The 57671-nt window shown below is 51.1% G+C and carries 47 protein-coding genes and 1 tRNA gene (2 of these 48 cut by a window edge); 24 read left to right on the top strand and 24 right to left on the bottom strand.

The genetic code is table 11. From position 1 onward, the window contains the following. Window positions 1-112, bottom strand: the start of a protein-coding gene (locus tag Pan241w_RS25880) for a M56 family metallopeptidase (RefSeq protein ID WP_145221640.1). Its footprint begins 2957 nt before the window's first position; 112 of the gene's 3069 nt are visible here — the first part of the coding sequence; its start codon is at window positions 110-112; its stop codon lies off the left edge, out of view. 10 nt (window positions 113-122) lie between these two features. After that, entirely contained in the window at window positions 123-521 is a 399-nt protein-coding gene (locus Pan241w_RS25875; RefSeq protein WP_198000159.1) for a BlaI/MecI/CopY family transcriptional regulator, read from the bottom strand. 379 nt (window positions 522-900) lie between these two features. Here Pan241w_RS25875 and Pan241w_RS25870 point away from each other — a divergent pair, with 379 nt between their 5' ends. The 3 genes from Pan241w_RS25870 to Pan241w_RS25860 all read left to right on the top strand — a co-directional run bounded on the left by Pan241w_RS25870 (window position 901) and on the right by Pan241w_RS25860 (window position 4402). Beyond that, window positions 901-1974, top strand: coding sequence for a DUF1559 domain-containing protein (locus Pan241w_RS25870; RefSeq protein WP_145221637.1), 1074 nt, complete (start codon window positions 901-903; stop codon window positions 1972-1974). Window position 1975: 1 nt separating this feature from the next. After that, complete coding sequence (locus Pan241w_RS25865; RefSeq protein ID WP_145221634.1) at window positions 1976-2281, top strand: hypothetical protein; 306 nt, start codon at window positions 1976-1978, stop codon at window positions 2279-2281. Between the two features lie 786 nt (window positions 2282-3067). Next, a complete protein-coding gene (locus tag Pan241w_RS25860) occupies window positions 3068-4402 on the top strand; it encodes an IS630 family transposase (protein WP_145213453.1) in 1335 nt (444 codons plus the stop codon). Window positions 4403-5054: 652 nt separating this feature from the next. Here Pan241w_RS25860 and Pan241w_RS25855 read toward each other — a convergent pair. Continuing rightward, a complete protein-coding gene (locus Pan241w_RS25855) occupies window positions 5055-5597 on the bottom strand; it encodes a hypothetical protein (RefSeq protein WP_145221631.1) in 543 nt (180 codons plus the stop codon). Window positions 5598-5609: 12 nt separating this feature from the next. After that, window positions 5610-6755 carry a glutamate 5-kinase gene (gene proB / locus Pan241w_RS25850; protein ID WP_145221628.1) on the bottom strand — a complete coding sequence of 382 codons (1146 nt, stop codon included), beginning with the start codon at window positions 6753-6755 and terminating at the stop codon, window positions 5610-5612. 287 nt (window positions 6756-7042) lie between these two features. Here proB and Pan241w_RS25845 point away from each other — a divergent pair, with 287 nt between their 5' ends. The 5 genes from Pan241w_RS25845 to rpsU all read left to right on the top strand — a co-directional run bounded on the left by Pan241w_RS25845 (window position 7043) and on the right by rpsU (window position 11913). Continuing rightward, window positions 7043-8638, top strand: coding sequence for an amidophosphoribosyltransferase (locus Pan241w_RS25845; RefSeq protein ID WP_145221625.1), 1596 nt, complete (start codon window positions 7043-7045; stop codon window positions 8636-8638). 23 nt (window positions 8639-8661) lie between these two features. Then, the gene (locus tag Pan241w_RS25840) at window positions 8662-9057 is read left to right on the top strand and encodes an acyl-CoA thioesterase (protein ID WP_145221623.1); all 396 of its coding nucleotides are present in this window, start codon (window positions 8662-8664) and stop codon (window positions 9055-9057) included. Between the two features lie 271 nt (window positions 9058-9328). Then, window positions 9329-10393 (top strand): Gfo/Idh/MocA family protein, encoded by a 1065-nt coding sequence (locus Pan241w_RS25835; protein ID WP_145221620.1) that lies wholly within the window; start codon window positions 9329-9331, stop codon window positions 10391-10393. 180 nt (window positions 10394-10573) lie between these two features. Further along, the gene (gene thyX / locus Pan241w_RS25830; RefSeq protein ID WP_145221617.1) at window positions 10574-11482 is read left to right on the top strand and encodes an FAD-dependent thymidylate synthase; all 909 of its coding nucleotides are present in this window, start codon (window positions 10574-10576) and stop codon (window positions 11480-11482) included. A 233-nt stretch (window positions 11483-11715) separates the two neighbouring features. Further along, window positions 11716-11913 (top strand): 30S ribosomal protein S21, encoded by a 198-nt coding sequence (gene rpsU, locus Pan241w_RS25825; protein ID WP_081459387.1) that lies wholly within the window; start codon window positions 11716-11718, stop codon window positions 11911-11913. A 205-nt stretch (window positions 11914-12118) separates the two neighbouring features. On the opposite strand, the gene Pan241w_RS25820 is transcribed toward rpsU, so the two are convergent. Next, the gene (locus Pan241w_RS25820; RefSeq protein ID WP_198000158.1) at window positions 12119-12949 is read right to left on the bottom strand and encodes a haloacid dehalogenase type II; all 831 of its coding nucleotides are present in this window, start codon (window positions 12947-12949) and stop codon (window positions 12119-12121) included. A gap of 374 nt (window positions 12950-13323) precedes the next feature. On the opposite strand from Pan241w_RS25820, the gene Pan241w_RS25815 reads away from it, so the two are divergent. Then, complete coding sequence (locus Pan241w_RS25815; protein WP_145221614.1) at window positions 13324-14232, top strand: DUF1559 domain-containing protein; 909 nt, start codon at window positions 13324-13326, stop codon at window positions 14230-14232. 106 nt (window positions 14233-14338) lie between these two features. On the opposite strand, the gene Pan241w_RS25810 is transcribed toward Pan241w_RS25815, so the two are convergent. The 3 genes from Pan241w_RS25810 to Pan241w_RS25800 form a co-directional block, all read right to left on the bottom strand. After that, window positions 14339-14776: a carboxypeptidase-like regulatory domain-containing protein gene (locus Pan241w_RS25810; protein ID WP_145221611.1), complete on the bottom strand. Its 438-nt coding sequence runs from the start codon at window positions 14774-14776 to the stop codon at window positions 14339-14341. Window positions 14777-14875: 99 nt separating this feature from the next. Next, entirely contained in the window at window positions 14876-15412 is a 537-nt protein-coding gene (locus Pan241w_RS25805) for an HD domain-containing protein (protein ID WP_145221608.1), read from the bottom strand. A 118-nt stretch (window positions 15413-15530) separates the two neighbouring features. Beyond that, window positions 15531-16496: an alpha/beta hydrolase gene (locus Pan241w_RS25800; protein WP_145221605.1), complete on the bottom strand. Its 966-nt coding sequence runs from the start codon at window positions 16494-16496 to the stop codon at window positions 15531-15533. Window positions 16497-16938: 442 nt separating this feature from the next. Here Pan241w_RS25800 and Pan241w_RS25795 point away from each other — a divergent pair, with 442 nt between their 5' ends. Both Pan241w_RS25795 and Pan241w_RS25790 read left to right on the top strand, forming a co-directional pair. Beyond that, on the top strand, window positions 16939-17886 hold the full coding sequence (locus Pan241w_RS25795) for a DUF1559 domain-containing protein (protein ID WP_145221602.1): 948 nt from the start codon (window positions 16939-16941) through the stop codon (window positions 17884-17886). A 66-nt stretch (window positions 17887-17952) separates the two neighbouring features. Continuing rightward, window positions 17953-18396 carry a hypothetical protein gene (locus Pan241w_RS25790; RefSeq protein ID WP_198000157.1) on the top strand — a complete coding sequence of 148 codons (444 nt, stop codon included), beginning with the start codon at window positions 17953-17955 and terminating at the stop codon, window positions 18394-18396. A 94-nt stretch (window positions 18397-18490) separates the two neighbouring features. On the opposite strand, the gene Pan241w_RS25785 is transcribed toward Pan241w_RS25790, so the two are convergent. Further along, a complete protein-coding gene (locus Pan241w_RS25785) occupies window positions 18491-19063 on the bottom strand; it encodes a DUF456 domain-containing protein (protein ID WP_198000156.1) in 573 nt (190 codons plus the stop codon). 427 nt (window positions 19064-19490) lie between these two features. Between Pan241w_RS25785 and Pan241w_RS25780 the strand changes: the two genes are divergently transcribed. The 6 genes from Pan241w_RS25780 to Pan241w_RS25755 all read left to right on the top strand — a co-directional run bounded on the left by Pan241w_RS25780 (window position 19491) and on the right by Pan241w_RS25755 (window position 27515). Beyond that, window positions 19491-21410: a vWA domain-containing protein gene (locus Pan241w_RS25780; protein WP_145221597.1), complete on the top strand. Its 1920-nt coding sequence runs from the start codon at window positions 19491-19493 to the stop codon at window positions 21408-21410. A gap of 193 nt (window positions 21411-21603) precedes the next feature. Next, complete coding sequence (locus Pan241w_RS25775) at window positions 21604-23478, top strand: vWA domain-containing protein (RefSeq protein ID WP_232107275.1); 1875 nt, start codon at window positions 21604-21606, stop codon at window positions 23476-23478. A gap of 163 nt (window positions 23479-23641) precedes the next feature. Further along, window positions 23642-24298 (top strand): 3-keto-disaccharide hydrolase, encoded by a 657-nt coding sequence (locus tag Pan241w_RS25770; RefSeq protein WP_145221591.1) that lies wholly within the window; start codon window positions 23642-23644, stop codon window positions 24296-24298. Between the two features lie 97 nt (window positions 24299-24395). Then, complete coding sequence (locus tag Pan241w_RS25765) at window positions 24396-25235, top strand: sugar phosphate isomerase/epimerase family protein (protein ID WP_145221588.1); 840 nt, start codon at window positions 24396-24398, stop codon at window positions 25233-25235. 253 nt (window positions 25236-25488) lie between these two features. Beyond that, window positions 25489-27102 carry a HEAT repeat domain-containing protein gene (locus Pan241w_RS25760; protein WP_145221585.1) on the top strand — a complete coding sequence of 538 codons (1614 nt, stop codon included), beginning with the start codon at window positions 25489-25491 and terminating at the stop codon, window positions 27100-27102. Window positions 27103-27122: 20 nt separating this feature from the next. Continuing rightward, window positions 27123-27515 (top strand): hypothetical protein, encoded by a 393-nt coding sequence (locus Pan241w_RS25755; RefSeq protein WP_145221582.1) that lies wholly within the window; start codon window positions 27123-27125, stop codon window positions 27513-27515. A gap of 12 nt (window positions 27516-27527) precedes the next feature. Here the strand turns inward: Pan241w_RS25755 and Pan241w_RS25750 are convergent, their stop codons facing one another. Further along, window positions 27528-28625: a class I SAM-dependent methyltransferase gene (locus Pan241w_RS25750; protein ID WP_145221579.1), complete on the bottom strand. Its 1098-nt coding sequence runs from the start codon at window positions 28623-28625 to the stop codon at window positions 27528-27530. A 375-nt stretch (window positions 28626-29000) separates the two neighbouring features. Between Pan241w_RS25750 and Pan241w_RS25745 the strand changes: the two genes are divergently transcribed. Next, on the top strand, window positions 29001-30569 hold the full coding sequence (locus Pan241w_RS25745) for a hypothetical protein (protein WP_145221576.1): 1569 nt from the start codon (window positions 29001-29003) through the stop codon (window positions 30567-30569). A gap of 36 nt (window positions 30570-30605) precedes the next feature. Here the strand turns inward: Pan241w_RS25745 and Pan241w_RS25740 are convergent, their stop codons facing one another. Next, complete coding sequence (locus Pan241w_RS25740; protein ID WP_145221573.1) at window positions 30606-31583, bottom strand: hypothetical protein; 978 nt, start codon at window positions 31581-31583, stop codon at window positions 30606-30608. A gap of 225 nt (window positions 31584-31808) precedes the next feature. Between Pan241w_RS25740 and Pan241w_RS25735 the strand changes: the two genes are divergently transcribed. The 3 genes from Pan241w_RS25735 to Pan241w_RS25725 all read left to right on the top strand — a co-directional run bounded on the left by Pan241w_RS25735 (window position 31809) and on the right by Pan241w_RS25725 (window position 34056). Then, on the top strand, window positions 31809-32297 hold the full coding sequence (locus tag Pan241w_RS25735; protein WP_145221569.1) for a hypothetical protein: 489 nt from the start codon (window positions 31809-31811) through the stop codon (window positions 32295-32297). Between the two features lie 35 nt (window positions 32298-32332). After that, complete coding sequence (locus Pan241w_RS25730; RefSeq protein ID WP_145221566.1) at window positions 32333-32875, top strand: hypothetical protein; 543 nt, start codon at window positions 32333-32335, stop codon at window positions 32873-32875. Window positions 32876-33084: 209 nt separating this feature from the next. Further along, window positions 33085-34056 carry an acyl-CoA desaturase gene (locus Pan241w_RS25725; protein WP_145221563.1) on the top strand — a complete coding sequence of 324 codons (972 nt, stop codon included), beginning with the start codon at window positions 33085-33087 and terminating at the stop codon, window positions 34054-34056. Window positions 34057-34199: 143 nt separating this feature from the next. Here Pan241w_RS25725 and Pan241w_RS25720 read toward each other — a convergent pair whose 3' ends face one another. From Pan241w_RS25720 to miaA, 7 genes are all read right to left on the bottom strand, one after another. Beyond that, complete coding sequence (locus tag Pan241w_RS25720; protein WP_145221560.1) at window positions 34200-35828, bottom strand: response regulator; 1629 nt, start codon at window positions 35826-35828, stop codon at window positions 34200-34202. A gap of 240 nt (window positions 35829-36068) precedes the next feature. Next, a complete protein-coding gene (locus Pan241w_RS25715) occupies window positions 36069-36977 on the bottom strand; it encodes a leucine-rich repeat domain-containing protein (RefSeq protein WP_145221557.1) in 909 nt (302 codons plus the stop codon). 16 nt (window positions 36978-36993) lie between these two features. Further along, complete coding sequence (locus tag Pan241w_RS25710) at window positions 36994-37767, bottom strand: SDR family NAD(P)-dependent oxidoreductase (RefSeq protein ID WP_198000155.1); 774 nt, start codon at window positions 37765-37767, stop codon at window positions 36994-36996. 27 nt (window positions 37768-37794) lie between these two features. Continuing rightward, the gene (gene nadB / locus Pan241w_RS25705) at window positions 37795-39414 is read right to left on the bottom strand and encodes an L-aspartate oxidase (protein WP_145221552.1); all 1620 of its coding nucleotides are present in this window, start codon (window positions 39412-39414) and stop codon (window positions 37795-37797) included. Between the two features lie 60 nt (window positions 39415-39474). Further along, window positions 39475-40272, bottom strand: a complete 798-nt coding sequence (locus tag Pan241w_RS25700; RefSeq protein WP_145221549.1) for an SDR family oxidoreductase — start codon at window positions 40270-40272, stop codon at window positions 39475-39477. A gap of 54 nt (window positions 40273-40326) precedes the next feature. Continuing rightward, the gene (locus Pan241w_RS25695) at window positions 40327-41175 is read right to left on the bottom strand and encodes a menaquinone biosynthesis family protein (protein WP_145221546.1); all 849 of its coding nucleotides are present in this window, start codon (window positions 41173-41175) and stop codon (window positions 40327-40329) included. Between the two features lie 392 nt (window positions 41176-41567). Further along, window positions 41568-42515: a tRNA (adenosine(37)-N6)-dimethylallyltransferase MiaA gene (gene miaA / locus Pan241w_RS25690; RefSeq protein WP_145221544.1), complete on the bottom strand. Its 948-nt coding sequence runs from the start codon at window positions 42513-42515 to the stop codon at window positions 41568-41570. 187 nt (window positions 42516-42702) lie between these two features. Here miaA and Pan241w_RS25685 point away from each other — a divergent pair, with 187 nt between their 5' ends. Then, entirely contained in the window at window positions 42703-43149 is a 447-nt protein-coding gene (locus Pan241w_RS25685) for an SRPBCC family protein (RefSeq protein ID WP_145221542.1), read from the top strand. An 8-nt stretch (window positions 43150-43157) separates the two neighbouring features. On the opposite strand, the gene Pan241w_RS25680 is transcribed toward Pan241w_RS25685, so the two are convergent. Further along, a complete protein-coding gene (locus Pan241w_RS25680) occupies window positions 43158-44783 on the bottom strand; it encodes a flagellar hook-basal body protein (RefSeq protein WP_145221539.1) in 1626 nt (541 codons plus the stop codon). A 307-nt stretch (window positions 44784-45090) separates the two neighbouring features. Between Pan241w_RS25680 and Pan241w_RS25675 the strand changes: the two genes are divergently transcribed. Beyond that, window positions 45091-46371, top strand: coding sequence for a lactate racemase domain-containing protein (locus Pan241w_RS25675; RefSeq protein ID WP_145221536.1), 1281 nt, complete (start codon window positions 45091-45093; stop codon window positions 46369-46371). Between the two features lie 26 nt (window positions 46372-46397). Next, window positions 46398-47129, top strand: a complete 732-nt coding sequence (locus Pan241w_RS25670; RefSeq protein ID WP_145221533.1) for an RraA family protein — start codon at window positions 46398-46400, stop codon at window positions 47127-47129. A gap of 200 nt (window positions 47130-47329) precedes the next feature. Here the strand turns inward: Pan241w_RS25670 and hrpA are convergent, their stop codons facing one another. From hrpA to Pan241w_RS25645, 5 genes are all read right to left on the bottom strand, one after another. Beyond that, entirely contained in the window at window positions 47330-51319 is a 3990-nt protein-coding gene (gene hrpA / locus Pan241w_RS25665) for an ATP-dependent RNA helicase HrpA (RefSeq protein ID WP_145221531.1), read from the bottom strand. 411 nt (window positions 51320-51730) lie between these two features. Further along, window positions 51731-52786, bottom strand: a complete 1056-nt coding sequence (locus tag Pan241w_RS25660) for an ankyrin repeat domain-containing protein (RefSeq protein WP_198000154.1) — start codon at window positions 52784-52786, stop codon at window positions 51731-51733. 514 nt (window positions 52787-53300) lie between these two features. Continuing rightward, window positions 53301-53375: transfer RNA gene (locus Pan241w_RS25655), tRNA-Pro, on the bottom strand. A 134-nt stretch (window positions 53376-53509) separates the two neighbouring features. Further along, window positions 53510-55000, bottom strand: coding sequence for a DUF1501 domain-containing protein (locus Pan241w_RS25650; RefSeq protein ID WP_145221525.1), 1491 nt, complete (start codon window positions 54998-55000; stop codon window positions 53510-53512). A gap of 14 nt (window positions 55001-55014) precedes the next feature. Continuing rightward, window positions 55015-57671, bottom strand: partial view of a DUF1553 domain-containing protein gene (locus tag Pan241w_RS25645; RefSeq protein WP_232107274.1) — the 3' portion only. 247 nt of this gene lie beyond the right edge of the window; 2657 of the gene's 2904 nt are visible here — the last part of the coding sequence; its start codon lies off the right edge, out of view; its stop codon occupies window positions 55015-55017.

The raw sequence follows: 57671 nt of genomic DNA, 5'->3' as shown, positions 1-57671 counted from the left end.
AGACACGATGCCGGAGTCCGGCGGCCAACGCCACTAACAGCGTGGATTTAACGGCGAGATCGATGGCAAACCAGTTTTCCAGGCCGGGCAGTGACAGCAGATCGTTGAACATGATTCACCTGTTATTTCTTTTTGTTTTCGCGGCGGGCATCTTCGATCAGATTCGCCAGACGTTCGTATTCCTCCGGAGACATCTTGTCCCCCGACATATCGAGTAGCGCAGCGACAGCGTCGCCGGTCGAACTGCTAAAAAACGTTTTCAGTAAATGCTGCAGCGCCGATTTACGGGCCTTCGCCGGTGCCTCGGTCGGGCGGTAAATGTATTTCACCCCCTCGCGGCGAAATTTGAGATGCCCCTTCTCCTGCAGCACCCGCATCATGGTGCGGACGGTGGTGTAACTGGGCGCGTCGGTCAATTTTTCATGGACCTCGGCAACGGAAGCTTCGCCCAATTCATGAACGGCATCCATAATCTGCCGCTCCCGGGCCCCCAGATTCAAATACGCTGGTTTCGCCATCATTCATCCTGCTGAAATTCTGGAACCATTACAAAAGAGAAATTCATTTTGACGTGTTACTCTATTAACATGTGTTATTAGAGTAACACAGTGTCTGTTTGTCAAGATAATTTTTCTTTTTTGTCAGGAAAAGCGTTGGGGCGGGACCGTATTTAAATGAAGAATACTTTTACTGGTTCCATTCTCAGATTAAATCCGGATCGTATATCGCAAGGCGGGCGGGCACACAGGCGCCGCCCCTACGGTTCCGTAGTTGAAGTTTTTTCTGTTTTGTGATTGACACGAATGTAGCACTGGCTACAATATGCGTGAATGTAGCGCTGGCTACATTTTATTTACCCGCCCCTTATCCCCGTTTTGAAAATGGATCAGGTTGTTGATTATGAAACAGATTCGAGCCCGCAACGGGTTTACGCTGATTGAGTTGCTGGTGGTGATTGCGATTATTGCGACTTTGATTGCGCTATTACTGCCGGCGGTGCAGCAGGCGCGGGAGGCGGCGCGGCGGAGTCAGTGTAAGAACAATCTGAAGCAGATCGGGATTGCGTTGCACAATTATCACGAGACCCATTCCGCGTTCCCCGCGGGGTACTTTTCGTATGGCACCAGCGATGGTTCGGGGCCGGCCTGGGCCAACATTGATCCGCAGACCTGGGATGCGGCACCAGGCTGGACATGGGCGGCGATGCTGCTGCCTTATCTGGATCAGGCCCCCCTGTATAACGCGTTTGATGTGAATCGGCCCTGTTGGGATCTGGTGAATGCGAGTGCGGCCCAGACGAAGCTGACAGTTTTTTTATGCCCGACATCATCGGGCGGGGATGAGCCGTTTGTGGTGCAGGATTCCGGCGGGAGTCCGCTGTTGATGGGGGGCGCTCAATTGCTGTTTGGTCGTTCGCATTACGTAGCTAGTCATGGTCAGGAATCGTGCTGGGGGGACTGTGGGGCGAGTACCACGGGCGTGATCTTTACGGACATTTACACTAAAACCACCAAGACGGTGACGATTAACGGCGATGCTTCGAAGGTCGCAGACGGGCCCTTCTTTCGGAACTCACGGACGAAGATGCGGGATGTGACCGATGGCTTATCGAATACAATCTTTCTGGGCGAACACTCTTCGAAACTGAGCGATAAAACATGGGTCGGCGTGGTGCCGGGAGCATATACTCATCCCCGGTTTTCCACGCCGGAAAATGGTCCCGATGCGGCGGCGACACTGGCGCTAATTCATGCAGGACCGTCGGGGGGTGAGCTGGACATTACCGGTTTTCCGATCATTCACCCGGTCAACTTTCCCACGTTCCATGTGGGGCAGATGTATTCCGAGCATATTGGTGGTGGGCATGTCTGTCTGGGAGATGGTTCAGTCCGATTTGTTTCTGAGAATATCGATCTCATTTTATGGGCCGAGCTGTCAAGTATCAGCGAAGGCGAAGTGATTGGGGAGTTTTAAGATGAGACAGCAATGGTTGAAATGGCACGTTGTTCTCGTCTTGTTGCTGCTCTCCGGTTGTGGGTATCCGGAAGTGTCACCCAAGACGTATGAGATTTCGAAGGCCCTGTATTCGGTTTGTAATCAGAAAAGTGAAGAACGGTTACTCGTGGTTGAGAAACTGATTCAGAGTTCGCTGGAACAGAACGAGATCAACGAGAGTGAGGCACAGTGGTTGAACGAAATGATCACGCAGGCCCGCGAAGGAGACTGGGAAGCGGCGATGCAGGAGAGCCGCCAGATGATGGAAGATCAGGCCGGGCAGTGATGAGAGAGAGGTTTCATTTCACTGGATTGAAAATGAGTGGTCACCTACTGTGAGCGGCACGGCGCTAGGTAGTGTTTATTTAATAGTATTGAGCGTGATTTTGCGGTCGACAGAGTGAGTTATATAAGATCAAACCGTAGCCGATGGTGTGATATTGCCTTTGTTTCTTGGACTATGACCGCAAAAAAAGCCACTAGCCGCAGGGCGTTAGCCCCGGTTGGATGTCTTGGGTAGCCAACGTTCGAATTAAGAAACGCTACCTAGCCGCCGTTTTTGTGTTGGGGCCCTGTATTCAAAAACGGTGGCTAGCGCCATTCCGCTCATGAATTTGTGGGCAGACGATTGAATGTTTATTCCTGCTCCCAATTGAACGTGAATCTTGATCGGTCTCCGCCCGGCGGGCTGACACATGGGGCAGCCCCTACTTTTTGAACCCGCTCGGAGGATACAGGGGAGATAGATTCACGCCTGGTGGGGTGTGTTCATCTGCGGTGTTGCCGGTGAGATCTGGTAGGATTTTGCTTGTGTGGGTTGGATTCCTTTTTTTACGCTTGAAAAATGAAGGTGACCTACTGTGAGCGGAATGGCGCTAGCCACCGTTTTTGATTTTGGAACCCTACCTCACAAACGGCGGCTAGTAACTCCGCTCTTAAGTTCGTTCCTACCAGAAAGTTTTTTTACGTTGTTTCCCTGTTTTTTGTAGACCACCAGATTGCTGGTGACAAAAATGCTCTTCCGAGGTTTGATGAGGAATCTCACCTCGCCCATCAGAACCAGGGAAGAGCAATGTCAGGCAAGGCTGCCCATATTGAATTGACGTCGAGTATGCATCAGATTTTATCGCAACTGGCTGCGAGTCGGAATGCCAGCCGGGCAATTATTGTGCGAGCCCGGATTATTTTACTCGCATTCAACAAGCTTGATAATCAGACCATCTCAGACACTGTCGAACGCTGCCCTAAAACGGTCGGACTTTGGCGGCGTCGCTGGCGGGACTCCTATCAGGCACTCCTGCAGATGCAGTTCAATCTCAACCAGAGTGCCTTCCAACGGGCGATCATTGATACCCTCAGCGACGCGCCCCGTAGCGGATCGCCAGGACGTTTTACTGACGAACAGATTACGGGACTGATTTCACTGGCCTGTGAGAAGCCCCAGAACAGCGGGCGACCAGTGACCTCCTGGACGGGAGCCGAACTGGCCGACGAAGCACAACGGCGTCAACTGGTCGATTCGATTTCCGCCAGCCATGTGAATCGGATCTTGCGTGAAGTGAATCTGAAGCCTCATCGCAGCCGCTACTGGTGCAATACCACCGAGAAAGATCCTGAGCTGTTTCAGCGGCAGGTAGAAACGGTCTGCCGAACTTACCATGAGGCGCCACAGTTGTATGACCAGCGAAGAACTCACACGGTCTGCATTGATGAAATGACCAGCCTGCAGGCCAACGAACGGCGGGCTGAGACAAAACCGCCACGTCCCGGACAATCGGCCAGGGAAGAGTTTCAGTATACCCGTCATGGCGCTGTGTGCGTGACAGCCAACTGGCATGTGGTACAAGGACAACTCTTGGCCACGACGATTACCGAAACGCGCGACAACCACGATTTCGCCCGTCACATCGCGCAGACGATCGCCACTGATCCACAGGCAGGCTGGGTGTTCGTTGTCGACAATTTAAACACGCACTGCGGCGCGCCACTCGTCGAATTGGTAGCGCAGCAACTGGGAATCAATCCGGCCCATCTGGGAAAAGTAAAACGGCAGGGTGTGTTGAAAACAATGACCAGTCGGCGTGCGTTCCTGACCAATCCAGCGCATCGCATCCGCTTTATTTATCTGCCCAAGCACAGTTCCTGGTTGAACCAGATCGAAATCGTATTCGGCATCATTAAACGTCGGGCACTGCGTCGAGGCAGCTTCACCTCCAAACAGGACCTGATCGAAAAACTGCAGAACTTCATTGAATACTTCAACCAGCACATGGCCCGTCCTATGCGTTGGACCTACACCGGACACCGCACAAAGCAGCAGCAGATCGAACGCCCACGCACCTGGAGAGAACTCCGGAAAACCAGGAAACAATGGCAACAATTCGCCGTGGTGGGAAACTATTTGTAAGCGGAGTTACTAGCGCCGTGCCGCTCATGATACTTAAGCCGATGTTTTTTTTTGTTACTATTTGAACTGGCATCTTGTTTGTGCTTCGCGCGGTGGGGCATGGGGCAGCTCTTAAATAGGGATGAAATCATGTTTGTGAAATGGATTTTCAACAAGGGCGGGAATGAGTCAAGGGAGCATTGCTTGTTTTCTCCGGGAACGTCATGTGATTGGCTGGGATCGTTCTATGAAGTTCTGGGATTGCGGAAAAATGGCCTGCGATGTCGCATGAAAACGGGGGTGCATGGGAGCAGAGGTTTGGAAAATGTCGCTGAAACAAGCGGGTTTTGTGGTGCTGGTGTTCTCAGTGGTTCTTCATATCGACTGAATCTGTAGTGTTCGCTCACGCGCGCGACGTTATCTCCGCATGATCATGCCGAGGGACGCGATGCGATCAAGGGCAATTTCTTCAGGAGGAGGTTGGTCAGGTTCAGAGGTGAAGAGCGTGAAATCACGGCACTGTCGGGCAAGCCGAGCAGTGTCACACGCGATTCATGATGGGGGCAGTTTTTATCTGGTTCCGTTGTGAATTGGATGTTGCCAGGCGAGCGAGTACATCGACTCGCTCCTACATTAAACCAGCAGAGTTGCTCGAAATTGCAGCCGATTTCGATTATTGCAGTGCCATCGGGCGGAGCTCTTCACCTGTGATTGGGTTCAAACGCCTGGCTTTGGTGACTTTCCACTCGCCCCCCATTTTTTGCCACGTTAATTCCCAGCGAGTGGGATGACGGCCGGAATAGCTGCCGAACGTGGCCGCCCCGTTTGCCCGAAAATGGGTGGTGGCGACGGAATTTTCTGATCTCAACTCAGTCTGGACATCGGTAATTCTGAGCTCTCCGTCGATCGTGATCAGATTTAATGCGATCTGAACCATTTGACGTAATCGATCAGCCCGCGGGCTGATGTAATTCAGAGTGGTGTCCTTTTCCTTGTTCTGGAACGCGTTCGCTAAGCCATACAGGTCGGCCTCCACCCGTTCGCGTGTGGTGATAATATTCAATTCGAGTATATAAAAGCCAAACATCAACACGACCATCACAACAGCACCCGCGAGATATTTGGTCTGACGTCTTAAGTACCATTGGACAAATAAGATGACTGCGACGATGCTGCAGACGATGATGGGCGGAATGGCGGTTTCGGTGATCCACATGGGCGCTTGCTCCTACACAGCAGGATGATTTTCGAGAACTGCCAGATTATCCCGATGAATGACTTCGGAATAAGGCACAGCCCCGAGGATGGTGGCAATTTGATCCGAACGTCGCATCACAATCTTCGCCAGATCGCTGGAATTATAATTACTCAGTCCGCGTGCGAATTCTTCGCCGCTCGGACTGACCAGAGTCACTGCCTCACCACTTTCAAATGTACCATCAATCGATTGGATTCCAATCGCCAGTAGAGATTTTCCCCCATCACGAATGGCTTTCGTGGCTCCCGCGTCCAGGTGGAATTTCCCTTTCGGCCGAATGGTATAGCCAATCCAGCGTTTCCAGGCTGAGACCGAGGCCCCCTGTGCCAGAAACAGTGTGCCTACGTCTTCGGCTTTGAGAATCTGATCCAGAATCCCTTCCTGCTGGCCATTCGCAATAATCACATTTTCGCCGACCGCGGTCGCAGAGCGGACGGCCTGCAGTTTGGATTTCATGCCCCCCGTGCCCAGCGAACTGCTGTCGTCGGTTGCCAGCGCCAGTAATTCGGGTGTCCAATCCTGAACCTGGGAAATCCGATGACTCTCCGGTGATTTGGGATCGCCATCATACAGGCCATCCACGACCGACAGAATGACCAGCAGTGGTTTCTTGACCAGACTGGTGACCATCGCGGCCAGATGGTCGTTATCGCCGAATTTAATTTCCTGAATACTGACCGTGTCGTTTTCGTTGACAATGGGGACAGCCCCGTATTCGAACAGGGTATGGATCGTATTTCGCACATTGAGATAGCGGGTGCGATTTTTAAAATCGTTGGCCGTCACAAGGAGTTGCGCTGCGTGATAACCGTGTTTCTGCAAGCAACGATCATAGCGGCGGATGAGGTGCGCCTGCCCTACGGCCGCAGAAGCCTGCAAGTGACCGAGATCTTTGGGGCGTTCTTTCAATCCCAAAAGTCCCATGCCGGCACCGATAGCGCCACTGGAAACGACGACGACTTTCCGCCCGGTCTCCTTCACGCGGTGAATTTGCTCGGCCAATGATTCAATCCGCGTGGGGTCGAGTGTATCGTCCGCGCAAGAGAGAACGTTTGTTCCAATTTTGATGACCAGCGTTTCTGCCGTTTCGATTACTTCACGTCTTGTAAGACTCACGGTCTGCACTTTTTCAACGAATCACAAAAAAATTCCAAACAGGCACTCCCCACCGGGTCCCTATTTCTTAATATTTATATAATATAGTAGTCGGTGGCTGCAGCATAGACATTCATCAGAGATGAGTTTGACTGTAAATCGTGTTGATTTTCCCGAAAAATCGTCACTTTCTCTCTCTCACTCCCTGATTTTAATTGTCTCTTCACGATAGCCCTGAAACAATTTACCGCATAGTTCACCCGGTTCACACTGATTTTGAAACCCTTAAACACGAACTAAGGCATTTTATGTCGGAACTATACCACGAATGTGGAGTTGCAGCCGTCTATCACCTTCCCAATAAAGAGACCAGCCCGCTGGCACCTCTGGGTGACCCTGATAAGACATCCCAACTCATCTCCCGGTTACTGCTGGATATCCAAAATCGCGGTCAACTGGCGGCCGGGATGACGACGTTCAACCCCAAACGCAATCAGTTGATCGATACACATAAAGATGTAGGCACCGTCACGGAAGTCTTTCAGCTCAATCATCAGCAGACGTTTAATAACCTGATGAAGAAGTACGAGGGCCCCGCCGCCATCGGCCATGTGCGGTATGCGACCTGCGGGAAAGATGATCGGAGCTACGCCCAGCCGTTCGAGCGGCATCATATTCAGAAATCCAAATGGTTCAGTTTCGGCTTCAACGGTCAATTGGCGAATTACCAGGAGCTTTGTAAAGAGGTTCTGACCGAATCCGACTTCCATCTGGCACGGGAAACCGATACCGAGATCCTGATGCATCTGATTTCTCAGGAACTTTCGAAAGAAAATCCCGGTGAACTGTTCGACATTCTGGGCACGCTTAGCCAGCGGTTAGATGGCGCCTATAATATTGTCTTTCTGGATGCGCTCGGGAACATGTTTGTTTCTCGCGATCCGGTTGGCATTCGTCCGCTCTGTTATGCATTTGATGGTTCGCTGTTTGCCGCTGCCAGCGAAAGTGTGGCACTGGCGAACATGGGCTTTGAAGCAGACGAGATTTACAGCCTGCCTCCTGGTTCTGCCGTGGTCATTCAGGATGGCGAGCTTACGATTCGCGAATATGCCAAGCCCAAACAAAAAGCGCATTGCTTCTTTGAATGGATTTACTTTGCCAACGTCTGCAGTACGCTGGATGACCAGAGCGTCTACATCACCCGCAAACGTCTGGGGGAAGAACTGGCCGAGCAGGAAACCGTTCCGATTGACGATGATACGATTGTGGTGCCCGTTCCGGATACCGCGAAAGCAGCCGCCGACAGTATGGCCTATCATTTGAGCGTGCCCTGTCTGGAAGGACTGATCCGCAACCGCTATATCGGCCGAACGTTTATCGAAGGTGCCAACCGCGGTGACAAGGTCCGTGCGAAATACACGCCGCTCCCGGAAGTTCTGGAGGGCAAACGGGTGCTGCTGGTGGAAGATACGATTGTGCGTTCCACCACCATGAAAGCATTAATCAGCCAGTTGAAAGACCGTGGCCGTGCCAAAGAAGTGCATGTGCGTGTGGCCTGCCCGCCGATCATTGGCCCCTGTTTTTATGGCATTGATATGTCAACGATTAATGAACTCTTTGCCCCCCGATTCCTGCATGGGGGAGAGATGAGCCCGGAAGTCGAACAGGCCATGGCCGATGCGATTGGTGCGGACAGTTTGAAATATCTGCCGAAAGAATCGATTTCGCGTGCCGTCGGGCTGCCTGATACGTCTCTGTGCCAGGCCTGCATCGATACGACGTACCCCACGGAAGCGGGTCGGAAGTTGTATCAGATCGCCGTTGAGAATTCTCAAAATGATAATGGCGATGAAGACTCCCAACGCACTTACGACGTTTCGCTCACCACTCCTGCCCGAACCTAATTCGAAAAAGGAATGCCAGCCTTATGTCTGCCTCGCATGAGATGGAGATCCGCGTCCGTTATAACGAAACGGACTCCATGGGATTTCTGCATCATGGAAATTATTTTACGTACTTTGAAATGGGCCGCACCGAACTCTTTCGTTCTCAGGGAGGCAACTACCGTGAGATGGAAGAAAAAGGCTACCTGCTGGTGGTGGCGAAGATCGAATGCAAATACCGTCTCCCGGCCCGCTACGATGATGTCTTAACGCTGCGGACTACACTCTCCCGCGTCACCGGCGCTAAGCTGGAACATGATTACGAACTGTTTCGAGATGGTGCCTCGATCGCCAAAGCTCACAGTGTGATTGCCTGCGTCGATCGCGAAGGCAACATCCAACGCATGCCGGCCGCAATGGAGCATTTGGGGACGGAGTAAGTCAGTACATTTCCTTCCCGGATCAGACTTCCGTGTGCCACGGCCCGGCTTGACCGGCTGTGTTCGTTCGATTTCAGAGTATAGTTCCTGCTCGTATAGCGGTAGGGCGTGACCCTACTTTTAGATAGTCACCTCGCATCGCCCCTCAGAGGAGTGTTACTTCTAAAAGGGAAATCGCAGCCTTTACATCCACTTCAAAAATGAAGACACTGAATCCATATACGCCTTGTATGTCAGCCTGAATCTGAGAGCAAACTTTGTGGAGACAGTGATGAAGGATTTGAAAGTCGGGATTATTGGTGCCGGCGGAATTGCGGCCAAGATGCATCTGCCGGAACTGCAGACCGTCAAAGACTGTGAAGTAGTGATGCTGTCCGGGCGGAAAGAGTCGCGACTGGATGTGCTCTGTCGTAAATTCAATGTCCCACGTTCGACGCAGAATTACCAGGACGTGATCGACGATGAAAGTATCAACGCGGTCGCTATTGCGCTGCCTCACCCGCTGCATGTGGAGTGGGGCATCAAAGCCATCGAAGCGGGTAAGCATGTTTACATGCAGAAGCCGTTGAGTACTTCGATGGACGAAGCCGACGCGTTTGTGGAAGAGACAGACAATCACGATGTGACAGTGCTGGCGCTGCCTTACATGTCGAACCCGCATGTGCTGGCGACCCGCGATTACATTCAAAACGAAAAGCTGGGGACGATCGCTTCGGCCGATGCCCGTGCGAGTCATGGCGGCCCGGAAGTCTATTACGCGGGCATTCAGGAAATTCTGGAAGAGAAGCCGACCGATGATCTCTGGTTTTTCGACGCCGACAAAGCCGATGTCGGAGCGCTGTTTGATATGGGCGTGTATGCGATCGCCAATCTGGTTGGCGTGGTGGGAGCCGTCAAATCAGTGACCGCGAAACTGACCACGGTGTCGAAACCGACGCGTCTCGAAGATACGGCGTCGATGATTCTCGAATTCGAAAACGGGGCTCTGGGCACGGCACAAACCGGCTGGTGCGACGCCGCCCGGACATACGAATTTTCTGTGCATGGGACAGCCGGGAAACTGGTCAGCAGTCGGCAGGCGGAATCATTGCGCTATTATTATCCCAGTTCGAAAGTCGATGAAGATGCCCCGCTGATCGAAGAAACCGTCGATCTATCGCATTATCCCGTGCAGAATTCGCATCAGCACTGGGCGGACTGTATTCGCAAAGGTATTCAACCGCCGCTGTCAAATGCATCAACGGCGCGACATGTTACCGAGATTCTGCTGGCGGCTTTGAAATCGTCGCGAGAGAATCGGACAGTGGACATTCAATCCCGGCTGACTATTTACTGATCGGCCTGATAATTTACTGTAAGCGGCGGTGAATTTATTGATTTTGACAGACTCACAGTCCGGTACGGTGTCGTTTGTGGGTGCGGTTGACTATAAATGTCTTCTGGCAGATTTCTGAGATTCGTCTGCCTCTGGTTTTCCATTCTACTTATCTTTTAACGCATTCCGGGAGTGTTCCCCATGACGGAGCGGTCTGAACTCATTGACGAATTGCGCTGGAAAAAAATTCCGGTTCTCAATGACGGTTTTGTTTGTCTGGTAGATGTCATGGGCGATGACAGTTCGATTGTTCAGGCAGCCCGAGTCAGCTATGGAGAGGGAACCAAACGCGTTTCCGACGACCGGACTTTGATCCGCTATCTAATGCGTCATCGGCACAGTACCCCCTTCGAAATGGCCGAACTCAAGTTCCTGGTACGGGTACCGATGGACTGCTGGCGGCAGTGGATTCGCCACCGGACGGCCAATGTGAACGAATACAGCACCCGTTATTCGGTTGCCATCGATTCCGCTCAGACCACACTTCCCGGCGAATGGCGAACCCAGGCAACTTCCAACCGGCAGGGCAGTGACGCCCCGCTGCCAGAAGATCTGGGACAAAAACTGACTGAGGAAGAGACCGAATTTCAGCAGAAAGCCCGCGACGTTTACGAGGCCCGTCTGGAAGCCGGCGTGGCCCGCGAACAGGCCCGCAAAGATTTACCACTGGCGACCTACACCGAAGCTTACTGGAAAATTGATTTACATAACTTGATTCACTTCTTGAGCTTACGTATGGACTCGCATGCTCAGTGGGAGATTCAGGAGTATTCCCGGGCGATTGGCGAGCAAATCGTCAAACTGCTGTTTCCCGTGGTCTGGGAAGCCTTTGAAGACTATCGGCAGGGGGCCATGTTCCTGACCCGCCTGGATAAAGAGGTTCTGGCCCGGTTAATGGCGAGTGCAGCTGAGAAATCACTGGTGCCTCCGTTTTCAGAAGATGCATTTCTGGAAGTACAGGATGAGACCTGGAAATCACTGAAACGGAGCCGCGAACGGGATGAATGTCAGTCGAAACTGCAACGTTTGGGGATTTTGAAGGGCGAGTAGAAGTGTGTGAATGAACACTTCTTATGGTTTTCACAGAGTATTTTTCTGGTTGACTTTGCAGAACCGGCCTGTTTTGTTATCTTTGTCGTTCCCACCTTGGAGTGAGAGGTCTGTCTATCGGACCCGCTTCAGTAGAAAAACGTCTGAATTCTCATCAATGGATGAGACGATGTATATCTAATTGGTATGTTTACAAACTTTTATTGCAATCAGGAAAAGAAAAGGTGATTTGAGTGGTTAAGCTTCGGTTACGAGAAAACGAATCAATTCAGGAGGCAGTAAAACGGTTCCGTAAGATTGTTGAGCACGCTGGCATTAAAAAAGAAATGCGTCGTCGCGAATATTATGAAAAGCCCAGCGATGAGAACCGAAGAAACCGACGTCGTGCAGAACGTCGCGCCCGCCTCTCTCGCCTGCAGAGTAACCAGTAGTCACTGATTGCAATCAGATATACAAAACGCATCTCATCATTATGGGATGCGTTTTTTTATGCGCTGAATGGGAATCAGGAACTGTTTCGAGTAGCACTGTCTGGACTAAATAGCCAGCCGACAGTAGCACCCGATTTCGATCATAATCGTTGGTCAATCACTATTTCGGATCAATTCTCACATTTTTTTGATTCGAAAGATCTCGTTACGGGCAGCAATCCGTTCCCAGTTGCAGCAACTGTGCGGCTACGTGTTGCAGGTTGGGTTCGATGATTTCGGGTTGTTTCGCCAGGGGGTAAAGTTGCGCGCCGGGGCGTGAGACGAACGCGCCGCGCCAGCCGGCCCAGAGAGCACCGGCGATATCCCAGCCGTGGGCGGCGATCAGCATGCAGTCCTCCGGCTTCACTTTCATTTTGCGGGCCGCCCATTTGTAAACGTGCGAGTGCGGTTTGAACATCTGCAGTTCTTCGATACTCAATCGCGTTTCGAATAGATCATACAGGCCCGCGTTTTTCATCTGGGTATCCACGCCCGCCTGTGATGAGTTGGTCAGCGTCACGATCCGAAAGCCGGCCTGCTTTAACTGTTCGAGGGCCGGTTTTACATCGGGGTGTGGAGGGAGTGAGCGAATCGGCGCGATCGCCTGTTTCGCGGCTTCGTCCGTCAGTTCGATCCCTTCATTGCGGGCCACCATCTGCAACGTAGCGGCGCCAATCACGCCGAAATCGTCATAATGATCGCCGACCGTCGCGACCAGTGAATGCTGCAGCATTGTGGTGAACCAGAGCGGCAGCAGATCGGGGCGACCGCCGAGCGCATTCGCGACACTGGCTTTCATCGCTTCCAGATCGAGCAGGGTTTCATTGACATCAAAGAATAGACACTTCGGTCGTGAGTTCATCGTGGGCTCCTGTTGTTCCTGCGCGGAAACATACGTCGGCAGCATCCCTGCTGCGACTCCAGCTCCGGTCGCCAGAAAATGGCGGCGACTGTTTGCAGTGATCGGCGTGGAATTTGATTGGTGAGCAGGCGACATTCCTTCGTCCTTTCTCTGAGAACTTCCTCGTTCATTGACCGGAATTCAGAGTCTTACCGGCTTTGCGGGAGTGTATTCGATCAGGAAACTCTGGTCTATGGCCTTTAGCACAGTCTCGTCGAGGGGCCGTTTTCTGGGACATTTCGGCTTCTTTACAGGCGATTCTCTGCATTTGAGCCTGGTAGCCCCCAATTGTGAAAATCACGTTAAACAGTGTCATAATGGACAGTTACGGTGAATTGAAGGCTTGAATTTGCTACGAATAACACATAGAATTTCACTTAAGTGATATACCTCCCACAGTTGACTCACCTTACTTCAGCTTCATTGTTTTGTCTCGCCCCCGTTTCTTCCGATTTAAAATGGAATCCACAATGAGTTTATCTAAAGGCACTTACGTAAAGCGAGGATTTACCCTCATCGAATTACTGGTTGTGATCGCAATCATCGCGATTCTGATCGCCCTGTTACTGCCGGCGGTACAGCAGGCACGGGAAGCGGCGCGTCGCAGTACTTGTAAGAACAATCTAAAACAGATTGGTCTGGCCATTCACAACTATCATGAAACGCATCGCGTCTTTCCTCCCGGATTCATTATGGATCACGGCTGGCTCTCGACAACGTTTATTCTGCCCTTCATGGACCAGGCACCCCTGTATAACAAACTGAGTCCGAACGGTCCCATGGATGTAACGAATACCACAACTCTGACTGATATCCGTACCATCCTGCCGATTTATCTTTGTCCCTCTAGTGCCGATCCGGACGCCTCCAAAAATTCCGATATTCCGGTGAATGGTCAGCCGATTGGCCTTTCAAACTATCTGGGCATTAACGGAAACATTGATATGCGTTGTGGGACGAAGGGCAATGGGATGTTCTTTCAAAACAGTCGAACCAGAATTCGTGATATTACTGATGGGACTTCAAATACCGTTGCCTTCACCGAACGGACTACGGTTAATGACAGTGCAGGCACGAACCATCGTGGTGGCGTCTGGGCGGGTGTGACTCATCCCTGTCCGGCAAACGGTTTTGACAACATTCGCAACTTTACCATTCAGCACCGGGTGGGCTGGTCCATGATCAATGGAACCGGTTACCAGTTCGGCCCCTCCAGTCTACACGTGGGTGGAGTGCATTACCTGTTGGCAGATGGCCAGGTTCGATTCGTCAGCGAAAACATCGACGCCTCCAGCAACTCAACGCCACCGACCGCCACCACAGGAATCTATTTCAAACTGTCGGTCATTAATGATGGTCAGGTCATTGGAGAATTCTAAGCTGGAACAGACTTCGTTCTCAAATAGAAACTCAAACATCCCTGCAGAGTGATCTGCAGGGATGTTTTTATGCGCGAAACGTTTGAAATCGCTAAAAGGCGCGGCATTATTCTTTATCGAGTGAAAACGGAAAATCATTTTCTCCGGGTTTGACTTCCACAGTGAGTGTGGAGTTCACATTGTATTTCTCGGGGATGATTTCCTTTTGCTCTGTCGTCGTACCATCGTCGTTTTCAATGTAACGATGGGTCGAGATTCGAACCGTATGTTTTCCGATTTTCGCTCCCTTGGTGGTTGGGTTGTAGGCCAACTCGTAGCGTCCTTCACTGTCTGTGATACCGGAAGAGGGCCGCCCGCTTTCGGGAGCAAAATCAACCACGGCTCCCGGAATTGCTTCGCCGTCCAGTGTCACCATGCCTTTCACGAGACCTACGTCCGGCTGGTCTTCGGGAGTGGGAGAGCAACCCGACAGAAAAACGAGAAGTGCAAAGCAGCTGAGAGGGAGTCTTGTGTGTCTTAAAATCGAAGTCGATAGCGAAAACATGATAATCCTGTGCCTGAAAAATGGAAACGCGACATTCTTAGAGTGTGCCGCTATTTTCAGGGAAACAGAGCTGAGTGTAAACCCTCCAGAAACGAGATTTCAATGATGTGATGCTGATTTTAAAGAGGTTTTGTTATCCCGAAAAAGATTCTCGTAGTGTCTGGACAATTCTTCTTCCAGATTCAATTCACCCGCCAGCTGTTTAGCAAATTCGGTATTGAGCAACCGGGGATCAGGAAGAATGCCGACGCGTACCAGATCCAGACGGTCTGCATCCCAGCAGGTACCGATCGTGGGATCATCACAGAAGTCCTGCTCCTGATGCCAGGTGCAGGCATAGTGCAGCCGTTCAAAATTATCGTCGTCCAGTTCAAACAGATCGCCGTGCAGTTCTTTGGCCAGAGCAGCACCGCGGGCACCATGGCCTGTATCATAACCATCCGACCAGCGACAGGAATCATGAAATAATGCAAACAGTTCCACGATCACAGGGTCAGCTCCTGTGTGGAGGGCAAGCACTCGACCATTGCGTAACACACGCATCCAGTGGTCGAAGCCATGGAAATAATGTGTTTTACAGGGAGACCGCTGCTTGACATGATGCCATAAGAGATCGAATTGAATTGTACGTTGCATGCCGCTGACCTTGTACAAAATACTTACCTGCCGAGAGGACTCAATTAAGACCATTGTACGCAGCTACCGACAGCAAGACAAAGTTTTTGTGAAACGGACACCGCCGGTGACTCTCATTCTATTTATTCGGCTGCTTCAGATGCTGGTCAAAGAACTTCACGATTTGTGCGTTGATGTCAGGCGCATTGAATTCACGCCCGCCATGCCCGGCTCCTTCGACGACCTGCAGTGTGACGGGAACTTTTTGTTTTTTCAACGCCTGATGTAGGAGATGACTCTGATGCACGGGAACCAGCGGATCTTTGGAGCCATGCAGGATTAGGAAAGGGGGATCCTGTTTGTCGATATACGTCATCGGATTGGCTTTAGCGACTTTGTCTTTGTTTTCCAGTATCGGGCCGCCAATCATCAGTGATTCAGGTGAGCGGGGATCGTTGTGTTTAAAGCGGGCATTGGGAAGCGCGTGCGCGTCCATCTGCAGAAAGTCAGTCGGCCCCCACATGTCACAGACCGCCTGTACGCTGCTGGGCTGATCCAGGTGTGTGCCCACTTTGCCTTCCAGATCTTTGTCGCCTCCACTGGTTCCCAATAGCGCGACCAGATGACCGCCGGCGGAGGAGCCTCCTACGCCGATGCGACGGGCATCATAACCATACTTGTCGGCGTGAGCGCGCAGCCAGCGGATGGCGGCTTTGCAGTCATGAATCTGTGCAGGAAAAGTTGCCTCGCCACTTAAACGATAGTTGATGCTGGCACAGGCATAGCCGGCCTTGATTCCTAGAGGCATTAACTTGCCGCCCCGTCCTTTGTCTCCGTTTCGCCAGCCACCGCCATGAATCCAGACCAGCAGTGGCGGATTCTTGATTCCTTTGGGGAGATACAGATCGAGTAGTAATGGTTTCCCATTGATTCTGGCATATTCCAAATCACGGTGTTCGACCACGGTGTCTCGCAGACGGGAACCTTCTCTACGTGGCTGTTGCGCCAGGACTGTCTTTTCAGTCAGAGCGGTTCCTGTGAAGACAATAATCAATGTCGAACAGATAAGGGCTTTAATCAATGTCGAACAGATAAGGGCTTTCATGTAGTTCTCCCGGGAGTTTTCATTTTAGAATTGATGACCATGCTGGAATTTCAGCATGTTAACTGATTGAACACAGATGCCCCTCTTTTGTTTCTCCACTTTCTGTGGCAACTCAAATCATTCGTTTTCCAGACCCGGTTCTGAATGGCAAAGTGATAAACAAGTATTGATATAAAAGAAGTTATAGCAATTCCGCTCTGAAAGATTTGTTTGCGAAATAGATTATTAAACTTCATAATTAAGTTGCCTTACTTAACAAACATTATTAAGGTGGTGTTTGTTTTCTTAACATTTCTACCGAGTCGCGTCTCGCTCAATGAAATCTGTATCCAAGTAATCGTTCTAATGAATGAGTTACTGGCATGTATACAGGCATTTCGTATTTATTTTGTACGTCTTTATGCTCACTTTTCTAATTGATCTTTAATAGCGAGATAATTTGATGACTGATCCAACTCGAAGGAAACGTGGTTTTACGCTGATTGAACTTCTCGTCGTGATTGCGATTATTGCGATTCTGATTGCGTTGCTGTTACCCGCCGTGCAACAGGCACGGGAAGCGGCGCGGCGATCGCAGTGTAAAAATAATTTGAAGCAGTTAGGGCTCGCGTTTCACAATTATCATGACAATTTTAACATGCTGCCGACAGGCTATTTCAGCAACGCAGGTTACATTACCGGCTGGTCCGCACGAATTCTGCCTTATATTGATCAGGCGCCCCGTTACAACGCCATCGGTTCGATGGGTGAGATGACGAACCTGATGCCTTATCGGTTCACGACCTCGCCGCATAATGGAGACGACAGCATCTTTACCGATCCGATTACCGTCTTCATCTGTCCTTCTTCAGAAATTGGCGAGCGAGCGACCGATTATACAACAAGCTGGGGAGGTAACCCGGGCAATGATGCTTCATTGCATTACCGGGGTAATGGAGGCTCGGTCGATGTGGGGTTTGTGAATGGCTCCAATTCGAGCCGCCACTATGCGACTTCGGGCGTGCTTTACCCTCGACACAAAACACGGTTTCGTGACATTACCGATGGCACCACGAATACGTTTCTACTGGGAGAATTATCCAGCTACATTGGCTGGAGCGGTTCCAAAGGGGGCTGGGATGATATCGCCCCCTGGACCTGGGCCACGTATGCTTATGGCAGCCCTCCCGGAGCCGACGGTTATCTGATGATTGATACTAAGGTGGTTCAATATCCAATTGGTTCCGGCAACCATTCGCAATATGGCGTTGGCTGGCGCAGCCAGCATGTTGGCGGCACGCATATGCTGCTTTGTGATGGTAGCGTCCGGTTCCTTTCTGAAAGTTTGAGTCTGGACCTTTTGAAATCACTGGCAACCCGTGGCTCGGGTGAAGTCGTGGGTGAGTTTTAACCAAGTCAATTTGTTGCGTGTGATCTTTTAAACAAGGGAATCAAACTTTTTTCAAGCGGATGCTTTATGTACCAGACTTTGACATTCTCAAATCGATTGTTGCTTTTAGTCACTCTGTTAACAGTGCCGACGCTGGTGGGCTGTTCCGGTAATTCGGATCAACTGCCCACGGGCGAAGTGCATGGAACAGTTTCTTACAACGGTAAACCCCTGCCGACCGGTTCGGTGACCTTCATTCCCGATGGCCCGGGCAAAGCGGCAGCCGGCGAGATTCAGGCGGATGGCACTTACACGCTGACCACCTATTCCCAAGGTGATGGCGCGACGATTGGCAGCCACAAGGTGATGATTATTTCGGAAAAGGATACGTCTGAACTTCCCGCAGAATCGGCAGAGGCCAATACAGACCTCTCGCTGATTCCGGAAAAATACGGGATGAGTCCCAAGACATCCGGACTGACAGCCGAGGTCAAAGAAGGTGATAACGAAATCAATTTTAATCTGGAATAACAACGAATCAGTGAGCAGTGTTTCCTGTTCGAACGGTGATTGTGTTTTCGAATGCAGTCACCGTTTTTTTGCGCTACGAGCGCATCGTTCGTTGTCAGATAAACGAATCGATGGTGATCATCACCAGAATGATGACGCCGATTGCCATCTTTCCGACGACCCCCAGAATGCGGCCGACAAACGCCGCCCGTCCGATTTCATAACGATCGACCAGCTCATTTCCTTTCCAGACTTCGCCCAGATAAGCGCCGATATAAGCCCCCACACTTCCCCCTAAGACGGCACCAAGGACTGTTCCAAACGGAGGCAGAAACGGAGTGCCGACCATGGCGCCGATCACACTCAGAATGAATGTGCCCAACAGGGAGAGAATCATGGCCCGTCGGCTGGCCCCTTTCTTGGCTGCTCCCGCGGACCCGCCCAGCATTTCGACCAGTTCGCCCAGACCGGCAAGCGCCACCGCGATCAGCAATACCGTCAGTGAGATGCCATTATCCTCACCGGGCATGAAAGCATAAAACAGCGCCGACAACAGCACCATGATCCAGTTGCCGGGCACGAGAAACAGAATCGAGACCCAGGCCGTCAGATTTGCCAGCAGCAATAGCGTTGCCATCAGGTAATAAAAGGTGATGGGAAGCCAGTCATAGAGCCACTCAAAAGACATTGAGAATCGCCTGTCGTAAGTATTTTGCATCCGATAAGGGAAAGCAGCCAGTTTATTGTTTTGCGGCGTTGAACGTAATTGTTCTTCGTAAACGGTTATCAATTATTACGGAATGCAAAAAAAAGACGAACGTTGAACGGCGTTTTGAGGTTATTAAATAGGGTCAAATTCTTCCAAAATATAACGCAAAATGTACTTTTGGACAGATTTTCGAGCCAATCGGATGGGCAATGATTGTATTTGTCTGGATTCAGGGGTAAAATTCCAAGTTTGATACGCCATTGATGGACGAAAATTCTTATAATCATCAATGACGTTTAATATCAAACAGGGGTGTTTTGCCCCCGGTTCACTACTGATCAGACTCAGCAGATTGAAGTCAAATGCTGAGCAGGTGCCTATTTCAGTCTAATCCAAGGAGCAGGCCGTGAGTGTTGTCAATTCCGCCAGGGACGTTCATGTTGACGAAATTGTAGACGTTGAACCCCAAAGCTGGTTGAACATGAAGGAAGTACCCGCCTGGTTTATCAGTCTGGGCGTGCATCTGTTACTCCTGCTTGTTCTGGCTAGTATCACGCGCATTACGCTGCTCGATTCCGAGCATGCGATTATCTCTTCGATCGAAGAACTGGATCAGAGTGTTTACGATATCGATCCCACGATTCAGGACGTGGTCGGCAGTTCTGGAGACACGCAGATGCTGTCCCCTTCGATGTCAGCCGCACCGCAAACGTCGCGCGAACAGCAGGAAGCGCTGCAGAATCAGCTGGAAAGTGAAATTGAAACACCCGAGCCCATCTTTAATGACGAACTGACTCAACCCGCCAAAGAAGAACTGATGGCGTCTGTCGAAGTTACCGGCGAAACCGACCGTCCTGAAGGGGGCGTAGCCGGAGCCATCGACCGTTTAACTTTGGAAATCGCGGCCGCTGCCAAAGAAAAGCAATTGCTGGTGGTCTGGCTGTTTGATGTTTCTCCTTCAGTCAGCAAACGTCGAAATGAAATCGCCGACCGGTTTGAAAACGTGTATAAACAGCTGGGTATTCTGAATGCAACCGAGAATGAAAACTCACTGAAAACGGCGGTTGCCGCCTTTGGAGCTACAACTCAGATCGTCACCAAAGATCCTGTGAGCGATGTCAAAGAGGTCGTCTCACAGATCCGTTCGATTAAAGAAGATACCTCAGGAGATGAAAATGTTTTCGCTGCTGTGAATACGGTAACCAAACGCTGGCTCCGCTACAAAAAAGTGGGCCGCCGCAACATGATGATCATTGTCGTCACCGATGAAGCGGGATCCGATATGCAGAATCTGGAAACGACAATTCGCGATGCCAAGCGAAACGGCATTAAATGTTATGTGGTCGGAAACGCATCCCCCTTCGGCCGACGTGAGGTCATGACGACGTTCGAAGTGGATGGTTACGATATTCCGGCGATTGCAGAAACCGGGCCGGAAACCGTGATGCCCGAACGGATCAAGCTCCCCTTCTGGGGGCAGAACGACTACGACGCCCGTCAGTTATCTTCGGGCTATGGGCCTTATGCCCTGACCCGTTTGTGTGCAGAAACCAACGGGATTTATTTTATTACACAAGATGATTCCAAAGGGGCCAAGTTCGAAGCAGCTGATATGCGGGCCTATCACCCTGACTATATTCCGATTCGTGACTACGAAGGGAAGCTCCAAAAGAATGCGGCCAAAGCAGTACTCGTCAAAACCGCGGCGGCAACACAGCTTTCAAAACGCAGATTTCCTACTCCGACACTGCAGTTTCCCGCAAGTTCGGACAATGTACTCCGACAGGCAATCACAGAGGCACAAAAACCTGTTTCAGAAGTTGACTACGGTTTGAACGAACTGCAAGTTATGCTGGAGCAGGGTTTGAATGATCGGAAGAAAATTTCCGAACCACGTTGGCGCGCCAATTACGATCTGGCTTTGGGCCGCGTGTTGGCGACCCGTGTACGAGCCTTTGGTTACAATACCGTTTTGGCGGAGATGAAAAGTAACCCGAAATCGTTCGAAAATAAAGCTAATAATGCCTGGAGACTGGTGCCTTCCAAAGAAGTACGCTCCAGCCCGTTTGTACGGAAACTGAGTAAACAGGCTACCGAATTGCTGAACGGCATTATTGATGACCATCCCGGTACGCCCTGGGCTTATCTGGCTGCCAAAGAAATGAATCAGCCACTGGGGTGGGAGTGGAAGGAAATGAAGATGAACCTGGACGCGAAGGGAAATCGCGTTACAAAACCGAACCCGCGTTTCGAAGAAGAACAACGTAAGAGAAATGAGGCTCTTAAAAAACGGGGCATCGATACCAGCAAACCACTCAAAATCTGAGTGAATACATATTGTAAACACAGACATCGCAACATTTTAAGAATCGGAACACTCAGATTATCTGCAGTGGTTCCTGGTTCCTGACTCATTTCGATTATCTATCATCGGATTAGCATCCTGAGGATGCTGAGACAAAACAGGCACTCATTTTGATTCGCTCTCGCGAGGAAAAATGACAAGGGGGATTTTACTGATGGCTCGAGCGCGCGATTATTCAGCGTTTTTTACATCTTTGATTGTACACGCAGTCATTTTATTTGCGATGGGGATGATTCATCATCATCTGACTGAAAATCAACCAGAAGTCGCGATCGAAACCATCTTTGATGATGTACGCGATCAGGCCGAGTTCGAACAGGTCCTGGAAACAGATCTCTCCGTCTCTGAAAATCTGAGTGTCACATCCGGTGGTACAGTTTCTACCAATGTCGGTGCCACATCGGCTCCTGCGATTTCCTCACAGAAAATTGAAAAGTCAGAAAGCCTGAAAGAACCTGAAATCAAAATCACAGCGGGAGAAATTACTGCTCCTGGTGATGATATTCTGGGTGAAGACCTGGGGGTTGGTGAAGTCACCGGCGAAGTGGGAGCCGTCGTCGAAGGTTATGGCACCGCTATGAGCCGCATCTCCAAAGAACTCATTCGCATCATGCGTGAAGAAAAAATTCTGGTGGTCTGGCTGTTCGATGAATCGGGCAGTATGAAAGACGACCAGAAAGAAATCCGTGATAACTTCAATAAAATTTACGGCGAACTGGGAATTGCCGCCAAGCAGGAATCCAAGACCCGCTCACGCGATCAGACATTACAAACCGCCATTCTCAGTTACGGTGCCGGCGTCCACGTGCATACCGCCAAACCGACAACCGATCTGAAAGAAGTTCAGGATGCCATCACAAAAATTCCCATTGATGAATCGGGTCTGGAAAACATGTGCCAGACCGTCTCAGCCACCATTGATAAATACACGGTTATGGCCCGCAGAACCGACCGCCGACTGTGTCTAGTGCTCGTCACGGATGAATCAGGCGACGACGGTGCCGCCGTCGAAGAAGTCATCACACGTGCCAAACGTCTCAAAACGCCAATCTATATTTTGGGACGCGAATCGGTATTCGGTTATCCTTATGCCCGACAGAAGTGGACTGATCCCAAATATAATCTACCGTTCTGGATTCAGATTAATCGAGGACCGGAAACGGCATTTCCCGAATCATTACAATATGATGGACTGCATGGCCGTTGGGATGCCTTTTCTGCTGGCTTCGGCCCTTACGAACAGGTACGCATTGCCCGTGAAACCGGGGGCATCTTCTTTGTGCTGCCTGGGAAAGAACAGCGACTTGCCGGTGCAGGCAGTGACCAGCAACGACAATACCGTTTTCAGGATATGAAAGAGTATCAACCTTTGCTCTTATCACGTCGTGATTACGATGCCTCTCGCAGCGCCAGCAAATTTCGCACGGCGATCTGGAAAGTAATCGTCACGATGAATCCACACCTCGATAAGCAGCTGAATGTCAGGGAACTCTACTATCCGCTCAAGAAGCAGGAATTTTACGCCATTGGCAGTAAGGAAGTTCCTAAGGCGATTCGCGCCATGGGGCTGTTACAGAAATCAGTCGATATTCTGGAATCGATCAAGCCTTTGCGAGCACAGGAAAAGTCCTCTCGCTGGAGAGCCGCTTATGATTTAACACTCGCGCAATGCCTCGCGTATCGTGTGCGGTTATTCCAATTCTGCCTGGCCATGGATCAGCATGCCAAAAACATGCCCGTTCCGAAAGAGAAAAAGAGCAACGTCTGGAATGTCAGACGCGGCAAGAAAATGCTGCCCCCCGATCCGGAACAGGTCAAATTGACCAAAGTCAGTGTGGAGCAGCTCGATGAACAGCTGAAGAAAGCCGAAGCACAGTACAAATTTGTGATGAAAGAGCATGCGGGAACTCCCTGGGCACAACGCGCCCAATTTGAATTGGGACAGGGCTTTGGGATGTATTTTGCGGAAGGTTTTCGGAGCCCGCTCTACGATCAGAAACGAAAAGAGATCAAAGTTCCCAAGCTCTAAAAAGAGGCGAATTACTTAAGATCCTTAAGCCAAACCAGGGCACTTTCCTGAAAAAGTTCGGGGAAGTGCCCTGTTTACTTTTACCGGATGGGTTGACTGCGTAGCATATAGAAAAAGAACACCTTCCTAATCTCAATACTCACTTTCAGGAGTTTTCAACACGATGAAGATGCACCGCGCGACGAACTGTTTCAATGCCTTCACTGGAATCATGGCCGCTCTTTTGGTCTCATCCTTCCTGGGAAGCACCGTCTATTCCGGCGAAAAAAATGCCGAAACTGAAGAAGGTTTTATCAGCCTGTTTAACGGCAAAGACCTGACTGGCTGGCGGATTGCAGAAGATGGCCCGTGGGAAGTCAAGGACGGCATGATCGTCGTCACAGGCAAACGCTCCCATCTCTTCACCGAAAAAGAGTTCAAGAACTTTGAATTCAAAGCAGACGTCAAAACCACACCGGGCAGCAACTCCGGAATTTTCTTCCACACCAAATTTCAGGAAGAAGGCTGGCCGACTCAGGGTTATGAATCACAGGTGAATGTGACTCACAAAGACAAAGTCAAAACAGGCAGCATTTATAATCGCGTGAAGTTGTTTAAGACGCCTGCCAAAGATAATGAATGGTGGACGCAACACATCATCGTCAAAGGCCGAAATGTCGTGATTAAAATTAACGGCGAAACCGTAATCGATTACACGGAACCTGAAGGCGCAAAAGGGTATCCATCTCTGGGAGAAAAAGGGAGTTTTGCACTGCAGGCACACGACCCCAAGAGCGTCGTTTACTATAAAAACATTCGTGTCAAACCTCTGGCTGACTAACAGCGGCTGCATTACTTGAATGTTTGTGATGAGCCCTCATCGTCTTGATCGAGGGCTTTTTTTCTTCTCACTTTCTGTCAGCACAAAGAGTCAACAAGTGAAACTGGGATACAATACCAATGGCCTGGCCTTTCACCGCTGGGATGACGCGATCCGGTTGATCGCCGAAACCGGTTATCAGTCTGTCGCGATCACCGTGGACCACTATTGTCTCAATCCCTTTTCGGCTGACCTCCCGCGACAGCTGGAGGAGATGCAGACCTTACTCGATCAGTACCAGTTGTCCTCTGTCATTGAGACTGGTGCCCGGTTCTTATTGAATCCCCGCGCCAAACATGAACCGACTCTGGTCAATGCCACACCCGCCGAACGCGCCACACGTATCGATTTTTTGAAACGCTGTATCGATCTGGCAGCGTTTCTGAAATCGGACGCCGTTTCGTTCTGGGCCGGACAACTCAATCAGGATCTCTCCCGGGAACAAGCCCTGGCACAACTGGCAGAGGGCTGCCGGGAAGTGATTATGTACGCAGCAGAGAAACAGGTCCGGCTGGCTTTCGAACCTGAACCAGGCATGCTGATTGAAACCCTCCGCGATTTTGAAGACCTGACGATGCTGGTGGATCATCCCTGTTTTGGTCTGACCGTCGATGTCGGGCACTTGCAGTGTATGGGAGAGACGCCCATCAGCCAGTTCATCGAACCCTGGGGAGACCGTATTTTCAATATTCATATCGAAGACATGGTTTATGGTGCGCACGATCATCTGAGGTTTGGTGAAGGGGATATTGATTTTGCCGATGTGATGTCAGGCCTGCGGAAGATCAATTACACGGGGGGGATTCACGTGGAATTGAGTCGTCATAGCCATATCGCCCCGGATGTACTCAAAGAGTCTTTCGAGTTCTTGCAGCCGTACTTGGAAACAACAGCTTGAACCGCCAGGCCGCAATTCAGTCTCCGCTGGCTTTGTCTGTTTTCTCGGTAGTACTGATTGTGTGGGTTAGATTGATTAGGTTAATCCAGTTCCAGTTCGCCATCTCCGGATTACGATAAAGAGAGAATAGGGCCCGTTGTTGAGTCGCTGAGGACTCTGAATTTGCGCTGACAGTAAAATCGACATCGACCGCAATCAGATTCCGCACTGACTACCGTGATGCTTCTCGTTCTTTTTTCGATCCCAAGCCGGCATGACTTCTTCGATCACTAAAACATTCGAATTGTTGGCACTCAGCAGAAATTCACACGCCGTCAATGTGCTGATTCTGGCTTTGGACGCTGAAGATCCGGAAATCAGAGAGCAGGCCGTTGCCGCCTTGCTTGAACAACAAAGTACGCGGGGACTCGTCGAAGTCATTCGACGGTATGCCACACATTCGTCAAGCATCTTCAAGCTGCTGGAAACGCAATCCAACGCGTTAGATTCTGCCATCAAGCAATGTCTGCTGCATGGAAACCGCGAATTACAGTATTGCGGCCTGGAATTTGTGAGGATCACCAGCGATTTCAGACAGATCCCTTCACTGGTCGCGCTGTTCGAGAACAAACGTCTGGTCAACCACCAGCCAGACCTGGTCTCACAGACTCTGCGGTATCTGGTAGGCAGACTGTACGAGTATTTTCTGGATACTTCGACCGATTCAGTCTACTCCCGAACATTCCTCAGAAATTCGCAAAAAATTCGACGTGATAATTTGAATGCACTCGCGTCGGCTGCCGAGCACCTCAGCGATTTGGATCGGCCTGAAGAAATCGTGGAAAGCCTCCTGATTCTGGGGAACGTAGGAGATCCCGCGATTCGAAAAATATTGTGGCATTCCAGCGATGAAACCAGGCAACTTGTCGAGCAGGTTTTGAAAGAAAGTAAACACATCGGGGTCATGCAGTTGATCTGCGATTTTACCGAAGTCAATTACCCCAACCCGAAAGCCCTCGAAGCCATTGCCGAGCGGGAAGATCCCGAGTTTATCGCACATCTCCTGCGTTGGTTGCCGGAACGTATTTCTGAACTGCAACATACCAACTTCAAGCAGATCGGCAAGATCGTCTGGCTGCGCTCCGACAGGCAGAATTTTGAGAAAATCCCCAAGGTCCTGCAGACCGCCGTCATCCGTTTAATCAGCCTGCTCGAACTGGATCTTGTCAGTAAAAAGCAGGCGCAAAAATGGATGCTGCAAAATGGAACACCGGAGGCAAAAGAAGCAGCCATCGGGATCTTACGGAACCTGGATACGACTGAAGTCACGGAAATGGTCCTGCAAAGCCTCGATTCGGAAGACCCGGTTCAGCAGGCCTGGGCCACCTGCCAGCTCCGCGCACAGCATGTCCCCGACGCGATCAACCTGCTCGTTGATAAAATCGACAGTCCGCTGGAAGAAGTCAGAGAAGCGGCTCGTAAAGAACTTTCCAGTTTCGATGTCGATTACGTGCTCGAACACTTTGAGGAGTTCAATCCCCAGGTCTGTCCCTCGGTCGGCAAATTACTGCAAAAGCTGAATCCTCGCTGTATCCTGGAATTCAGCCGTGCCATGGCACATCCCTTAAGAAAACGGCGGATTCAGGCAGCCCGGTGTGCCCATATCCTGAAATTACATGACCAGCTGATTCCCGCCCTGGCTTCACTTCTGGAGGATCCTGATGATCTGGTCCGGAGAACCAGTGCCGAAATTCTGGCGTCGATGACGGTTCCTGAAGCAAAGCAGGCTCTGGTAGCTTTGATCACCGATGACAACGCACGCATTCGCGACATCGCCGTCAAGGCACTCCGAGTACACCGAAACTCAGAGAGCTCGGGCAATTCATAACGTGATGAAATGGTGAGAAGATGAACGTGGATTTCTATTTGATTCTGGCAGGACATACTAATGACGTGTCTCGAGCATTCCGCAATCGCGGCATGCTGCAGGAGAACTGGCTGCTGGTTACGGCAACCCTGTTAATCGGATCGATCTGGTTAACCCTCTATTTGTGGGAAAATTTCCAGTTACGACGCAAAGCCAACGCAGATACTCCCCAGGGTCTCTTTTATGATTTATGTAAAACCCATCGTTTAAGCCGTACGGACATCACTTATCTGCTCAAAGCAGCTCAGGCGCATTACCGGGACCAACCAGCGATGGTATTTGTTGATCCCGGTATTCTCAATGCCTATATCAAAGAGGTGAGTAGCGATGCCAAGTACTATGAGCTACTCGCGGATAAATTATTTAAACACTAAGGCTTTGGTAACTCACTGTTCTGATGAGTTCGGCTTTGTTGCCACATAAAATTCGCTCAAGATGTCATGTGGCAAGTCATGGATTTCGATCTTTTCGAAACCAACCGCTTCCAATGTCTGACAAGTCGGCTCCTGGCCCCATACTACCTCATCCGTCTGATCATTCTGCTGCAGACTGGCAGCCATGCCTCGCAAACACGAAATTGAATACAACAGCGGTGCGAGAGGATTTTGCAGATTCAAGGCAGCTTTGTTTGAATTCACGAGATCCTGCATCAGGAAGATTCCCTCCGGTCGTAACGCAGCGTAGACCTCATCTAACACCTGGAATGGATAAGGCTGATCGTGCATCACATCAAACGCGGTGACCAGATCGAAGGCATCAATGGCATGAATTTGAGCGAGATCTCGATTGAAGAACGCCACATTTTCAATCCCTCTTTCCTCTGCAGAACACCTGGCTTTCTCAATCGATTCCAGAGATTGATCGTAGCCGACAAACCGGCTCTTCGGAAATGCCTGCGCCAGCTCCAGCAGCGTCTCACCAGTTCCACAACCCAGGTCCAGTACATCGAGGCCTTCACAAAGCTGCATAATCAAAGTCGGCACCAGCGGCAACATGTACTTGAACAGTCCATTCAGATCAGATTCCGATTTTTCCGCCGCCAGTTTCGACTGCAGGTCAGTAAAGACCGATTCGGGAACGCTCCCTCCTTCGCGAAAACATTTGATAATGTCTTCTTCAAGCTTTCCGAAAATAGAAAACCATTGCACGTTGGTGGCATAGTTCTTACAGCCAGCGTGGCGTGTCAACAATGAATCATATTCGCTTGGCAGTCGATAAGTTTTGAACATTTCATCATACTCGACAATACTGCCAGTCACCATCGCGGCTAACCAGTCGCGGACATAACGTTCCCGCAAGCCGGCACGATCTGATATCTCACGACTACTGGCACTGTCCATATTGCTCATCACATCAAACAGACCAGTTCGATGACCAATTGAGACCATCAAGCATAAGCCTCCCTGATTGATCATTTGCTGAAGTTTTTGTTCAAATCGTTCGGTGCGGTCTAAGTCCAGCGTCAAATAACAGTCAGTCATCATTGTGAAAGCCCCTTTCATACAAAACCAGATTTCCCCTCTCACTGCTTCACCAAGCGAGGAAACGATTCATCTGTTACCATTTTTTTTAAATAAAATGTGAGGGGAGGGAGATTACTTTGAGTCCCTTGTAGCACTCCTGTTCTGTTCTAACAGCTTACTTGAAAGTGAGATACGTAAAAATCTCTACCAGGTAGCTGGAAAGACCTCAACAATTTTCGAGTGGAGAAGAGGACAACACCTGTTTTGTTCTGTACAATAGGATAGTGGAAAAGCTTCCGGCTTCGGTCTTATCATTGGCTGTTTAGTAAGACTGCTTGCTGATCGTTGGGCGTTGCCTGAAATTAAAAATCAGGTAGATCATAGGGAGAGTGTCAGATGTTGCGTCAATTTATTTGTCCCATGGCGGCAGTGTTACTTGCACTGGCTGGCATTGGTGGTTTTCTGGTGAGCTCTGATCATTCCCAAACTGCAATTGCTGAAAAACAAGTTTCAACTGAACCAACGGACGTCGTTCAAATCGATACTGGTTTTCAGAAACGCGAGCAACGCCTGAACGAGATCAATCTGGTGTTAGCCAAACGCGCACCTCAGTTCTCAGGAAACCCTCCCCCATCAACTCCGGAAGTATTCCCTCCCTGGCGCGATCCCGCATTAGATAATCTCTATCAGGAAATCAAACGGAAACGCGTGGGGCTTTGGTTCCCACGAAATAAGGAACCTTTCTCCATTTGGGTCGGAAATCCTTCGAAGACGGTCGATGGCAAAAAAGTATATCAGCATTGTGAAGTTCTCAAAAATGCGATTCCTTCGATTAATCAATTGCCGTTTCCTGTCAGGATCTGGTTTTATGGAACACGCGATCAAACGAATCCCGAGTTGGGGAAATGTATTGAGACACTCTCCAAAGTAAAACAACTGGCAGGGGTCAAGTTTTCCCTGTGTCGGATTAATGAGCGTGGTTATACCGCCCTGCGAAATCTGCCCAACCTGACCAATCTCGAGATTCTCCATTCTCATCTCGATGAGGCCGCTCTGGAACAAATTGTACAAATCAAGCGACTTCGCAGACTACATCTTGATTTTGGAAGTCATCCGATTTCTCTGCAAGTGGCAGAGAAAGTGCTGGACCTGCCGGTACTGGAAGACCTGAAACTCAATCTGGAAATGGCACCAGAAGATGTTATCCCGTTTTGGGAGAAAATGGCGGGATGTTCGCAGCTGACTTCAGTTGAAGTCGACCTGGGCTCTGTAAAACAGAAAGCCATGCTTAGCTTTTTGAAGAATGGAGACAGACAGAATCTGCAGAAGTGGATCATCCGAGAAATCTTTCCCCAAAAACGTGTGGCAGACGCACTTGCCTTAGCACCTAATCTGGAAGTTCTGAAAGTCCCGTCCGGAAAAGACGAGGATATCAGTTATCTGCTTGAACAAGTCGCAGCACATCAGCCCCATATGAAACAACTGGTCATTGGCTGGGACACAGGGAATCATCTGAGTGGAGATCAAGCACGCACCGCCCTGACTTTGCTAACCAGCTTCCCTCAACTGGAACGTTGCCATATCCCGGTAGAACTACCCGAACCTGCGGCTCTTCAGCCTTTAACGCAACTACCCAATCTGGAATATTTCTACTGCAAAAATTTGAATCTGGATCAGGACACCTTATTGTTGCTTGCACAAATGCCGGCGCTGAAGCGGTTGGAAGTCAACAAGCTGCAATTCGATCAAAGTGCGGCCCATCTGCTCCCCTGGTTAACGAACGTGGAACAAATCGAAATCAAAGACCCGACGACACTCACCGACGAGCGATTAGAACTGCTGGCGACACTGCCGCGGCTTTCCACACTCAAATGGTGTGATATTGCCATCAAGGATCCCATCCCCTTGACCGACGCCGCCCGCGCCCGTTTTCCAAAAATTGAATTTGACGTCTGCGGGAAATAACAGAATCGAAACAGACAACGAGTGATCGTTTTTATTCTATTCAGAGTTCTTCACCGGAAACTTCTGCCAACCCAGTGCGTCGATCCGCTTGAATTCCCCTTCGATGTCGGTCCCTGTATAGAATGAGAACCAGCCTTTCACGCGAACCGTTTCGCCGGGCGGGCAATCAGGAAAGATCGGATCCGAATGCAGGCAGGGGCACTTCTGATTTCCCCACGCTTTAAAACAGGGAGTCCACGCCATGATGATCCAGTGATCGCCCGACGCCGAGCGGCACGCCGCATACGGTTCACGGAACAGTTTGTTTTCATTGTTCTGTTGCGTAAAACCATCCATCATTTTCAGCATCGCGCAATTCTGCACGCGCATCTTCGTTAGAGGCTCTTTGGTCCCATTCTTGAGCCACATTTCCATCAGCACCGCATCGGCTCGTGGCTCGACGGCCGTTCCGAATTCAATGCCGTTGGGCAGTTTGCGCGAGAGCGACAACGTGCCACTTTGATGCCGCGTCCATTCCAGCGGTGGTAACTCGATGTTCTGTTTCGACCAGATCGTCGGTACATGCGTGTGAGCCAGATAGGTCAGTCCCAGATTCGACCAGATTGCTTCGGGAATATCCAGCACAACATAGCTCACCGAATCCCACGGCGCAAAGACCGAAATCTTGGTTTCCCGCTGTGGTTCGATGGCACCTTCCAGAAAACCAATCCGCGGATGCCGACCGCCGGGATATGGTTTGACGAGTAAAGGTGCCGCCGGTTTGCGTTCTGATGCAGACGCGCGTTTCAAATCAAACCGTTTGAGCGCTGCTTTGATGTCGGGTTGTTCCAAACCAGTCGCCTGCTGAATTTCACCCACCGTATAGTGATGAAACACAAACATATTTTCGAGCCAATACTTCAGCTCCGCCTCACTCGCCGGCTTGCGTGCGTTGGGAAACGATTCGTCTGCGTACGTGACCGTTCCGCTGAAGATCAGCATTGACAATAAAACAACAACACAATTCCGCAACATCAGAGCACCTTATGTTTGACGGTAATAATTTCAGAAACGGCTTCTATTCTACAATATTTTTGTTCCAGAAACATAGATTTCTGGGATGACTGACCCTATTTAAAACAGAAGATCCCCGATGGAACCAAAGGACTGAGCGTGAAGTTTTGAAAGAACAGATACGTTCGTTCTCATGCTTTTGTTATACTGCTCACAACCAAATATTGTCAGTTGGGAGCATGTGAGATGAAATTCAGCAAGAAAAAACAGTTAAGAGTAACCGGAGTTGTAATTCTGTGTGGTTTTATTGGCCTGATCTTGTTTCAGACATTTCAAAAACCTGACAGGATTCAATGGCGAAAATATTCGGTAACGCAGATTCAAAACGATCTAGCCCACGGAAAGCTGATTTTGGTCAGTGTTATGGCTTCCTGGAGTCATGGAACGATAATGCATGAAGCACGCTATTCAGAAGATCCATTGGTTCTAAAGCTGATTCAGACATACCCGATTACCTGTTATCAGGTAGATTTAGCTAAGATTCCAGGCGAGCAAATTGACACTTGGAGAAATTATTTTCAGGATGTTTCGGGGCTGGGATTATTACTGCTGACAAAAAATTCACGCGACGAAATTGTTCTACGGCGACTTCTTGCAGATAAGATCACCGGAGAAATAGTCGTTTCCGAAATCGAGCAAATGCTGGCAGAGCCAACATTGAAGGCTAGAGGTTGAGCACAAAGCGATCCCTTCTCAAAGGATGAATCTGTATGTACCAGTCACTCTCCCCCGATCTGCCACCTTGTGAATTAACGCTCCCAGATACTCCGCAAGCAAATTTATCGATCACTCAGTCACTGTCACTGGCCTCGTTCCTGGTCGACAGCTTGTATCTCCTCTGCTGGATGGGCGCGTTCTTACTTCTTGCCATTTTTTTTCTGGTCTTCTTTCTCTTTGCAGAGGACTCCGGCCTGATTATCAATAATATTATTCCGGTAATCATACTCTACATCGTATATCGAATTGGCGTGAACATCACATTTAAGAAGGGGCGAGCACGACTGGTTTCAATGTTTCTGCGGATCATCAACCGCTCAGGAGAAAATCCGGAGAGCAAAGTGAAGGTCCGTTTAACCGCCGAGGCAATCGGACTGCAGACCGCAGAGACACAGCTCACTCTCAACTGGGATCAGGTTGAATCCATTTCGAAAGACGAAAACGGGTTTGCGATCGAGTTTGTAGACAAACCTCACGTTAATCTATCCAGGGACGACTTACCGGCAGTATGGCAAGACGCGTTGACGGATAATTAATCGACGGATGAGATTGCGCGACGAATTAGGCATCAAACTCTTTGGTTGATAGATTATGCGGGTGATTGATTGATATTCTCTATACACCTGTCTTGTGAAAAGCACATCCCTCCCAACCAACCTCACTTCTATAGACACAAATAGCCATTCCCCCTAAAATCGGCCGGTTTTTATTTGCCCCTACACATTGATAGTATTGGTCCTATTGAATGAACTCTCAGCAGACCGTCGCGCCGCGTGTTGAAACTGACAATTTAACCTCTGAGGAATCTGTTGAGACAGTGCCCGCCCAACCGGATGCCCGCGTCGACTGGCCCGTGATCGGCTGGATCGCCGTCATTCATCTGGGACTGCTGGCCGCCCCCTTTTACTTTACCTGGACGGGCCTATTCACCTGTCTGTTTCTGGGGTGGCTGACCGGCGGCATCGGGATCTGCATGGGCTATCATCGCCTGCTCACGCATGGCAGCTTTCAGACGTATCCATTCATGTTTCGTTTGATTGGCCTGATCGGCTTACTGGCCGGACAGGGGCCCCCGATTCAATGGGTGGCCAATCATCGCAAACATCATCTGCACAGTGACCAGCCCGGCGATCCGCATTCGCCGCGCGACGGACGCTGGTGGAGTCACATCATGTGGCTGATCCCCTATCACAGTACGGAAGAAATCCAGGCCACGCACGAGCGCTTCGCTCCTGACCTACTCAAAGACCCGTTCATGCGGTTCCTGCAACGCACGTTTCTGCTCTGGCATATCGGCATGGGCGCCGTTCTCTATGGCATCGGCTACTGGCTGGGTGGATCGGAAATTGCGATCAGCATGGTCGTGTATGGCATGTTCGTGCGACTGTTTTATGTGTTGCATGCGACCTGGTTTGTGAACTCCGCCACACACATCTGGGGCTACCGCAATTATGAAACGACCGACGACAGCCGCAACCTGTGGTGGGTTGCGTTGTTAACCTACGGCGAAGGCTGGCACAACAACCATCACAAGTATCAACGCATGGCTAAGAACGGCCACAAATGGTGGGAACTCGACATGACCTACGGTGCGATTCTCGTCCTCGAAAAACTGGGCCTGGCCTGGAAAGTCGTCAAAACCATTCCCCCTAACGACAAAGAGAATTCCGTCAAGCAGCCCAACTTCGCCAAGCAGCAACAGAGTGTGCAACACTAACTTGTATGAATCAGGTCGACATCACCAGTAAATTTGTAGCGGCAACCCATTTGCAACACGCGTGGGAGCAGTTGCTTTGAAATTGCAACAGTACCGTCGGATAAGCGCAGAGGTACGATGTCGCTCAGTAAATCAAGTTGTCGTTAAACGACTGCTTCCTCGTTGCAGATGGAAGAAATCATCTCGATCATTTTCTTACGATTCACAGGCTTGGTGATGTGATCGTTGCAGCCGGCGTTGATGCACTTTTCACGGTCCCCTTCCATCGCATTGGCCGTCAAAGAAATAATTGGCCCGGAATAACCGTGCTCGCGGATTTTTCGCGTTGCGCCATAACCGTCCAGAATCGGCATCTGCATGTCCATCAGAATCACGTCATAAAGCAAACCCGTTTCCATTGCTTTCACGGCTGCCTGGCGGGCCACTTCTCCGTTTTCAGCGATCGTCACTTCAGCGCCGGCCTTCTTCAGAATGAAGGCAATCAGTTTTTGATTGTCAGGACCATCTTCGGCCAACAGAATTTTTCTCCCTTTCAGAGGAAATTCCGGAATGGCACAGACTTGCGGCTGGCTTGATTCGCTGGCCTCTGTTTCTGGAGCAATGCGCTGCTGTAATTCCTGAAGGCGTTCGACACCATCCAGATTTCCGGTATCTACTGCGGCAGTGAATCGCGAACCTTTGTTACGTTCACTGGTCACTGAAATGTCTCCACCTAACATGTTTGCCAGACGTTTGCAAATTGTGAGTCCCAAGCCGGTTCCACCATATTTACGTGTGGTTGAGGAGTCGGCTTGCGTAAACGGACGGAACAGATTCGATAACTGCGACTCGGTCATCCCAATTCCCTGGTCAATCACCGAAAATTGAATTTGTGGCTCAGCGCCCGGAGATTCAACCAGTTGTGTTTCCAGTCGAATCGTTCCCACTTCCGTAAACTTGATCGCGTTTCCAATCAGGTTGATCAGAATCTGTCGAATCCGCGTGGGGTCAGATTGAATTTCAGCAGGCAAAGGGAACTCATAACTGGCTTCCAGCTTCAACCCTTTGGCTTCCGCACGGACTTGAACCAGTTCCAGCACCTCTTCCACAATTGTTTGAGGCGAACAGGAAATCGATTCAATGTCCAGTTTGCCTGCTTCAATTTTTGAGAGGTCCAGAATATCGTTGATCAATTCCATCAGGTGCCCGCCGTTGCGTTTGATGGTGTCCAGCGAATCCAGAAATAATTCGGGCATCTGATGTGTTTTGGCTTCCAGCTCCAGAAGTTCCGTGTATCCCAGGATCGCCGTCATGGGAGTACGGATTTCATGACTCATGTTCGCCAGAAACGCGCTCTTGGACTGATTGGCGGTTTCTGCCGCCTTGCGTAATGTTTTCTGTTCTCGCACCAACTGCAATGCACGAATCGCATTCCTGACGCGGGCTTGAATTTCCGAATCGGTCGCCGGCTTCGGAATATAATCGAAGGCGCCTTCCTCAAACGCGCGGGTAATCCCTTTGCCGTCGTTGTGCGAGGTGACCATGATCACGGCAACTTCTTCGACCTTATAATTTTCGCGAACTTCCTTTAAAACGGCAAAGCCATCCAGAACTGGCATTTCCACGTCGAGTAAAACGATATCCGGCTTCAGCTCATGAACTTTTTGACGCCCGTCTTCTCCATCAACGGCAGTATGCAATTCATAGTCGTCCTGAGTCAGTGCTTTGCAAAGGATGCGTCGCACCACATCCGAATCATCGACAATCAGGATCTTTGATACTGGATTATTCATTTTCTTGTTTTCTAGCTTGGGACACAGATTTACTGCAGTCGTAAAACGAGGAGTACACGTTGTAAAACTAGATCAAAGAAATTCCCCAGTGCGTAGTGAATCAAAAAATCAACGTTTTTTTAAGCTGAAGCAAAAGACCGAGGTCCGGTTAGACCGTTTGAGCATATTCTTCCACGATTTACACTGAGGGATAACGACCACACAAACTGATAGGTCTTTCCAGCGGTGCGGTAAAATCGTTCAGTCGTCGGACACACGCAGTGCAGGGATTTCCTGCTTCAGCGTCTCCAGCATTGCATCCGAAACACTCGTATTGCTGAGGCTAAGCTCCACCAGATGCGGCGCAGAAGAAAGATACGCCACCCCGGCATCGGTCACTTTGGTGTGGTCCAGAATCAAAACTTTGAGCTTCGGCAGCCGCGCCAAAATTTTCAAACTTTGATCGGTGATCTGTGTCCCATCCAACACAAGCGTTTCCAGATTTCGCAGCCGGGAAATAATGGACGCACTTTGATCTGTAATCTTGCAATTCGATAAACCAAGACCGACCAGGGTCTCTTTTGTAGGCCCGTTGTTCAGTGCTTCCAACTCGGCTTCGTGAAATTTCGAATCTGCCAGATTGAGGTGTGTTAACCCTGTAGAATGTAACGCAGAGGCCAAGGCTGATTTTTCAATTTGACAATCGGTGAGTCTAAGAACTTTCAATTTAGGGAGCTGAGCAATCGCAATCGCTCGATTCTGATCAATCGCAAAACTTTCTAGATATAATTGTTCCAGCTTGGGAAATGATTGCAATAAATCGAACAGCTCATTAATTTCATCTGGATTACTTTGGGGGACATGTCGCAAGTAGATTGCGAACAGAGATCGATGATACCGAATAAAGGGTGCGGGAATAAAAGCGGGACCTGAGGTCTTATCATATTCTACACGGACAATTTCTCCCTGTTTACTAAGACTAGCAGATTCCAGATATGCACCGTATCTTTGAAACACAGCAACATTAGTATGAAATCGGACAACCAGAAAGATTGAATACGCACTAGCTGAACACACAAGAATCAAAGCGGCAATCAAAGTGCGGCGAACGAGAATTCGTCTGTTGTTTTGACTCATACGAACAACAGTGGATTCCCCATCAGAACTCATTAAGACTCCTGTCCCATCAACGCGCCGTCCAGCCACCGTCGACAGTCACCATACTGCCCGTCATATAACTTGATGCATCGCTGGCTAAGAAAATCGCGGCACCCTGAATTTCTTCCATTTTGGCCCAGCGGTTCATCGCCACTGCGCCCACGATGAATTTCTTGATCTCTTCGGTTTCGGCAAACGGTTCATTCATTGGCGTGAGAAACGGCCCCGGGCAAATCGCATTACAGGTGATGCCGTATTCGCACAGCTCCAGACCCAGCGCCCGCGTCATCTGGACCATGGCCCCTTTACTGGCGGTGTAAGGCGTGCGATTGGACATCCCCACCAGTCCCAGCGTACTGGCTAAATTGATAATCCGACCATATTTCGCCTGCTTCATATGCGGCACGACTGACTTGGCACACAACCAGGGGCCGGTCACATTGACATTTTGAACTTCCTGAAATTGTTCGAGCGTCAACTCATCAATCGGCCCGCGAATATTAATCCCCGCGTTGTTGATCAGAATATCAATCTTTCCGAATTCTGAAATTGCCCGGTCGGTCATCGCGGCAACCTGCTCCGCATCCGTCACATCCGCCTGGACTCCGATCACTTTTACGCCATAATCTTTCGCAATCTGTGCCGCCGTCGCTTCCACTTCAGCCTGATGCCGGCTCGTCAACAATACATCCGCGCCCGCAGACGCCAGCCCTTCCGCCATGGCGGAACCCAGACCTTTAGAGCCCCCGGTAATGATGGCAGCACGACTCGTTAAATCGAACAGTTTGATTCCAGGCAGCATGGAAATTCCTTCCTCTTAGATGGTTTCTCAACAGGTTGAATGTACGGAAATATGTTTCTGATACGCAGGATTCGTCTCTGGAAAATCACTACGATAATGCACGCCGCGACTCTCTTTGCGTTCAATCGCAGAGGTAATCATCAACTGTGCGACGAGCAGCATGTTCTGCAGCTCCCAGCCGCTCAACGTTTTGAATTCGCGATCGACAACATAACGACTCCAAAAGTCGACTTTGTCTTTCGCGTTTTGCAGCGACTCTGCATTGCGTGTAATGCCGACATCGCGCCACATGAGGCTGGCTAACGAGTTGCGCAGGTCCTTGCTGTTTAAATTTTCGTCCGAATGCTTCTCTTTGTCCCAGTCAGGCAGCAGCGAGGCAGTGAACTGATCCGGCTGACTGAGTGCCGCCGCCGAAGCTCCACGTCCCGCAGCAGCGCCGAAGATCAAGCCTTCCAAGAGACTGTTGGAAGCCAGTCGGTTACTTCCATGCAGGCCGGTCGATGTCACTTCGCCCGCTGCCCAGAGATGGGGAACCGAAGTCCGTGCCTGCAGGTCGGTCTTCACACCGCCGATCATATAATGCGCGCCGGGACGCACGGGAATCTGATCTTTGGATAAATCCAGTCCGAAGCCGGCACAGACTTTTCCAATGTTGGGGAACCGCTCTTTAATCAACGCGGGATCCAGATGGGTCAAATCCAGATAGACACACGAATGATTCGTTTTCAGCATTCGATCGGTGATCGCCCGGCTGACAATATCTCGATGTGCCAACTCCTGATCGGGATGATATTCGGACATGAATCGTACACCGTTGCAGTCACGCAGATAAGCGCCTTCGCCACGTACCGCTTCCGAAATCAGATACCGCGCACCACCCGCAATATAGAGCACAGTCGGATGGAACTGCATGAATTCCATATCCTGCAGCAGAGCCCCCGCCCGAAACGCGATGGCATGCCCGTCGCCCGTTGCCAGCGGCGGGTTTGTTGATTCACGAAACAGACAGCCCGCCCCACCCGTAGCCAGAATGACCTGTTTGGCCCAGACCAGTGTTTTTCCGTGATAGCGATTCCAGATAATCGCACCGCGGCATTTGCCGTCTTCTGTGACCAGATCCAGGGTCGGCGTTTTCGTCCAGGTTTGAATGGAAGGTCGATCATGCACGGCGGAGACCAGCGATCGCATCAGTTCCCGGCCCGTCGCATCTCCCATGGCATGCGCCACACGACGATGGCTGTGCCCTCCTTCTTTCGTGAGTGCGATCTTGCCGTCTTCGGTATCAAAGTCAGTGCCGATCTCGATCAATTCCTGAATGTGCCGCGGTGCTTCCTGACAGACATATTCCACCAGTTCTTCATCACACAAATCCTTGCCGGCTGCCAATGTGTCTTGAATATGGTTGGTGATGTTATCTAGCGGGTCCAGCACACCGGCGATGCCACCCTGCGCATAAGCACTGTTTGACTGGGACACTTTCCCCTTATTGACGATAATCGTTTCCAGGCGGGGATCAATTTCCAGTGCCGCTCGTGAACCGGCAACACCACCACCTATGATTAAAACATCGGTGAAGATGTGCGGAATGCGTTTCGGATTGATACGAGCAAGATAGCGTTGACCAGGTTCAATGAGAATCGGATCCAAGTCTGCGTGCTCCTTAACCTCGTCCGGTTTCAGCTGCGAGACAGGGCAGCTTCGCGGAAATCAAATTGTCATACAGGAAAAACCACCATCGACGGCGATATTCGTTCCAGTGATGAAACTACCCGCTTTCCCGGCCGCCATCAGTAACACAGCACCCGCCAGTTCTTCCGGATCACCAAAACGATTCGTCGGTGTATGATTCATAATACTGGCGACACGCTCTGGTGTCAGCACTTTTCGATTCTGCTCTGCAGGAAAAAAGCCGGGAGACAGGGCATTCACTCGAATTCCCTGTTCGGCCCATTCTCGCGCCAGGTTCTGCGTCAGATTCAACACTGCCGCCTTCGACGCGGAATAGGTAAACACGCGGGAAAGCGGCGTGATCGCACTCATCGACGCAATGTTGATGATCGAGCCGGCCACGTTCTCGTCCAGCATCGCCTGACCAAATACCTGGCAGGCCACTTTGACACTCAAGAGATTGACGCGGAAAATCCGCTCCCATTCTTCGTCACTGATTTCCAGGAATGGTGTGGCGGCGTTGATCCCCGCACCATTCACCAGAATGTCAACTACCTGGCCTTTGGCTTTCAGATGCGCGACCACTGCTTCGAGATCAGAGCGGCTGGTGGAATCAGCGGCGAAGAATTCGGCACTCCCCTTTAGTGCTTCGATCTGTTTCACACGACTGTCGCCGTTTTCCGCATTGCGACCGACGATGACGACATGCGCGCCGGCTTGCGCCAGTGCATCGGCAATGGCGCCACCCAGAACTCCGGTGCCGCCGATCACAACCGCCGTCTTACCAGACAGGCCGAACAAGGCCTGCAAATATCCGGATGAGTTACTTTCACTCATCGCATACCACCTTCTCTATCTCGATGAATCAACACGCAGTCGTTGAGGGAGCGCTTAACCAATAAATTCCAGTTTGACCGGGTTGGGGATGATGCCGGCTTCGTAGCCCTTATTCAGCAAGAGCGCGACGGCTTCGCGGCCCTTTTCACCGAAGTCCAGAGTCCAGTCATTCACATACATGCCGACAAATTTATCAGCGCTGCCCCGGTTCAAATCGCGACCATACTTCAACGCATGATCGAGCGCTTCATCACGATGCTCCAGACCGTACTCAATGCTGCGCTTCAGAATCGCAGTCACCTCTTCCATCATTTCCTGGCCCATGTCTTTACGGATGGCATTCGCACCCAGCGGCAAAGGCAGGCCGGTTTCTTCGTACCACCACTTGCCCAGATCAACGACCAGCTTCAGTCCCTGGTTTGCATAAGTCAACTGGCCTTCGTGAATGATCAGGCCGGCGTCGAACTTGCCTTGTTCGACCAGGTTCAAAATCTCATCGAAGGGATGCTCTTCGTATTCGAAATCATCGCCCAGCAACAATTTCAAAGTCAGAAACGCGGTGGTCAGCTTGCCGGGAATCGCAATTTTTTTGCCGCGCAGATCGTCGATCGACCACTCTTCGCGGGCCACGACCATCGGCCCGTATTGATCTCCCATCGAAGCACCACACGAACAGATCGCGTAGGTATCCGTCAGATAAGCATAACCGTGCAGGCTGACCGCGGTGAGTTCCAGCTCCGCATTGAAGGCACGCTGATTGAGTGTTTCAATATCTTGTAACTCATGAGTAAATCGATACTTACCTGTTTCGATCTTGTCATTCGCCAATGCATGGAACATAAAGGCGTCGTCCGGATCGGGACTGTGGCCTACCTGAATTAATACTTTCTCATCGGTCATCATGGATCACACACTAATTAAGTTGAAGAGGGAAAAACCAAACGATTGAACACCGGCCCAAATACCAGTCTCAATTGCAGAATACAGTTAAAAAATTCTTTGCAAGACACTATAGAGAGTTCCCCACAACTTAGCCACCTTCCAGCAAAAACAACTTCTCCAGCCAGATCCACGAACAAATCAACATTCTTGAAACGTTTGATATGAGGAAAAAAGCAGTGTATGTTAGAATATGTGTTGTTTTTTATTTACTACCACGAAAAAGTGACCTACCATGAGCGGGTCGGCGCTAGCCACCGTTTTTTAAATCAGGTAACCGAACTCACAAACGGCGGCTAGCGCCGACCCGCTCACAATTGGTATCCGTTACGCGTATTTTCGTGGTAGTAAAAAAATTAGTTATTTCGTTCAAACCCCAGGATCTTCTTCAGCAGGTCAGCCGGTTTATCTTCCGGGTGAACTGGCAGTTCGCGGCATTCTTTGATGTTGCGGAAAAATGTATGCTGCCGTTTGGCGAAGCGGCGGGTCTGCTGTTTGAGCAGTTCGACGGCTCGTTCGTAGGTACACGCGCCTTCCAGATAGTCGATCAGTTCCTTATATCCCAGTGCCTGCCGAGCCGTACGGTCCATCGGCGGATCGGCTGCGAGGATCTGTTTCACCTCGTCGAGCAGCCCTTCTTCCAGCATTTGATCGACACGAAGATTAATCCGCTCGTACAGCCACTCCCGATCCGGCAATAACCAGTAGACATGCGCCGGACATTCCTCTGGCGTCAGAATTCCTTCCGCGTGCTGAGCAGAAAGGGGAACGCCGGAGACGTGATACACTTCCAGTGCCCGCGCCACGCGGCGGACATCGTTTGGATGCAACTTCTTCGCCGAGACCGGATCGACGGCTGCCAGCCGGCGGTGCAGTACTTCATTTCCTTCGGTCTCTGCCAGCGTTTCCATTTCGCGACGATAATCCCAGTCGGCAGAAGGGCCGTTGAAGACGCCGCGCAAGATCGCCCGTAAATAAAGCCCCGTGCCCCCCACGAACAGCGGCGTGCGGCCCCGCTCAATGATCTCGCGGCAGCAGGTTTCCGCCGCTTCGAAATAATCGGCCACACTGTATTTTTCATGTACATCGATCAGGTCCAGCAGATGATGCGGCACCCGTTCCCGTTCTGCGGCTGAGGCTTTCGCGGTGCCGATATCCATGCCCCGATACAGCGACATCGAATCCATGGCCAGGATTTCCGCGTTGAGATGTTCGGCCAGCAACAGACTGAGCTCGGTCTTGCCGCACGCGGTCGGACCTGCCAGAAACCAGCACTGTTGAAGGACTTCCGTTGGAAATTGCATAATCAATTCATCTCATATCAACCGAACCGCACACGCCTGAAAGAGGAAGACTCTTGCGGCTCGGACTCGTCATTTTCAATTCATTTGACTAGGATACACGCTCGGAATGATGAGCCGCTCAAAGTTCTGGTCTGTTATTCTGCTATGTAGTATATTAATTCGCGACACATGTCGAAAGAGAGAGACGATGGCGACCTTCGAAACCAGCGTTCAGTTAACTACCACTCCCGAAGAGATTTTTGAATTTCTGATTGATACCGATAACATTCTGAAAATCAGCCCCCCCGACACCGGTCTGGCTTTCACCAAAAAACCAGACAAATTATCTCTGGGTGCGGTTCTCGAATTTCAGATTCAGGGCTTCGGCAAAGTGCAGGAAGGGACTCACGAAATCATCGCCTTCGAAAAGCCCGACTTTTTCACCGAGAAACAGATCTCCGGGCCGCTCAAATCATACACGCACGAACATCGCATCATATCCAGCGGCGACAATCAGATCACCCTGATCGATCGACTGGAGTTCGAACCGCCGGGCGGACTGCTCGGCTTTCTAATCACCGAATCGAAGCTGCTGGATCTGTTTGACGAAGGCTTTTTCCACCGTCATAACGCATTAAAAGCGATCTTTCCGTAAGATGCGGCTCACTTCAAAATCGGGCGGCTTCCCCGCTGCAGTCGTTGATCTCCCGGACGGGCGATGCGATCAGCGGGTAAACCCAGGTCGGCTCGAACCGGCTCTTGTGGCTCCGTTGAGTAGACCGTCTTCAATGCGTCCAGACGCTGCTTGATGAGCGAAAGTGCTTCCAGCTCTTCAGGAATCGAGACATTCGAAGTTTCTAAAACTCCGGCACGCACCAGGCCGGCCCCTTTCGCGCCCGGCGATACGACCCGTGGTTCACCCGAACGGGGCGTCGCGACAAACAGACAGGACTCGCGTGGAAATAGTTCACTCGCATCCGTAAAACAGACAAGCGAGATCTTCCCCACCGTTTGTTCCTGTTCTTTTTTGTCTTCCGAAACTACAGCCGTCACAACACCAGTCTCAGAAATCTGAACTGAATGGGCTTCGGCGGGCAGCGTGATCTCAGGCAGAATTAGATAATTAATCTGCGAACCTCGAATACAAAGCCGTCGCTCACCGTCAAACATCAAACGCCCTGATCGAGTAAACGCCGTTAGTTCCCCCAGCTTGACCTGCAGAAATCCAGATCCTTCGATAGCAAGATCCAGTGCGCGTTCTGTCTTAATCAGTTCGCCATTCGTCTGAGAAACCCGGGTTTGCAGCACCTGACTTCCCATCCCGACGGCGATCGGCGGTGCCGAATCCGATTCCTCGCTGGCCGGTGTTTCAAGATATTCATAAGGCAGCGCTTCGAATTCCACATAAGAACGCTTGAACCCAATCGTTCCGGCATTCGCAATATTATTCACAATCACATCACGCGACAGCCGCAGTGCATCCACGGTCGGCTTGAGCCGTTGCATCAGTTCATCGCGATCCGCTTTCGAGGAAAAGCCGATAAAGCCCGTTTCATCGGAGTGCCCACCGTTTGATGATGAAACCGGCTGTTGTGGAGCCGTCCCTTCAAAACCTCTGAGCGGCTGCTCCCACTTCTCTTCGGGAATTTTCATTGCACTTTTCGGCTGCAGCAACTTGCGAATCGAAAGCAGATCCGAGGCCACCTTGTGAGGCACACCCTGCAATTCTTCAAACCAGATTTGTAATTCTTCTTCTGAAGCGTGCGGCAGATGTTCGCGAATGATCGAACGCGTGATCTGGTCTTCTTTGGAATTCGAATGCTTCTTTGAATTCGACAGTGGTTCTGCATTGAGTGGTGGCATCAGTGGGCCAGGAGTCTGGGGAAATTCCTGCGATGGTTTCGTAAACAATGGGAGAGAAGGACCGGATTTTTCCAGTTCAGGAATCGAGTTCTCCTCAATTCGACCAGGGGCCTCTAATGCAGGACCATTGATCGCAGGACCATCGGCAGTGAATTCGTCCGAAACAGCCGGTTCGTTATTCTCTTCTGCCAAAGCCAGTTCTACCGGGATCAAAGTCTGATCAATGGGAAACGGGCATTCGTTGGTTTCGGCTACAGCCAGCTCGTTAGGAGCCTTTGCTGAACTGCCATCGATGGCAGCCGTCAATGTCGACGCTTCATCGGCAAAACCCAGGTCTCTTAAATACAGAACCCCCTGGATAAATAACACACCAGACAGAACACAAACGGAAACAGCAAAAATGATCCGCTCAAAGTTTTTTCTCATATCTGCTTCCTTGCAGCAACAAGGCTCGACATCCAGTTTCGACTTGCTGATTGGTCTATCAAAATCAGAATCGTTAAGGTATCGAAATCACCAATTTAGAACAAGACGATTCCTGTCAGCGCCGCAAAATTCCAAACATCCTCGCGAAGCCTGAACTCACGTTATCTTAAGAATCTTAACCTGGAACACGCCCGGATGTAGCGTAAACACACACGATTTACTTACAATAACAGACTCTTCATAATAGACGCGATTTGAAATCCTGAAGACCAGCCCAAATGACTCCTTGATAATTCAAAGCCCCACAATGAACATCCCGCTTCCTAAGGTTTACCGAATTCGCCAAAACTTCCAGTCTTCTCGAATCGAGAACGTTCCCGAAGCGGTTCTGTCCGAACTTCCTAAAATCAATTTAGACAAAGTAGTCAAGCCGGGAGAAACTGTTGCCATCACGGTTGGCAGTCGTGGCATCGCCAATATTGCTGCGATCATCAAAACCACTGTCGACTATCTGAAATCACTGGATGCTGTCCCGTTTATCGTCCCCGCTATGGGCAGTCATGGTGGCGGAACCGCGGAAGGACAGGCGCAAGTCATCGCAGCGTACGGCATTACCGCCGAAACGATGGGCGTCGAAATTCGTTCGTCGATGGAAACCGTGACCGTCGATACCACGTCGCACGGCATCCCCGTTCATTTTGACAAGCACGCCTACGAAGCCGATCACGTCTTGATTTGCGGCCGCGTTAAACCGCACACCCGTTTTGTCGGCGATATCGAATCGGGCCTGCATAAGATGATGCTGATCGGCCTCGGCAAACACGAAGGCGCCAAAATCTATCACCGGGCGATCGAAGATCTCAGCTTTGAAGAAATCATCAAAGCCGTCGCTTCCTCGATCTTAAAGAAATGCTCGGTCGTCGGCGGGCTGGCGATAGTCGAGAACGCCTACGATGAAACCGCGCTGATCGAAGCCGTGCTGCCGGAACAGTTCTATGAACGGGAAACCGAGCTGCTGAATATCGCCCGCGAATCGTTGCCCCGGCTTCCGTTTGAGAAAACCGATCTGTTGATTGTAGACCGTATCGGCAAAAACATCAGCGGCTCCGGGATGGATGCCTGTGTCATCGGCCGCAAGTTTAATGATCACGCCGCCACCGAGCGGGATAATGTCTCCGCTAAACGCATCATGATTCGCGGTCTGACTGAAGAAACGCACGGCAACGCCTGTGGAATTGGCCTGGCCGAATTCACCAATCAGCGCACAGTCGACAGCGTGGACTGGAAAATCACCCGCATAAACGCTAATACTGGTAGTCATCCTACCGCAGCGATGGTGCCGCTGGCCTATGAAACAGACCGCGAAGCCATCGAGGCTGCACTACAGACCATCGGACTGGTTCCGCCGGAAACAAGCCGCATCGTACAGATTTATGATACTCTCGAATTGAGTGAAGTCATCGTCAGCGAACCGTATCTGGAGGAGATCAATGCGCGTGACGATCTGGAAATCATCTCCGGGCCGTTTGAGCTGCCATTCGATGCCCAGGGAAATTTGACCTCCGTTTTTGAAAAACCGCATCATTAAAATTTAACCTCAATAGGAAGAAATTCATGTCCACCGAAGGCCTCTCTAACGCTGCCCTTGAAGAACTCGCCAAGTACGACACACCGACTGTCTGCAACGTCATCGAACTCTGGAACATCCGCCCCCGCAACACCGGCTACATGAATGATTCCATCAAAGCCTGTTTCCCCAAGATGCCACCGATGGTTGGTTACGCTCTGACATCCACCTTCCGCAGCATGGCACCACCGCGCAGCGGCGATGTTTACTCAGGCCTTGATGCCCAGGTCGCTGCGTTTGAATCTCTGCCCGGTGCACCGGTTGTCGTCTATCAGGACATCGACGAACCAACGGCGTCTGCCACTTTCGGCGAAGTCATGTGCTCCACTTATAAAGCTTATGGCGCGAAAGGCATCGTCACCTCAGGCGCCGGCCGCGATCTGGACCAGGTCGAAGCCCTCGACTTCCCCGCCTTCACTAACGGCACCAACTGTGCTCACGGCTACTGTCACACACTACAGGTGAATGTACCCGTCACGGTCGGCGGCATTCCCATCTATCCCGGCGATCTCTTGCACGGCGATTTGAACGGCGTGACCACGATTCCGACGGAAATCGCCTCCGAAGTCGCCGATGCCTGCAAAGACCTGATGAAAGCCGAAGACATCGTGCTTGATTACCTGAAGAGTGGTAACCTGACTCCCGAAGGTCTGGGAGAAGCCCGCAAAGAGCTGGCAGCCGAAATCGGCAAGCTCGGCAGACGACTCCGCGGCGAATAAACGATACCCGCAACAAGGAAACACACCAAAGCTGGCTCGTTGATGAGCCAGCTTTTTTATTTGTAACGTTCCAAGACTTGAGCGGCACGGCGCTAGCCGCCGTTTTTTATAGCACGCTGAATAGAACAACCGGTGGCTAGCGCCATTCCGCTCATGGTAGGTAAGCGCTTATCTTTTTAGTGGTAGTAAAAACGAACGAATCAGTCCCGCACTGCTGCCCACTGCTGATCTAGAATTTTCGGCGAGACTTTCAGCGCTGTTCCCAGTTTCTGAGCAAACAGCGACACGCGAAATTCTTCCAGCATCCAGCGAAACTTGATCAACTGTGGATCAATAATTTCCCGTTCATAATGCTGCCGGGCCCGTTGGGAATACATCTCGAAATACCGTGAGATGCTGCGGATATTGCTGATGTCCTTCTGCAGTCCGGTGCCGCCGAGCTTGCTCAACCGCAGTTCGATCCCCTGCAGATATCGTGGGAACTGCTGCAACCAGGGGTAAGGCGTGCTCACCAGAAACCGGGCGTTGATCATCGCGTTCAACTGCGTCCGCATATCATGCAGCGGTTCACTCCAGGCCGGCACTTTGGTTTTATCCAGCGTTACCTTGATCTTATGATACTGCTCGAACAGATCCGGCAGAAGACTCGCCAAATCCTGGGCGGCGACCGGAATCTGGTTCCGCCATTCTTTCACCAGCTGACGATACTGGGCTTCATTCCGAGGCAGTTGTTCCTTCCTGCCAAACAGCGTCCGTTCCGCCAGCAGTTCGATGAGTTGCTCCCGCAAATTGATTCCGCCAATTGCCGTCACGTACAACGACATCCGGTTCAAACCGGGCAAATTATCAATCTGCGCTTTCAAACGGCGATGTTCAGACAGGATAAACAGCCGCCTCAAACCAAACCGCGTCTCATAGGCAGCCCGTTCGGGTGCGTCGCGCAGACAGAGGGCCACCGTCGTGCCCTCATCCAGTAAGCTCGGAAAACCGGTGAGCGAAAGCTGATCGTGTTGAATTTGTACCTCGGTCGGAAAATCGCCGAACGTCCAGTCGATCAATCCGGTTTGACTCCAGTGATCATCGGAGAGTGCCGAAAAACTGTCAGCGGCTTTGGAACCGTACTCCTGACGTAATTGCGTCAGATTCCGATTGACGGCGATCGCTTCGCCTCCCTGATCAAGCACGCGAATATTCATCTGCAAATGTTGCGGCAGCCGTTGAATCTCAAACTGATCTGCGGTGATCCGCTCGCCCGAAATCTGCGACAGCATCTCGGCGACGGTTTCTTCAAACGATCCCTTGCCGAACTCCAGCTTGCTGACGACCTGCTTTGCCGTCTCCGGTGCCGGCACCAGCATTCGCCGCACTGATTTGGGCAGCGACTTGATCATCGCTGCCACTTTTTCTTCTAACAGTCCCGGCACCAGCCAGCCCAGCCGGTGGGGGGAAAGCTGATTCAAGCTCTCCTGCGGTATCGAAACCGTGACGCCATCTTCTTCTGCACCCGGTTCCAGATGATATTCAAGCGGGAACTGCATCTTGCCCATGTTGATCGCGTTCGGGAATTCGCTCTCGTCAATCTCTTCCGCCTGCGTTTCGAAGAAATCTTCGAGTCGCATATTCAGCAGCGTCGGTGTTTTGCGGCTGGCGACTTTCCACCACTTCTTCAGACTCACCGCATCGTAGACGTCTTCGGGAATTCGCTGATCATAAAACGCAAACTGTAATTCCTGCGACGGAATTAAATCGTAGCGCCGCGAGCGGGCCTGTTGCTGTTCGAGATCGTTGAGAAATTTCTGATTATGCGCCAGGAAATCGATCTTGAGATTGATGTCCCCTTCGACAAGTCCGTACTGTAGCATCAGCGTTCGTGACTGTTCGGGATCGATCTTTCCGTAATGCACGGGGCGGCGGGGGACAATCGTCAGGCCGAACAGCGTGACTTTTTCCGTCGCCATTGCCGAGCCCGCATCACCACTCCAGCGGGGATCGCTCCAGCTCTTTTTCACCAGGTGCGGGGCCGCCGGCTCAATCCAGTTCGGCGAAATCTTCGCGACCGTGCGTGCGTAGCGCTTGCTCGTTTCAATCAACTCTGCCGAGATGACCCACTTCGGCTTCTTCTCGAAAATTCCTGAACCAGGCCAGATAAAATACTTCTGTTGCCCCGACCCCGTGTATTCATTCGAGTCCGACCGCATGGCAATGTTCGAGAGCAAGCCCGGCAGCAGCGCCCGGTGGATGGCCGCTGAATCGTCTTTCCGCGGGTGCGGCTTCAGCCCCGTCTCTTCCACCAGTTGTCTGAGTTGCCGAAAGATGTCGGCCCACTCTCGCAGTCGATTGTACGACAGAAAATTCTGCACGCACGCCTTCCTCAGGCGGCTATGAGAGAGATCTTCTTTCAGTTTGTGATAGAAGTCCCACAGTTTAAGGAAGCTGAGGAAGTCGGAATCTTCGTCGCGAAACTGTTCGTGGGCTTCGTCGGCTGCCTGTTGTTTGTCAATCGGTCGTTCCCGCGGGTCCTGCAATTCGAGGGCCGCCGCGATGATCAGAATTTCGTGCAGACAGTTTTCATCGTGTGCCGCCAGAATCATGCGCGCAATGCGCGGGTCGACCGGCAGCCGACTGATCTTGCGACCGATGTCTGTCAGCCGGTTTTGTTCGTCAATCGCGCCGAGCTCAAACAGTGTGCTGTAACCGTCGCGTATCGCTGCCGTTTTGGGCGGATCAATGAACGGGAACTCCTCAATAGCCCCCAGTTTCATATTCAACGTCTGCAGAATGACCGACGCCAGATTTGTCCGCAGAATTTCGGGCGACGTGAATTCGTCACGACTGTTATAGTCGGCTTCACTGTAAAGGCGAATACAGATTCCCGGTGCGACACGGCCGCAGCGACCGGCCCGCTGATTGGCGGAGGCTTGCGAGACCGCTTCAATCGGCAGACGCTGCACCTGTGACCGACTCGAATAACGGCTGATGCGTGCCAGCCCCGTATCAATCACATAGCGAATGCCGGGCACGGTAATTGATGACTCGGCCACGTTGGTTGCGATTACAATCCGCCGGTACGAAGAGGGCCGAAAGACTTTATTCTGCTCGGCCGTTGATAAGCGACCGTAGAGGGGTACGATCTCCGTTTGCCGTCCGCCGTCATCACCGATGATCGAGCGTCCCCGCAGCAGTTTGGCGGTTTCGCGAATGTCCCATTCAGTGGGTACAAATATCAGAATGTCCCCCTCGTCAATGGCCGCCAGCTCGTTGACCGCATCCGCCAGGAGTGACTGTTCCTCGGCCCCGTTGTTCTGTGACCTGCCTTGCGCTTTTTCCGTCGGCTCTGCATCCAGGGGCCGATAACGAATCTCGACCGGATACGTCCGCCCCGAGACATTCAGAATCGGTGCCGGCTTATCCCGCGTTGAAAAGTGTTCGCTGAAGCGTTCCGCGTCGATCGTCGCGGAGGTGATGATCACCCGCAGATCCCGGCGTTTGGGCAGCAGACGTTTGAGGTAGCCCAGCAGAAAGTCGATGTTCAACGAACGTTCGTGTGCTTCGTCGATGATAATCGTATCGTACAGATTCAGAAACCGGTCGGTCTGCGTCTCGGCCAGCAGGATGCCGTCGGTCATCAGTTTGATATAGGTGTTCGGGTTGGTCGTATCGGTGAAACGAATTTTGAAGCCGCAGGCAGTTCCCTGTTCGCGGCCCAGCTCTTCCGAGATCCGCGCCGCTACTGAGCGGGCGGCGATCCGGCGGGGCTGCGTGTGCCCAATGATGCCGCTGATGCCGCGTCCCATTGAGAGCAAAAGCTTGGGCAGCTGCGTCGATTTTCCCGACCCGGTTTCGCCACAGACGATGACCACCTGATTCTCTTCAATCGTCCGCTGGATCGTTTCCAGTTCTTCATGAATCGGCAGGCTCTGGTCAAACGTGACTTCCGGCCGCAGCTTGAGCCGTTCTTCCCGCCGGGCCAGGGATTTCTCCAACTCGTCCTGCAGTCGCTTCAGATTCCTGTCGAACGGCTTTTTGTTTTTCTTCGCTTGCTTGATCGACCGCAGCCGTTGCGAAAGCCGAAACTGATCGCCGGCCATCGCTTTGGCGATCAGCGCCGGCAGTTCCGACAGCGCAGCGGGCGAACTCTCACTGGCGGCACCAGCATCAGCAGCAGCCGAATTCAATTCACCACGGGACATCAGACAACAGCTAACATGAAAAAATCAGGGAAACAGATCATTGTACGCATCAGGACCCGCATTATGAATCCAAAGTTCGGCAGCGCGAAGGGTTTCCGCCCGGTTTTGTCAGAATACCAGTGGGAACGGGGGATGAGAGACGGTTTGACGGCTGTTTTCGTGAAGATTTGTGTTGTACCCGATTTGGTAACCGTGAATTGCTTTGCACGGCCGGACAACGCAGGTCCGTCGCACACGGAGATTCTTCTCTGTTGTCGACAGCCTGACAAGTACGTTTTTTGCTACCACGAAAAACACGAAAAGTCACGAAATGAGATTAATTTGAACAACGTATCAGGGATGGTCTCGGTGGCAATCCGGGATTGCCGCAGGTAACAGGAAGTGGCAGAACGAACTTTTAAAATTTGATCGCTAATTCTCACGCCTCTGTTTATCAATAAACGGCTTGTACTTTTTAATGATTTGCGATTTGTCCAGATTGGGTAAGCCCATTCTTCTTCCTGACATAATGAAAGACCAGCGACGTGCATCATCTTCTGCAGGGAATTCAGCGCCGTATTCTAGCAGCAATTCTACCAAAGGTGTCTGATTCTGCATGATGGCCAAGTCAATTTCCTGCATGCGAAATGATCGAGGAGCTCCTTGAGAAGTCAGCGTCTCCAAAATATCACGGTTTTCAGCAATCACTTTTCGAAAATGCTGATCGAACTTTCCTCCCGTTGCAAATTGTAGATTGATCTGGTCGCCATACTGGTTCAGCAGGCCGCGTTCATGTTTAAAATGAATCATTGAAATTCCATCTGAAAGAATGCGTTCTTTTACTTTAGGACTAAGAGAACGGACCAACTGTGGGTCTTCAGCCAGCATGTGCCGAGCCCGTTCACAGTTGCCGAGTCCCATCACAATTGGCAAGTCCACTCTCGCGCCATGATCAACCAGTAGTTTATAATAATCAGGATCTCTCGCATAACTGAGAGGGGCAACCTCTCTATCATTCGGTTTATTCGGATCTGCCCCGTTCGTTAATAACAGGCGGACCAATTCATAACGCTCATCTTTCAGCGCAACATGCAAAGGCGTTTCCCCGTAATCACCCCGTGCATTCATATCTGCCCCTGACTTCAGTAACAGTTCGACTTCTTTGATTTTTCCCTGATGGACTGCCAGATGCAGTGGCATATTACCAAATTCGGTTGGTTCATGGATACTGTCGGGGTTCTCTTGCAGCGCTTGTTGTACTTCTTCGAATGTGCCATATTCGATGGAAAACTGGAGTGGCGTTAAGGTTTTGCGGGCTTCTTCCAACTCTTGAGGATCGAACTCTGTTGATGCGGGGGGATCAAATTCCTGCACGGAAGCACCTTCCTGTTTTGAACAACCTGTAAGCAGAATCTGACAACAGCAGAACAGAACATAGAACGTCCAGCATCCACGTTGACGTTGATAAATGATCTGTTTAACACTCATGGAAATCCGACTTCTATTGAGACCAATGTGAGGCATGCAATAGAAACGATCTGCTTGCTGATCTCACATGATGCAGGACATTCCGCTTCGCGAAAATACCACGTTCATTAGAATCGGAAATAAAGTTTCATGGAAGTTAAAACTTGATGAATCTGTTCTGATTCAGTTTTAAACCATGAATGGAACGAAATACATAAAAGAAAAGACTTTGGAGTTCAGCAGAACATCGTGGAATTCATCTCAGTTCGTGTGTTTTCGTGCCTTTCGTGGTAGAAAGAAAATCCTGAAGAGATCAGGGTTCTTATCAGATCACGTTCCCCGTGTGCCACGGCCCGGCTTGTCCGGCCGTGCTGGTACAAAACTAGAGAAATCTAACCTACCTGCATTGCGGTTGGGGCGTAAAAAAAATCGCGAGGGTTTCGCGATTTTTTGTCGTGCTGAATTGTTCGGGTTCGTTTCAGGAAACCGCTTGTACGGTATTCCTGTAAACCCATACCCCATAGAGGGTTAGAAGTCGGGGCGACACGATTCGAACGTGCGACCTCTGCGTCCCAAACGCAGCGCTCTAGCCAAGCTGAGCTACGCCCCGCAACTTAATCAGTTGGCACAGTTTAGAGAGACACGCCATATGCGTCAATGGTTCAACGGGCTGTCTTACTAAAATATGCCATGGATATCCCCATCCGAAGTCTGGGTCTGAGGATATTTAAGACATCATCAGCATTAAGCCAGGATTTCTTTAATCAAATTGCCATGTACGTCCGTCAAACGGCGGTCCAGACCATTATTATAATAGGTCAGTTTGTCGTGCTGGAAGCCGAGCAGATGCAGGGCCGTCGCATAAAAGTCCCAGACGGTTGTCGGGTTCAACTCGGCACGGCGGCCGAACTCGTCGGTGGCACCGTAGCTGGTGCCACCTTTGATACCCGCTCCCATCATCCAGCAGGTAAAACCGTCCGGATTGTGATCGCGGCCCAATGTTCCCGCCTGGTGGGTGGGCATGCGGCCGAATTCCGTCGTCCACAAAATCAACGTTTCATCCAATAAACCCCTTTGCTTCAAGTCGGTCAACAAAGCGGCCGTCGGCTGATCGAAAATCGGGCAGTGCCGTTCGTAGTCGGCTTTGAGGGTTTTATGCGCGTCCCAGTTGAGTAGACCATCCACGCCCGAAGCCCGTGAAGAACAATACAAATTCAGATAACGCACGCCCCGTTCCAGAAACCGCCGCGCAAGCAGACAGTTGCGGGCATACGCGGCTTTCAGTTTGTTCGGGTCGTTCGTGCCATACTGTTCGTGGATCGACTTCGGTTCCGAGGCGAGATTGGAAACTTCCGGTGCCGAGAGCTGCATGCGTGCGGCCAGTTCGTAAGCTTCAATCCGCGCCTGCAGATCGGAATTTCCGGGGCGCTGCTCGGCGTGCCGTTGATCGAGGAACTTTAAAAAGTCGCGGGTCGCCTGTTCTTCTTTCGGAGAGATCCCTTTTGGAACTTTCAGATTACGAATGGGAGACTGCGCGTTCATGACGATCGCCTGATGTTGTGCGGGCAGGTAGCCATTGCTCCAGTTGGCTTTGCCGTTCGGAGGTTCGCCGCGAATATCGGGAATTGCGATGTACGCGGGCAGGTTTTCATTTTCGCTACCCAACGCATAGCCGAGCCAGGCCCCCGCACTCGGATGCCCTTCGGTATCGTGGCCTGTATTCATGAAGACACAGCCGGGGCCGTGGGTGTTGGTCTTGGTGGTCATCCCATGCAGAAAAGCGATGTCGTCAACGTGCTGAGACATGTGCGGCAGAATGGTAGAACACATCTTGCCGCTCTCGCCCGCCGGTTTGAAGGCCCACGGGCTTTTCATCAGGTTTCCGTTTTTCCCCTGAAAACTGAGGAAGTTCTCTTCGCCGGGCAACGGCTTGCCGTGATATTTTTCCAGGCTCGGTTTATGTTCCCAGAGATCCATGTGCGAAGCGGCTCCCGGGCAGAAGATCTGCAGCACCCGTTTGGCTTTGGCGGGAAAGTGCGTTTCGTTGACGCCTGGTTGCCAGTCTTTGTTCTGCTTTGAACTGCTCGACTTGGACGCGGCGGAGAGATCGTTGAGCAACAGATTCGTCAGGCCGAGGCCCGCCATTCCGGTGTAGACGTTGGAAAAGAACGAGCGCCGGGAATGCACCTGCTGTAGCAGACGACAGGTCGAATTAGGATCAAAAGGATTTAACATGCGGGTTCACCACTTCAATCAAGGTAAATCAGTTCGTTGGAATTAATCATCGCGCGACAAAAGGCGGGTAGACCGTTCGCTGCGATCAACGCGCGTGCCGCCTGTTGTTCCTGCGCGATGGGAGGCCGCGCGTATAACAGACGAAAAGCGCGATCGATCTGCTGATCGATTTTGTCTGTGCCCGCTTCCTGCTGCAGACGTTCTGCTAGGAACTGGGAAAGGTCCAGGGTAAATTGATGGTTCATGAGCGTGAGTGCCTGCAGCGGCGTGGTTGTTGCATTTCGTTTAGAAGCAGCAAACGCGTTATCGGGACAATCGAAATCGGTTAGCAAATCGATGCGGGCCGCGCGGGCGTTCTGATGATAGACAGCACGGCGATACGTATCCGGCCCGAATGTTTCGCGGGGTACATAGGTGGCAACGTTGTCCTGCAGATATTCATATAGACGAAAACCGGGACCGCCCATTTTGAGATCGAGTTTGCCGGACACAGAGAGTAGTGTATCGCGAATTTCTTCTCCCGTCAGACGACGTGGCGGGAAGCGCCAGAGAAAACGAGAATCGGAATCGATGCGGGCTGCCTCTTCGCGGAAGGTGCTCGCCTGCTGATAGGTTTCTGACAGCATGATTTGCTTCTGAATGTCTTTGAGCCGCCAACCGTTCTCTTGAATCTGAACCGCAAGCCAGTCTAAGAGTTCAGGATGTGTAGGACGCGTGCCCATGTACCCGAAGTCGCTGGGCGTTGAAACAATGCCAGTACCGAAATGGTAGTGCCAGAGTCGATTGGCGAGCACACGCGGCGTTAGCGGGTTCTCTTTTGCCACCAGCCAACGGGCTAATGCCAGACGGCGTTCTCCCTGTGGCGCATCGGCCTTCAGTTCATAGGCTTTGGTGACATTACTGAGCGTGGACATACTCGCGGGAACGACAGAGTCCCCTTTGCGTTGTGGATTTCCGCCGACAAAAATGTGGAACGGGCCATTGACTTGCTTATGATTGCCGACCCACCAGGCAGGCAGCGGGGGAATAGCGGCCAGTTCACGGTCGGTCCTGGCGATGTCTGCGTTGATTTTACTGAGCCGTTTGTTTTCGTCGGGTGTTGCTTCCAGAATAAAGAACCGTTTACGGCGGTGTCGGGTATTGACCGGTTTCCGATCCTGGGACGAGGCGACTTCACGCCAAGTCTTACCATCGGATGAGACTTCGAGTTTATATTCTGAGAGGAACGTGGCTTTGTAGTTACTCATCGCGGCGCCCGAGCGATCGCTGGAGAAGACGATTTTATTGATCGTTTCCGGCTGGGCAAACTCAATTGTCAGTTCCGGGCTGCCCGCGATCCAGCAGGCACCAATTTTGCCATCGATGGTCAGGCTCACATCATAGGCACCGGCAAAGTCACCAGCGGTGCGGCTGTTGGCGCCTTTCGCGATACCTCCGTTTGTCGCGAGTGCAACATTACGAGGCGTCTTTTCGTCGGTCCAGACTTCGAATTCATCCACCCGATAACCGGTTTTCGCCCAGGGGCTTGTATCAAGTCCCAGTGAGGTCAGCCGCACAAATTTCACGTTGACTGGTTTGAACGTATCTTCCACTCCTGTTCGCTTCACAGGTTCACGCACCCACGGTTTTTCGTAGTCGGCGGCTTTCTTTTCTGCACGGGCCTGAATGGCCGATTCGGTTTTTGATTTTTCTTTCGTCAGCTCTGCTTTGCGCGCATTGAGTGGTTGGAGTTGTGCGTTGCGTTTCTGTTGTGCTTCTTTTGAGGCAATCACGCGACTGCCGTGAAACACGCCTGAGAAAGTGGCATACAGGCTGTAATAATCCTGTTGCATCACCGGGTCGAATTTATGATTGTGACAGCGGCTGCAGCCGACGGTCAGTCCGAGAAAGGCTTCGCCTGTGGTGCGAATCATATCGTCAATTGTATTCGCGCGGATCTGAGCCTTTTGAACCGGGTCCTGATTGCCGACATTGTCGTACGGTCCACAGACAAGGAACGTAGTGCCGACTTCGACACTGGGATCGCCTTTGCCAACCACATCGCCGGCCAGATGTTCGATGACCATCCGGTCGAAGGGTTTGTCGTCGTTGAACGACTTGATCACGTAATCCCGAAACGGCCAGGCATTGTCGATGATCACGTTCCGCTCGAAGCCGTTACTCTCGCCGAAACGGACCACATCCAGCCAGTGGCGGCCCCACTGTTCTCCATAGCGGGGTGAAGCTAACAGCCGGTCGATCAGTTTTTCGTAGGCATCGGGTGAAGCATCGTTTTCAAAGGCGGCGACTTCTTCCGGCGTGGGGGGCAGGCCCGTCAGATTATAAGTGGCCCGCCGGATTAAGGTTCGTTTCGAGGCGCGGGGCGAAGGCTGCAGGTTTTTTTCCTGTAACTTTGCGGCGATGAATCGATCGATGGGATGTTTCTGCCACGATTCAGGTACGTCTGATGTGGCGGGATGATTGTTCTTAGCTAAAGGCTGGAGCGACCACCAGGTTAAGTCGGCTTTGGATTTTTCCTGCAGTTTTAACTTTTCCGGCCATGGGGCGCCCTGTTTAATCCAGCGACTGAAAAGGGCGACTTCCTCTTTTGAAAGGGGCTTCGCGCCTTTGGGCATTTCTGCTTTGCCAGTCTCGGGATCAACCTGAATTACTTCCAGCAGATAACTTTCAG

The organism is Gimesia alba, assembly GCF_007744675.1.
Lineage (GTDB): Bacteria > Planctomycetota > Planctomycetia > Planctomycetales > Planctomycetaceae > Gimesia > Gimesia alba.
The sequence above is the reverse complement of the archived record's forward strand: the minus strand, read 5'-3'. Positions and strand labels throughout refer to the sequence as shown.

Bases quoted from the DNA above. Each gene is read 5' to 3' on its own strand.
- Pan241w_RS25875 (WP_198000159.1), bottom strand. From the start codon at position 521: ATGATGGCGAAACCAGCGTATTTGAATCTGGGGGCCCGGGAGCGGCAG.
- Pan241w_RS25870 (WP_145221637.1), top strand. From the start codon at position 901: ATGAAACAGATTCGAGCCCGCAACGGGTTTACGCTGATTGAGTTGCTG.
- Pan241w_RS25865 (WP_145221634.1), top strand. From the start codon at position 1,976: ATGAGACAGCAATGGTTGAAATGGCACGTTGTTCTCGTCTTGTTGCTG.
- Pan241w_RS25860 (WP_145213453.1), top strand. From the start codon at position 3,068: ATGTCAGGCAAGGCTGCCCATATTGAATTGACGTCGAGTATGCATCAG.
- Pan241w_RS25855 (WP_145221631.1), bottom strand. From the start codon at position 5,597: ATGTGGATCACCGAAACCGCCATTCCGCCCATCATCGTCTGCAGCATC.
- Pan241w_RS25845 (WP_145221625.1), top strand. From the start codon at position 7,043: ATGTCGGAACTATACCACGAATGTGGAGTTGCAGCCGTCTATCACCTT.
- Pan241w_RS25840 (WP_145221623.1), top strand. From the start codon at position 8,662: ATGTCTGCCTCGCATGAGATGGAGATCCGCGTCCGTTATAACGAAACG.
- Pan241w_RS25835 (WP_145221620.1), top strand. From the start codon at position 9,329: ATGAAGGATTTGAAAGTCGGGATTATTGGTGCCGGCGGAATTGCGGCC.
- thyX (WP_145221617.1), top strand. From the start codon at position 10,574: ATGACGGAGCGGTCTGAACTCATTGACGAATTGCGCTGGAAAAAAATT.
- Pan241w_RS25820 (WP_198000158.1), bottom strand. From the start codon at position 12,949: ATGTCGCCTGCTCACCAATCAAATTCCACGCCGATCACTGCAAACAGT.
- Pan241w_RS25815 (WP_145221614.1), top strand. From the start codon at position 13,324: ATGAGTTTATCTAAAGGCACTTACGTAAAGCGAGGATTTACCCTCATC.
- Pan241w_RS25810 (WP_145221611.1), bottom strand. From the start codon at position 14,776: ATGTTTTCGCTATCGACTTCGATTTTAAGACACACAAGACTCCCTCTC.
- Pan241w_RS25805 (WP_145221608.1), bottom strand. From the start codon at position 15,412: ATGCAACGTACAATTCAATTCGATCTCTTATGGCATCATGTCAAGCAG.
- Pan241w_RS25800 (WP_145221605.1), bottom strand. From the start codon at position 16,496: ATGAAAGCCCTTATCTGTTCGACATTGATTAAAGCCCTTATCTGTTCG.
- Pan241w_RS25795 (WP_145221602.1), top strand. From the start codon at position 16,939: ATGACTGATCCAACTCGAAGGAAACGTGGTTTTACGCTGATTGAACTT.
- Pan241w_RS25790 (WP_198000157.1), top strand. From the start codon at position 17,953: ATGTACCAGACTTTGACATTCTCAAATCGATTGTTGCTTTTAGTCACT.
- Pan241w_RS25785 (WP_198000156.1), bottom strand. From the start codon at position 19,063: ATGTCTTTTGAGTGGCTCTATGACTGGCTTCCCATCACCTTTTATTAC.
- Pan241w_RS25775 (WP_232107275.1), top strand. From the start codon at position 21,604: ATGGCTCGAGCGCGCGATTATTCAGCGTTTTTTACATCTTTGATTGTA.
- Pan241w_RS25770 (WP_145221591.1), top strand. From the start codon at position 23,642: ATGAAGATGCACCGCGCGACGAACTGTTTCAATGCCTTCACTGGAATC.
- Pan241w_RS25760 (WP_145221585.1), top strand. From the start codon at position 25,489: ATGACTTCTTCGATCACTAAAACATTCGAATTGTTGGCACTCAGCAGA.
- Pan241w_RS25755 (WP_145221582.1), top strand. From the start codon at position 27,123: ATGAACGTGGATTTCTATTTGATTCTGGCAGGACATACTAATGACGTG.
- Pan241w_RS25750 (WP_145221579.1), bottom strand. From the start codon at position 28,625: ATGATGACTGACTGTTATTTGACGCTGGACTTAGACCGCACCGAACGA.
- Pan241w_RS25745 (WP_145221576.1), top strand. From the start codon at position 29,001: ATGTTGCGTCAATTTATTTGTCCCATGGCGGCAGTGTTACTTGCACTG.
- Pan241w_RS25740 (WP_145221573.1), bottom strand. From the start codon at position 31,583: ATGTTGCGGAATTGTGTTGTTGTTTTATTGTCAATGCTGATCTTCAGC.
- Pan241w_RS25735 (WP_145221569.1), top strand. From the start codon at position 31,809: ATGAAATTCAGCAAGAAAAAACAGTTAAGAGTAACCGGAGTTGTAATT.
- Pan241w_RS25730 (WP_145221566.1), top strand. From the start codon at position 32,333: ATGTACCAGTCACTCTCCCCCGATCTGCCACCTTGTGAATTAACGCTC.
- Pan241w_RS25725 (WP_145221563.1), top strand. From the start codon at position 33,085: ATGAACTCTCAGCAGACCGTCGCGCCGCGTGTTGAAACTGACAATTTA.
- Pan241w_RS25720 (WP_145221560.1), bottom strand. From the start codon at position 35,828: ATGAATAATCCAGTATCAAAGATCCTGATTGTCGATGATTCGGATGTG.
- Pan241w_RS25715 (WP_145221557.1), bottom strand. From the start codon at position 36,977: ATGAGTTCTGATGGGGAATCCACTGTTGTTCGTATGAGTCAAAACAAC.
- Pan241w_RS25710 (WP_198000155.1), bottom strand. From the start codon at position 37,767: ATGCTGCCTGGAATCAAACTGTTCGATTTAACGAGTCGTGCTGCCATC.
- Pan241w_RS25700 (WP_145221549.1), bottom strand. From the start codon at position 40,272: ATGAGTGAAAGTAACTCATCCGGATATTTGCAGGCCTTGTTCGGCCTG.
- Pan241w_RS25695 (WP_145221546.1), bottom strand. From the start codon at position 41,175: ATGATGACCGATGAGAAAGTATTAATTCAGGTAGGCCACAGTCCCGAT.
- miaA (WP_145221544.1), bottom strand. From the start codon at position 42,515: ATGCAATTTCCAACGGAAGTCCTTCAACAGTGCTGGTTTCTGGCAGGT.
- Pan241w_RS25685 (WP_145221542.1), top strand. From the start codon at position 42,703: ATGGCGACCTTCGAAACCAGCGTTCAGTTAACTACCACTCCCGAAGAG.
- Pan241w_RS25680 (WP_145221539.1), bottom strand. From the start codon at position 44,783: ATGAGAAAAAACTTTGAGCGGATCATTTTTGCTGTTTCCGTTTGTGTT.
- Pan241w_RS25675 (WP_145221536.1), top strand. From the start codon at position 45,091: ATGAACATCCCGCTTCCTAAGGTTTACCGAATTCGCCAAAACTTCCAG.
- Pan241w_RS25670 (WP_145221533.1), top strand. From the start codon at position 46,398: ATGTCCACCGAAGGCCTCTCTAACGCTGCCCTTGAAGAACTCGCCAAG.
- hrpA (WP_145221531.1), bottom strand. From the start codon at position 51,319: ATGTCCCGTGGTGAATTGAATTCGGCTGCTGCTGATGCTGGTGCCGCC.
- Pan241w_RS25660 (WP_198000154.1), bottom strand. From the start codon at position 52,786: ATGAGTGTTAAACAGATCATTTATCAACGTCAACGTGGATGCTGGACG.
- Pan241w_RS25650 (WP_145221525.1), bottom strand. From the start codon at position 55,000: ATGTTAAATCCTTTTGATCCTAATTCGACCTGTCGTCTGCTACAGCAG.